Annotated in this window: 43 protein-coding genes (1 of these 43 cut by a window edge); 26 read left to right on the forward strand and 17 right to left on the reverse strand. The window is 32.5% G+C overall.

What is annotated here, in order from left to right; all coding sequences use genetic code 11:
• Together A4F88_RS14160 and A4F88_RS14165 are read left to right on the forward strand one after the other, a co-directional pair.
• Positions 1-201, forward strand: partial view of a glutamine synthetase beta-grasp domain-containing protein gene (locus A4F88_RS14160; protein ID WP_068843313.1) — the 3' portion only. 816 nt of this gene lie to the left of the window's left edge; only the last 201 of its 1,017 coding nucleotides appear in the window; its start codon lies off the left edge, out of view; its stop codon occupies positions 199-201.
• 389 nt (positions 202-590) lie between these two features.
• Positions 591-1,559, forward strand: a complete 969-nt coding sequence (locus tag A4F88_RS14165) for a TerC family protein (RefSeq protein WP_068843259.1) — start codon at positions 591-593, stop codon at positions 1,557-1,559.
• A 67-nt stretch (positions 1,560-1,626) separates the two neighbouring features.
• Here the strand turns inward: A4F88_RS14165 and A4F88_RS14170 are convergent, their stop codons facing one another.
• From A4F88_RS14170 to A4F88_RS14185, 4 genes are all read right to left on the reverse strand, one after another.
• Entirely contained in the window at positions 1,627-2,145 is a 519-nt protein-coding gene (locus tag A4F88_RS14170; RefSeq protein ID WP_068843260.1) for a hypothetical protein, read from the reverse strand.
• A gap of 83 nt (positions 2,146-2,228) precedes the next feature.
• A complete protein-coding gene (locus A4F88_RS14175) occupies positions 2,229-3,101 on the reverse strand; it encodes an alpha/beta hydrolase (protein ID WP_068843314.1) in 873 nt (290 codons plus the stop codon).
• Between the two features lie 236 nt (positions 3,102-3,337).
• Positions 3,338-5,374, reverse strand: a complete 2,037-nt coding sequence (locus A4F88_RS14180) for a M13 family metallopeptidase (protein WP_068843261.1) — start codon at positions 5,372-5,374, stop codon at positions 3,338-3,340.
• 353 nt (positions 5,375-5,727) lie between these two features.
• On the reverse strand, positions 5,728-6,600 hold the full coding sequence (locus A4F88_RS14185; protein ID WP_068843262.1) for an AraC family transcriptional regulator: 873 nt from the start codon (positions 6,598-6,600) through the stop codon (positions 5,728-5,730).
• Between the two features lie 449 nt (positions 6,601-7,049).
• Here A4F88_RS14185 and A4F88_RS14190 point away from each other — a divergent pair, with 449 nt between their 5' ends.
• The 3 genes from A4F88_RS14190 to A4F88_RS14200 all read left to right on the forward strand — a co-directional run bounded on the left by A4F88_RS14190 (position 7,050) and on the right by A4F88_RS14200 (position 9,218).
• Entirely contained in the window at positions 7,050-7,469 is a 420-nt protein-coding gene (locus A4F88_RS14190; RefSeq protein ID WP_068843263.1) for a T9SS type A sorting domain-containing protein, read from the forward strand.
• Positions 7,470-8,059: 590 nt separating this feature from the next.
• The gene (locus A4F88_RS14195) at positions 8,060-8,467 is read left to right on the forward strand and encodes a secretion protein (protein ID WP_068843264.1); all 408 of its coding nucleotides are present in this window, start codon (positions 8,060-8,062) and stop codon (positions 8,465-8,467) included.
• 364 nt (positions 8,468-8,831) lie between these two features.
• The gene (locus tag A4F88_RS14200; RefSeq protein ID WP_068843265.1) at positions 8,832-9,218 is read left to right on the forward strand and encodes a secretion protein; all 387 of its coding nucleotides are present in this window, start codon (positions 8,832-8,834) and stop codon (positions 9,216-9,218) included.
• Positions 9,219-9,273: 55 nt separating this feature from the next.
• Here the strand turns inward: A4F88_RS14200 and A4F88_RS14205 are convergent, their stop codons facing one another.
• Entirely contained in the window at positions 9,274-9,882 is a 609-nt protein-coding gene (locus A4F88_RS14205; RefSeq protein WP_068843266.1) for a hypothetical protein, read from the reverse strand.
• Positions 9,883-9,971: 89 nt separating this feature from the next.
• The gene (locus tag A4F88_RS14210; protein WP_068843267.1) at positions 9,972-10,379 is read right to left on the reverse strand and encodes a helix-turn-helix domain-containing protein; all 408 of its coding nucleotides are present in this window, start codon (positions 10,377-10,379) and stop codon (positions 9,972-9,974) included.
• Positions 10,380-10,576: 197 nt separating this feature from the next.
• Between A4F88_RS14210 and A4F88_RS14215 the strand changes: the two genes are divergently transcribed.
• Positions 10,577-10,900 (forward strand): hypothetical protein, encoded by a 324-nt coding sequence (locus A4F88_RS14215; protein ID WP_068843268.1) that lies wholly within the window; start codon positions 10,577-10,579, stop codon positions 10,898-10,900.
• A gap of 157 nt (positions 10,901-11,057) precedes the next feature.
• Here A4F88_RS14215 and A4F88_RS14220 read toward each other — a convergent pair whose 3' ends face one another.
• From A4F88_RS14220 to A4F88_RS14240, 5 genes are all read right to left on the reverse strand, one after another.
• On the reverse strand, positions 11,058-11,843 hold the full coding sequence (locus tag A4F88_RS14220; protein ID WP_068843269.1) for a hypothetical protein: 786 nt from the start codon (positions 11,841-11,843) through the stop codon (positions 11,058-11,060).
• Positions 11,844-11,984: 141 nt separating this feature from the next.
• A complete protein-coding gene (locus A4F88_RS14225) occupies positions 11,985-12,581 on the reverse strand; it encodes a hypothetical protein (RefSeq protein WP_143154970.1) in 597 nt (198 codons plus the stop codon).
• Positions 12,582-12,616: 35 nt separating this feature from the next.
• Complete coding sequence (locus tag A4F88_RS14230; protein WP_068843271.1) at positions 12,617-13,249, reverse strand: hypothetical protein; 633 nt, start codon at positions 13,247-13,249, stop codon at positions 12,617-12,619.
• Positions 13,250-13,253: 4 nt separating this feature from the next.
• The gene (gene tssD, locus A4F88_RS14235) at positions 13,254-14,438 is read right to left on the reverse strand and encodes a type VI secretion system tube protein TssD (protein ID WP_068843272.1); all 1,185 of its coding nucleotides are present in this window, start codon (positions 14,436-14,438) and stop codon (positions 13,254-13,256) included.
• Between the two features lie 238 nt (positions 14,439-14,676).
• Positions 14,677-18,117 (reverse strand): methylmalonyl-CoA mutase family protein, encoded by a 3,441-nt coding sequence (locus A4F88_RS14240; RefSeq protein WP_068843273.1) that lies wholly within the window; start codon positions 18,115-18,117, stop codon positions 14,677-14,679.
• 304 nt (positions 18,118-18,421) lie between these two features.
• Here A4F88_RS14240 and A4F88_RS14245 point away from each other — a divergent pair, with 304 nt between their 5' ends.
• From A4F88_RS14245 to purU, 5 genes are all read left to right on the forward strand, one after another.
• Positions 18,422-19,996, forward strand: coding sequence for a L,D-transpeptidase family protein (locus A4F88_RS14245; RefSeq protein ID WP_068843274.1), 1,575 nt, complete (start codon positions 18,422-18,424; stop codon positions 19,994-19,996).
• Positions 19,997-20,173: 177 nt separating this feature from the next.
• Positions 20,174-20,593: a cytochrome c oxidase assembly factor Coa1 family protein gene (locus A4F88_RS14250; RefSeq protein ID WP_068843275.1), complete on the forward strand. Its 420-nt coding sequence runs from the start codon at positions 20,174-20,176 to the stop codon at positions 20,591-20,593.
• A 24-nt stretch (positions 20,594-20,617) separates the two neighbouring features.
• A complete protein-coding gene (locus A4F88_RS14255; protein WP_068843276.1) occupies positions 20,618-21,181 on the forward strand; it encodes a hypothetical protein in 564 nt (187 codons plus the stop codon).
• A gap of 143 nt (positions 21,182-21,324) precedes the next feature.
• Positions 21,325-22,047, forward strand: a complete 723-nt coding sequence (locus tag A4F88_RS14260) for a DUF4197 domain-containing protein (protein ID WP_068843277.1) — start codon at positions 21,325-21,327, stop codon at positions 22,045-22,047.
• 105 nt (positions 22,048-22,152) lie between these two features.
• Positions 22,153-23,007: a formyltetrahydrofolate deformylase gene (gene purU, locus A4F88_RS14265; RefSeq protein ID WP_068843278.1), complete on the forward strand. Its 855-nt coding sequence runs from the start codon at positions 22,153-22,155 to the stop codon at positions 23,005-23,007.
• Between the two features lie 152 nt (positions 23,008-23,159).
• Here purU and A4F88_RS14270 read toward each other — a convergent pair whose 3' ends face one another.
• The 4 genes from A4F88_RS14270 to A4F88_RS14285 form a co-directional block, all read right to left on the reverse strand.
• Positions 23,160-24,653 (reverse strand): catalase, encoded by a 1,494-nt coding sequence (locus tag A4F88_RS14270; protein WP_068843279.1) that lies wholly within the window; start codon positions 24,651-24,653, stop codon positions 23,160-23,162.
• Positions 24,654-25,550: 897 nt separating this feature from the next.
• Complete coding sequence (locus A4F88_RS14275; protein WP_068843280.1) at positions 25,551-26,351, reverse strand: ABC transporter substrate-binding protein; 801 nt, start codon at positions 26,349-26,351, stop codon at positions 25,551-25,553.
• 118 nt (positions 26,352-26,469) lie between these two features.
• Entirely contained in the window at positions 26,470-27,297 is an 828-nt protein-coding gene (pyrF, locus tag A4F88_RS14280) for an orotidine-5'-phosphate decarboxylase (protein WP_068843281.1), read from the reverse strand.
• Between the two features lie 115 nt (positions 27,298-27,412).
• Positions 27,413-29,596 carry a DUF5723 family protein gene (locus A4F88_RS14285; RefSeq protein WP_068843282.1) on the reverse strand — a complete coding sequence of 728 codons (2,184 nt, stop codon included), beginning with the start codon at positions 29,594-29,596 and terminating at the stop codon, positions 27,413-27,415.
• Positions 29,597-29,760: 164 nt separating this feature from the next.
• Between A4F88_RS14285 and A4F88_RS14290 the strand changes: the two genes are divergently transcribed.
• The 11 genes from A4F88_RS14290 (at position 29,761) to A4F88_RS14335 (ending at position 36,320) form a co-directional block, all read left to right on the forward strand.
• Positions 29,761-30,234: a Dps family protein gene (locus tag A4F88_RS14290; RefSeq protein WP_178368473.1), complete on the forward strand. Its 474-nt coding sequence runs from the start codon at positions 29,761-29,763 to the stop codon at positions 30,232-30,234.
• A gap of 107 nt (positions 30,235-30,341) precedes the next feature.
• On the forward strand, positions 30,342-30,527 hold the full coding sequence (locus A4F88_RS14295; protein ID WP_068843283.1) for a CsbD family protein: 186 nt from the start codon (positions 30,342-30,344) through the stop codon (positions 30,525-30,527).
• A 157-nt stretch (positions 30,528-30,684) separates the two neighbouring features.
• A complete protein-coding gene (locus A4F88_RS14300) occupies positions 30,685-31,236 on the forward strand; it encodes a helix-turn-helix domain-containing protein (RefSeq protein WP_068843284.1) in 552 nt (183 codons plus the stop codon).
• 20 nt (positions 31,237-31,256) lie between these two features.
• Positions 31,257-31,706, forward strand: a complete 450-nt coding sequence (locus A4F88_RS14305; protein WP_068843285.1) for a response regulator — start codon at positions 31,257-31,259, stop codon at positions 31,704-31,706.
• 10 nt (positions 31,707-31,716) lie between these two features.
• Positions 31,717-33,501, forward strand: coding sequence for a sensor histidine kinase (locus A4F88_RS14310; protein WP_068843286.1), 1,785 nt, complete (start codon positions 31,717-31,719; stop codon positions 33,499-33,501).
• A 242-nt stretch (positions 33,502-33,743) separates the two neighbouring features.
• Positions 33,744-34,313, forward strand: a complete 570-nt coding sequence (locus A4F88_RS14315; protein WP_068843287.1) for a DUF4142 domain-containing protein — start codon at positions 33,744-33,746, stop codon at positions 34,311-34,313.
• 37 nt (positions 34,314-34,350) lie between these two features.
• Positions 34,351-34,992 (forward strand): porin family protein, encoded by a 642-nt coding sequence (locus A4F88_RS14320; protein ID WP_068843288.1) that lies wholly within the window; start codon positions 34,351-34,353, stop codon positions 34,990-34,992.
• A gap of 34 nt (positions 34,993-35,026) precedes the next feature.
• Positions 35,027-35,179 (forward strand): lmo0937 family membrane protein, encoded by a 153-nt coding sequence (locus A4F88_RS25460; RefSeq protein WP_109746162.1) that lies wholly within the window; start codon positions 35,027-35,029, stop codon positions 35,177-35,179.
• Positions 35,180-35,226: 47 nt separating this feature from the next.
• Positions 35,227-35,511, forward strand: a complete 285-nt coding sequence (locus tag A4F88_RS14325; RefSeq protein WP_068843289.1) for a YtxH domain-containing protein — start codon at positions 35,227-35,229, stop codon at positions 35,509-35,511.
• Positions 35,512-35,546: 35 nt separating this feature from the next.
• The gene (locus tag A4F88_RS14330; RefSeq protein WP_068843290.1) at positions 35,547-35,927 is read left to right on the forward strand and encodes a phage holin family protein; all 381 of its coding nucleotides are present in this window, start codon (positions 35,547-35,549) and stop codon (positions 35,925-35,927) included.
• A gap of 21 nt (positions 35,928-35,948) precedes the next feature.
• Entirely contained in the window at positions 35,949-36,320 is a 372-nt protein-coding gene (locus A4F88_RS14335; RefSeq protein ID WP_068843291.1) for a hypothetical protein, read from the forward strand.
• A gap of 559 nt (positions 36,321-36,879) precedes the next feature.
• On the opposite strand, the gene prfA is transcribed toward A4F88_RS14335, so the two are convergent.
• Entirely contained in the window at positions 36,880-37,956 is a 1,077-nt protein-coding gene (gene prfA / locus A4F88_RS14340; RefSeq protein WP_068843292.1) for a peptide chain release factor 1, read from the reverse strand.
• Positions 37,957-38,578: 622 nt separating this feature from the next.
• Here prfA and A4F88_RS14345 point away from each other — a divergent pair.
• The gene (locus A4F88_RS14345) at positions 38,579-40,357 is read left to right on the forward strand and encodes an NACHT domain-containing protein (RefSeq protein WP_068843293.1); all 1,779 of its coding nucleotides are present in this window, start codon (positions 38,579-38,581) and stop codon (positions 40,355-40,357) included.
• A gap of 277 nt (positions 40,358-40,634) precedes the next feature.
• On the opposite strand, the gene A4F88_RS14350 is transcribed toward A4F88_RS14345, so the two are convergent.
• Positions 40,635-40,964, reverse strand: a complete 330-nt coding sequence (locus tag A4F88_RS14350; protein WP_068843294.1) for a hypothetical protein — start codon at positions 40,962-40,964, stop codon at positions 40,635-40,637.
• A 111-nt stretch (positions 40,965-41,075) separates the two neighbouring features.
• On the opposite strand from A4F88_RS14350, the gene A4F88_RS14355 reads away from it, so the two are divergent.
• From A4F88_RS14355 to A4F88_RS25465, 3 genes are all read left to right on the forward strand, one after another.
• Positions 41,076-41,312, forward strand: a complete 237-nt coding sequence (locus tag A4F88_RS14355; protein WP_068843295.1) for a helix-turn-helix domain-containing protein — start codon at positions 41,076-41,078, stop codon at positions 41,310-41,312.
• A 138-nt stretch (positions 41,313-41,450) separates the two neighbouring features.
• Positions 41,451-42,041 carry a hypothetical protein gene (locus A4F88_RS14360; RefSeq protein WP_068843296.1) on the forward strand — a complete coding sequence of 197 codons (591 nt, stop codon included), beginning with the start codon at positions 41,451-41,453 and terminating at the stop codon, positions 42,039-42,041.
• A gap of 151 nt (positions 42,042-42,192) precedes the next feature.
• Positions 42,193-42,363, forward strand: a complete 171-nt coding sequence (locus A4F88_RS25465) for a hypothetical protein (protein ID WP_156062665.1) — start codon at positions 42,193-42,195, stop codon at positions 42,361-42,363.
• Positions 42,364-42,375: the final 12 nt, after the last annotated feature.

Here is a 42,375-nt window from a genome sequence, read left to right on the forward strand (position 1 = left end):
CGTTTAACTGGTAAACATGAAACTGCTTCTATTCACGATTTCTCTTATGGAGTTTCAGACAGAGGATGTTCTATCAGAATTCCTTTGATGACAGTTCAAAAAGGATGGAAAGGTTGGTTAGAAGACAGAAGACCAGCTTCAAACGGAGATCCATACAAAATTGCTGCAAGAATTATCAAAACTGTTAAATCAGCATTATAATTCAAAGCTTAGATTATATACCAGAAGTGCCATCGTAATTGTTGGCACTTTTTTTATTTATCAGTGTTGAACATTTCCATTTTCTAAATATAAAATGCACTCTAAATTCAAAAGGAACCGAGAACCAATAACTGCATTTCGGCTTCGCTCAATGTGACAATTTTTTTTTGTATTTCTAATGTGCTAAATAGGACAAACGCGATGTCAGTTCGAGCGGAGTCGAGAACCATTTGCTGCATTTCGACTTCACTCAATGTGACAGATCTATTATCATACAGAGTTAGCAAACCACTTATACACCTAAAATCTAAAGTTAACTTTAAACAATTTCCTTTTTAAGTTAAATATCATAAGCTATCTTTGTAGTAACCACTAAAAAATAACGAATTATGATAGTCTGGATTTTATTTTTATTAGCCGTAGTTCTTATTCTTGCGTTAGACCTGGGTGTTTTTAATAAAAACCCTCATATTATAAGTACTAAAGAAGCCAGCAAATGGACTCTTATCTGGGTTACTTTATCTTTTCTTTTTTCAGGAGTTATTTACTGGCTTTACACCACAGATTTTATTGCAAATCCGGATAAGCTGAAACCAGCTGTCGCCTCAATGAAGTTTATTACGGGTTATTTAATCGAACTGTCTTTAAGTGTCGATAATATTTTTGTGATTGCGATTATTTTTGCCTCATTCAAAATTCCGCAAAAATACCAGCATCGTGTTTTATTCTGGGGAATCCTGGGCGCGGTTATTTTCCGCGGACTCATGATTTTCTTTGGCGTTATGTTAATCAATAAATTTGCCTGGACTACTTACGTCTTTGGTGTCTTTTTACTTTTTACTGCTATAAAAATGCTTTTTTCAGGAAAAGAAGAAGATTTTCATCCCAAAGATTCCTTTATCTATAAGTTTTTAGGAAAAGTGATTCCGATAACTTCTCAAATGGAACACGAGAAATTTTTCATTCTCACAGAGAAAGGAAAAAAAGCAGCAACTCCGCTGTTTGTTGCCCTTATTGTAATTGAATTTATGGATGTTCTTTTTGCTGTTGACAGTGTTCCTGCAATTCTTGCGATTACAAAAGATCCTTTTTTAGTATTTAGTTCTAATATTTTTGCCATTCTCGGACTACGTTCGATGTATTTTTTCCTTGCTAATATGCTGGCAAAATTCAGTTATCTGGAATATAGTTTAATCGCGATTTTAAGTTTCGTAGGATTAAAAATGCTATTACACGAATGGTTTCCTGTACCGGAATGGGCTTCGTTAGGATTTATAGCGGTTTCATTATTAGTGGGGATTCTGGTTTCTTTAAAATTTGGAGAAGAAAAAGAACTTAGTGATGCTGATCAGGAATAATATTTTCAATATATATTCATAAAAAAAGGAAATCTTACGATTTCCTTTTTTTATTTTATTTCAGCAATTAGTTTAATTTCTTAACATTACTATCATCAATATTATATTTCTTGATAACTGCATTGTAATCTGAAAATTCAGATTTATTAGCTGATTTACCAGTTGTAGAGAAACCTCCAGGAACAATTACAATTCTAAAAGTTTGTTTATTAAGAAACTCTGGAGTTAAGGATAAATCATAATTTCCACCTGCATAAATTGTAAAATCTTGCTTACTAAAGTCAAAATCATAATCAAGTTCTCCTTTTGAAGTGTATAAAGTTCGTGGAATTTGTTGCCAAACTGGTGTATTAGAATCAATAGTACCCGCTAATCTATAAATCAAGATAACATCAGAAGGAAAAATTGTAGGGTTTAACTTTTGATAAATATTATATCCATCATTTGCATTATAGGCAAAATTCACATTTTGAAGCTCAAAAACTTCAGCAATCAATCCATCTTGTCCAGGAGGCCCTTCTGGTCCTTCACAACTAGAAAACACGATTAATCCAACAACTGCGAAAAGGGTAAGTATCTTTTTCATAATATTTAATTTTTAAGATTTATAAAAGGTATTCCAAAAACCAAACCAAAAAAAAAATTTTGGTTAATTCAGTATTAAAAATTTTAAGATTTCTTTACAACTTGCTGATTTTTAAGCAAAATTTTGTTAAAGAATAATACATGGTAAGGTAGTGAATTTTCCCAATATTCCCAAGTATGTGCTCCGGGACGTTCTGTATAATCGTGATCTACTTTATTGTAAACCAATCTTCTGTGTAATTCTCTGTTGGGTTCTATCAAAAAATCGTCTACTCCGCAATCAATAATCAAAGCCAGTTTGTTTGCTTTTAGCTTATCTAACATTCCCATTACAGCATATTGTGCATACATTTCTGAGTTGTCGCTTTTATCTCCAAACACAGGCTGCATTAATTTAACTACCTGTGCAGAAGACTCCCGATTAAGCATCGTGCTCATATCTACGGCTCCGCTCATACTGCCAGCGGCACAAAATAAATCGGGATGTTTGGCAGACAAATACAAAGCGCCATGTCCTCCCATAGAAAGCCCCGTAATAACGCGTCCGGTTCTGTTGCTTATCGTTCTATAGGTTTTATCTACTTTTTGAATGACTTCCTGCGTAATAAAAGTTTCAAACTGACTGCCTTTGTTTACCGGACTGTCCAGATAAAAACTAAACGTTTCGCCTTCTGGCATTACAATAATTATATTGTACTGATCAGCTAAGCTTTGTACTAACTTTTTATTTGGCGTATTTTTTAACCAGTCACTAAAATGTCCATAAGCGCCATGTAACAAATACATAACCGGAAATGCCGATTTGCTTTTTGCATACGAATTTGGTAAAACAACCGCAGCTTTATAAGTTTTGCTCATGGCGGTACTTGCAACTTGTAAAGTATCTACTTTGGCAGCATAACTCATTGACGTTACGCATAAAAGGAAAGCAAATACCAAAAATCTAAAGTTTCTCATATTTATTTTTTTCTGATTAGGGATTGTAAATATACTTTTTTCTAAATAAATCATATGAAAAATCTGATTGGTTTTTCTGTAATTATGTTATGATTTTGCAGATGATTAGAAAAAGGTTTGTCTCAAATTTGCACGAATGAATGGTTAAAAAACCCATTTAATCTGCGGCAAAAATTCTGTAAATAAAAAAACCATTCGCCGCAACGAATGGTTTTAATTAAACTTGAATTTATTTTTTACCAGATTACTACTCGTAAACTATCCGGTTGGTACATTTTATCTCCTTGTTTAACATTGAATGCTTTATGAAACTCCGGGATATTACTCAAAGGTCCGTTAACCCTGAATTGTTCCGGTGCATGTACATCAGTCATAATTTGATTGATTTTCGATTCGTCTCTACGGTTAATCATCCAGGAATATCCATACGCCAGAAAATAACGCTGATCCGGTGTTAATCCGTTTATTTTTTCTTTGTTTTTAAACTGAGCTGTTTTTTGAAATGCCTCATATCCCATAATTACACCACCTAAATCGGCAATATTTTCACCCTGAGTTGCAGAACCATTTATATGTTTGCCTAAAACCTCAAATTTATTGTATTGATCTACAATCAGTTTTGTTTTGGCCTTGAATTTTTTCAAATCTTCCGGTGTCCACCAGTTGTTTAGATTTCCTTTTTCATCATACTGACTTCCCTGATCATCAAAACCATGTGTAATCTCGTGTCCAAAGAAAGAACCTCCAATTATTCCGTACAATATTGCATCGTCCGGCATACGTCCTTCGTAACCCGGAACAATAATATTACAAGCCGGAATTACAATTTCATTATTACTTGGGTTATAATACGCATTATAGGTTTGTGGCTGCATTACCCATTCGTTTCTGTCAACCGGTTTTCCGTATTTGTTGATCATGTATTTATAATCCCAGATATTGGCATTCATCACATTACCACAATACGATTTTCTGTCTATCGAAAGCTGGCTCATATCTTTCCATTTATCCGGATAGCCTAATTTCATTACCATTTTACTCAGCTTGTATAATGCTTTTTGCTTGGTAGCTTCGCTCATCCAGTCCAGTTTTTTAATATGCGAAGCAAATACATCACGAATATTATTTCCTATTTCCAGCAATTTCTCTTTTACTCCTTTTGGCATATAATCAGCAACATAAACCTGACCAATTAATTCTCCCAGAGATTCATCTGTTTGTCCTACTACTCTTTTCCAACGTGGTTTTTGAGTCGAAACACCATTTAATGTAGTGTAATAGAATTTGAAATTTTGCTTTTCAATATCTTTCGTTAAATAAGGCGCATAAATATTTACCAGATTCCATTTCAGGTATGTTTTCCATTCTTCAATCGTGTACTTTTTAATGGTTGTATTTAATGTTTTGAAGAATTCCGGCTGACCTACAATTACAGAATCGGCTTTTGTAATACCTAAAATTGGCAATACTTTTTTCCAGTCGATATTTGGGGTCATGGCATTAAACTGATCTACAGACAATTTATTGTAGTTTTCTAAAGGATCACGAAGATCTTCTAGCTTTCTGGAAGATTTTGCCAGTTCGGTTTCGAGTTTCATTACCGTTGCAGCATTTTTTGCAGCAACAGCATCTGCTTCTCCTGTAAATTGCATCATCGTTTTAAGATGCGACAGATAAGCTGCACGAATTTCGACATTACGTTTATCCGAGTCCAGATAATAATCTCTTTGTTTCATTCCTAAACCACCCTGAGAAAAAAACAAAGCATATTTTGTGCTTATTTTATCATCTTGCGCAACATAAAATGTAAATCCGGGATCTGCTCCTACTGTTTGCAAATGTGCAATAGTATTAACCAGTCCATCGACATCTTTGATTTCACTGATTTTTTTGATTTCGTTGTTCAATGGAGACAAACCGGCTTTTTCGATGGCAATAGTATCCATTCCGGAAGCATAAAAATCACCTATTTTTTGCTTATTACTTCCTTTAGCGGCTGATGCGTCTTTGGCCGAATTTTCGCAAATACTTTTAATTTGTGCATTAATAGTATCCATCACGGTTCTCATGATTCCGTTATTGCTGTCAGCAGGCGAAATTGGATTTTTTTTGAACCATCCGTTATTGGCATAATTAAAAAAGTCTTCGGCAGGATTTACCGTTGTATCACGGTTGGTAATTAATGGATCTGAAAATGCTGTGTCTTTTTTATTACAGCTCAGAAATGTCATTCCAATAACTAGAAAGGCGATTGGTTTTCTAAATAAATTCATTTGGTTATAAAATTTGGTGATGTATTAAATCTCTATTCACATACTTGTTATATTTTAATTACAACAAGTATGTAAATATAATTTTTATAACAATAGATTAAAAATCAAATGCCAAATTTTAAAGATCCAAATTTCAAAAGAACCAGAGCCCGGATTTCGATCAGTCTGAAGAATCGATATAATTAATAATTCTTATACCGTAAAGCAAAAAAGGCTGCCACGAATTGCACTAATTCTTCTCAACAAAATAAAAATATTAATTGCTGAGAATTTGTGATCTGAGCGATAGCAAATTAGCGGAACAGATTTGAATATCTAAAATTTCTAAACCTCTGCTCTACCAGACCAATATTTTAGCTAATAATAATTTTATGTTCGTGACGGTATTGCGAAGCGCTTTTTCCGGTGTATTGCTTGAAAGATTTGCTAAAGTGACTAAAATTATTGAATCCGCTTTCGTAACATACTTCGTTGATACTAATTGGTTTTTCGGCCAAAAGTTTTGATGCGTGAACCAAACGATATTCGTTTACAAACTCTGTAAAGGTTTTATTGGAGATCTTTTTAAAATAACGACAAAAAGATGGTGTTGTCATACTTACCAGACTCGAAACCTCATCGATAGCAATCGATTCCTGAAAATGATCTTTTACGTAATTAAAAATCACATTCATACGGTCGTTGTCTTGTGTTTGCAATTCTAATGAAAACCCATCAGCGTTAAGTAAAGTATATTCCTGAGATGAATCGAGTTCGTCTAAAATTGCGAGAAGTGTGAGCAAACGCTGAAACGGAGACTGATTTTCCATCATCTCGATTTTCTGTCCGATTTCTTTTTTGGTTTCTCCGCCAAAAGCGATTCCGCCTTTAGCCTGACTAAAAAGATTTTGAACCTTTTTCATTTCGGGCGCAACAAAAAAGTCATTCCCCAAAAATTCAGGTTTAATATGAATAACCGTTTCGTTTATGTTTCCTGTTTGTTCGTTTGTAAAACCACAATGTGGCAAATTAGCACCTATCAGAATCAAACTCCCATTGGTATAATAAGAAACATGGCTTCCTATTTGTCTTTTTCCTGCACCGCCATTTATATAAACCAATTCAATTTCAGGATGATAGTGCCATACATGAGCTTTACTATTGGTCTTTTCGGGATGTTTTGTATAGGTAAAAGAACTTCCGTATGAGTTAGTTATCACTTCAAGAGCTGGGGCAATTGTCTTCATGATAAATCCTTTAAAAAATAATAGCAAATTTAACAAAAATACCTAATATAATTTAAAAATTAACCTATAACGGTTTCGCAAATGAGAATTTTTCATCAAAATCAACAAAAGTTACATTATACTATTTTACCTTTTGAGCCATTTTTTAAATGACCGATATTTTTTTCGATGATTTTTTTAATATATCGTATTAATTCTACCATTTTTATAGACATATATCATTTCTGTAAGAATATTAGACGTCACCAAAAAATATTAACATTTAAAAATGTTTGAAAAATAATAGCTGAATTAACTAAAACACCTAAAATAATTCAAATTTTAACCTATAACGGTTTCGTAAATGAGAATATAGCACATAAATTGGAAAATACAGTTGTGCAAAAAAAGCCATTGCCAGAGTAATTTAGCATCAGAAAATTAGAACAAATAATTTAAAACTAAGAGCTATGAAAAACATTTTAAAATTAAGTTTAGTTTGTGCAGTACTATTAACTGGAATAAGCACTTATGCAATTGATGGAAATGGGAATGGAAACGCAGATTTTAATCTTCATGTATTAAAAGCTAATGGAAAGCTAATTACGTTTGCTCTAAACCAGGTTCAAAAAGCAAGCTTAAGTATATATGACAAAAACGGAAACTTAATCTATACTGAGAATGCTTCCGGAAAAGAAGGTATTTTAAGAACTTTTAGCTTAGAAGAATTTCCTGCAGGAACTTATTTCTTAGAAGTTGAAGACAATGTGAAAAAAGTAAGACATGAAATCCAAATTACTGATGATGCTTCTGTATTATCATCAAAAGCGGTTTCATCAGCATATAAAGCAGGTTTCTCTGCTCAAAATACAGACGTAGCAATACGCTAAAAAGTTTATACTTCTCATAAAAGTATAAAAATGAGGTTAGATAGTTAGTAAAGTTAAAAACTTGATTGTTTTAAAACAGCTCTTTGTGGTTATTGGGCTGTTTTTTTTATGCCTTATTTTAGCATTAACCACAAAGACACAAAGGTTTTCGCAAAGTTCGCAAAGTTTAATACTATTAGCTTTGCGAACTTTTTGTTTGTATAAAACTTTACCTGCTTTGCGGTTAAACAATCTGTTTTTGTTGAATGAGATTTAACTGCAAAGTGGGCTAAGGATTTTATCTTATAATATGTTCAGAAACACAAAACCATGTATTAAAAAAACTTTGTGTGCCTTGTAGTAAGTCTTTTAATCAGGATCTTTTTTGTAAGAAATACAGACAATTCAATATTATCTTATTTCAAACAAAACATTAAAAAATAATAACCGAATTAACACAAACGATGAAAATAATTCAAATTTTAACCTATAACGGTTTCGTAAATGAGAATATAGCATCGAAATAAGAAAATAGAGTTGTGAAAAAACAGGCATTTTGGAAGTAATTTAGCATCAGAGAATTACAGATTATTAATCTAAAAACAAATGTCATGAAAAAGATTTTAAAATTAAGTTTAGTATGTGCAGTGCTTTTTTCAGGATTAAGCACTTATGCAATTGACGGGAATGAAGATTTTAATCTTCATGTATTAAAAGCTAATGGAAAGCTTATTACGTTTGCTCTTAACAAGGTACACAAAGCTAACCTGGCGATATACGATAAAGACGATAATTTAATTTATTCTGAAAGTGCTTCAGGTAAAGACGGAATTTTGAGAACTTTTAGCTTAGAGGAGTTTCCGGAAGGAACTTACTTTTTAGAAGTTGAAGATAATGTAAAAAAAGTGAGACATGAAATTACCATTACTGATGATGCTACTTTATTATCAAGAAAAGCAATTTCATCAGTTTACAAAGCAGGGTTTTCTGCAAAAAATACAAGCGTAGCAGTACGCTAAAAAAGTTATACTGCATACAGTATAAAAGTGAGGTTAGATAGTTAGTAAAAACTTACGTTTTAAAACAGCTCTTTGTGGTTATTGAGCTGTTTTTTTTATGTCTTTTTTTTAATGAGATCATTTTGAAGTTCATTTTTACAAAATAATTCTTAATAAATATAAACAACTGGTTTTTAAATCATTAAAAAAATCAAATTAAAAACATCCGTAAACCCAGTAATTACGTACATTGTTCAAACAAAAGACACAATGATCTTTAATTCAGCAATTTAAACATTAAAAAAAGTATTTTTTTTGCATAAAATTAAATTTCTATTTGTAGTTTTGGGCGTTCCAAAAATAGTAATTAACAATTAAAAAAAGCATGACAAATTTTACGAGAATGGGCTTAGTTGTTGCCGTATTTTTAACAACAATCTTTACGTATGCAATTGATGGAAAAGGTGATTATATTTTGAATATAAAAACCGGAAACGGAAAAGTAGTTAGTTTTAACTTCAACACCGTTGAAAAATCAATTTTTACTATCTACGATGAAAATAATAATTTAGTGTACACTGGCGAATCTGCTACTAACAAATTAGAAATTTCAAAAACAATAAGTTTAGAAGATTTTCCAGCAGGAACTTATGTTTTAGAGGTAAAAGAAAATGGTAAAGTTGCGAAACACCAAATTGCGGTTTCAGCGAAGAAAACAAAAACTGTTAAGTTAGACGAGTCTGTAAACGAAAGTCCTTCGTTTCGTCGTTAATTGTTTTTTACATTACAATTAAAAAGCATCGGTTGCGGCTGATGCTTTTTTTATGTTAAAATTTAAAATGAAATTCATTTTCTGGTGGCGGATTACCATTATTCCATTCTAAAGTTATGAATTTAGAGGTGTGTTCCCTCATATCATCATACCCATCAAGCAAAATTGCTGAACCCCCATCTTTAACCGCATCCTTTACCATTTTAAAGGCAAGCTCAGTTCCTTGCGAATCCAATGCTGGCAGGTCAAATATTATATCTTTTGTTTTTGAAAGAGCCGCATACAAAGTTAAAAGCTTTCGTACAGTTCCTGGCAACCTTTCTATTTTAGTTTCTTTTTTAATCCATTCATCTTCAAATATTTTATTAGAAAAATGACTTCTGGGATTTGCATTTTTCCTAAGGTATATTCCAACTGTTAAAGGAAAAAAAGTATCTCTAAAATATGATCTTCTAAAATACTCAACAAATCTCATCTTTCGATAAAGGATCACATTTTCATGTTTAATTTTACCGCAAAAAATATCCCTGAGCAATATCTCGGTATCATATAAATGTTTTCCGTTGTATAAGTACAAAACAACAACTTCGCCTTCATACAAAACAAAAGGCGGTATATAAAAAGTATCTGTTTTAATTCCTTTATTTTCTAGTACAATTTTCATTATCGCGCTAAGATTTGTTTTTTGCCTTAAAATTGAAAAGCACCAACCGTGGCTGATGCTTTTTTATAAATAAATCTGTCTCGAAAATATTATTTCCCTTGAAGTAATTTTTCCAGATATTCGATTTTATCTTGTTCCGCTTTAAGCAAACGCTCGTAAAGCTTTTTATTTTCGTCTACAGTTTCCATTAATTTATCTAATGGATTGAATGTACAATTAGTAAGTCCGAAATAATTGTTAGGACTTTCATTAAAAGTATTAAAATAGTTTATCACACCTTCTTCTGAAAAATTTTTAATTGCTTCAACGGTTACACCAAGTGCTTTTGCGACTTCAATAAGTCTTTCTTCTTCTATAGTTTCGCTGTTTTCGATAGCAGATATTGTTTGCTGACTTATTCCCAAAGCCTGTGCCAAAGCTTCCTGTTTCATATCACGAAGTTCACGAATACGGCTGATCTTGCGCCCTATATGATTTGGTTTTGTTAATGTGCTCATAATTCAAAGATAATAATTAAGTGTGAAAAACCTCAACTGGTAAAAAACTTATTTCGTCTGTTCAGATACCAACCAAAACGGTTTGGTACGATACAATCTATTTCTTCCTTCGCTGAATCAAACAAAAGTACACTTTTTCTTATAATAAAATAATAAAAGTCTAACTGTAAAACGATAAATAACTAAAAATATACGCCATGGAAACCAATGAAACCAAAAAGCTGAATTATCTTAAAGAATTAGCCTCCAGATATTGCAATACTTTAACTACGTCTAAGGACAAAACCGAAACTTATACCGCTCAAATTAAAGTAGCAAATTATTTTGAGTTAGGCTGCATGATTACCGAAACACTAAAATTATGCATTGCAGCATTAGAACAAGATGCACATCAGGTTTCGAGTACAATTAAATATTCGCCTATTAATGTGGCTCTTATTTTAGAAATGGTGTTAGCAATGTTTCCTTTGGATGAATTTGAGTTGATAACAGAAATTAATGAGGCGTTGGTTGGGGAATAATGTTTTTCTAAAGAATATGTGTTTAAAATTTAATCGCAATATTGTCATTTCGACAAAGGAGAAATCTTCGCAAGTAACTCTACATTCACTATTAGTAGTATAGAAAACTTTATTATCTATTTTATTTATTAGATTGATAACATCAGTTCTGAAATCATCAAAAACTGTAAAACCATTTTGAGTTTTTCTTGTCAATTAAACTATAATTAAACAAATCATCATAATGACGCTCATAATTTTGTTCGTTTTTTGTTGGTCTAACCTTAATATATTGCTTTTCTTTGACAAACTTATTACCTCGCAAGCTATACAAATTAATTTTTGTTTCTTTTTTCCTCCAATCTATAAAATCTAAATTACCATCAAAATTAAAATCACCAAAACAGTTTAGGGTAATTTCCGGACAATCAATAAAAGCAAAACTTTTCGCCACTTTATCGTTTTTAATCTCAAGTAAAATCAAATGATAATACAAAACATTATTAAAAAAGCGACGTTCAGTAACGCGAAAAACAGCAAATTCTCTATTATTAAATGTAAACGTATAATAATCTTCAAATTTTACATAGGTTTGATATTTTACTGAACTGTTGATTGCATTAATGAATAAAGAATCTAAATTTATTTTATTATTTATATACAATAAGTATTCGGTCTGGTTATTGACCTGATTCTCTTGTATCGAATCATTACATACATGAAAAATAGGTGGACTTTCATTAATTTTAATATCAATTAAATTTGATTTGTGAACTGTCTTTGCCATTCCAAAAGCGGGAAGTATATCATATGCATTTTTAGCCTTCATAAGACTCAACTCATGATTCATAAATTTTATAGGATGACTTTTAAGTTTGCTATAATCAAATTTTTGAGCATATCCATAATTCGATAAGAGTAAAAATAAAATTATACTATTTAATATTTTTTGCTTCTTTTTCATAATCTTCAATCGTTCTTAAAAGATCTACTCCTGTTTTTTCAAGAGATTTACCCTCTTTTATCCTGAAAAAAATACACTTTGCCTTTATAATTAGAATTAAACATTGTACAATATGAACAATCTTCTAAGTGCTTTTTTAGATCAATTTAAAGATTCACCTGAACAAGTTTTATCTTTCAGACTTTTTATTTTATACTTCTTGAATTTTAAGATTTCATTTACCTGGTAATCTTCAAAATAATCTATATTTTTTTTTACGATGGGTACAGGCTTAATTTCTATTAAAAGTCCCAATTCATACCATATATAAGGACCATTGTATCCATCATAATGTGGATAGATGTATAAATATTCTTTATTATTAAGAGTAAAAAATAATAATGATTCATAATATAGAATGTTCTTAAAACAGTGAAGTAATTGTTTTCCCATAAATACCTTATCATCTATAAAATATAATCTCAATTTTAATTTGTTTTTAAAAAAGAGAGTGTCAAACGGATAATAATCTACCATTGTTATACCATCCACGACTTTTCTTTTATTTACTAAAGATTTATTAAAAGTCGAAGAGTATTTAATTATTTCATTTTTCTTTTGTGAGAATGAATTAAAATGCATTAACATTAAAAAGATTAAAAAATAACTACTTTTTTTCAAACCAAATTTTAATAAATTAATGTCTTCTATATTTTGAACCAACTGTTTCCCAATAGTGATCTTTCTGACTACATACATAACCATATACAGTTTAATCTTCTCTAAATTTTTAATTAAAATTTATAGCTATTAGGAACACATATCCTTCTGGTTGAATCAATTCTACATTTTATAGAATTTTTCGAATCATAAACAAATTTTTTATTTTTGAACTCAAAGTATTGTATTGAATCTATGTCATTACTTAATATAAATAATTTTCCTTTATTTATACCAAGACTTGTAGCAACACCAGAATCCCATCCTGTAAAAGGGATATATAGTTTGTTTTTAGAAAATAATATAATCAAATTAAAGGTTTTAGAATTTAAGTTAAGCCCATTTGATGTGTATAATTTTAATAAATAAAAAGTTCCTTCTTTGTTCTTAAACGACTCCATATTCAGTAAATCATAGTTATAGTTTATATTATTTCTTATGCCTACTTTGTCATTGATTAGATATTTCGTTTTTTCAAATAATATATAATTACCATTTTTAATATCCTTTTTCGTTAATACTAATGTTGCTTTGCTATTAATTTTTATCTTAACGTTGTCTTTAGTATCTATTTCAACGTATTTACAAATTTTGGTATAAATTGGTATTGAAATCAAGTCATTGAGTCCCTCGTCAAGGCATCTCCAATCCTCTTGAAAATTAAATGGAAAAATAAATAGTAGAGTTGTAAATAAGTATTTAATCATGATTTCAGGATTTTTTTCTATTTAGTCTGTCAATATCTGCTTGTAGACGTGTGTCAAGAAAAAGGTGACTATATTTAGATGTTCCATCTTTTCTTAACACCTTATCCTTGCCAAGTTTTTTGACCTGTCTTTCGTATGATTCATCAGCTGGGGTAAGTTTTTCCCCTTTTACGATTTCATTTTTATAAAGATAGTTACGATACCCTAACCATTGTGTTGCATTTGGAGTTGGGTCTGTAGTGATTCCTCTTTGTTGATCCATAACAGCCTTAATGACAGTATCTGCATTTTTTAGCTCATTAAGGTCATTTAAATCAATTCGGGCTTTAGCAAAATCATCATAATTTTCATAACCAGTTTTACCTGAAAAAAATACACTTTTTCCTTTATATTTGTTATCAGACATTGTACAATACGTGCCTTCCTCTGAAAATCCTTTCCCATGATATCCCCATTTCTTCATATTTTCAATTGTATGTGCATACTCAGTTGCAAATTCTCCCCTTCCTTCTCCAAATATCCAATGCGCTCTGTCTAACATTTGCGTATTATTCAATCCATATTTTTCAGTAAAGTTAATAATCTTATCATCTGAAACTTTTTTCCCTTTTTCTATCTCTGAAAAAGAAGCCTGATCAGTGATGTAAACCTTGTCATCTGTTCCTATTTTTCCAAGATATTTACCTTCTTTTGTGTAAAAATAGCCACTTATATAATTATTAGGATCTTCTTTCTCTTCTTTTGGTGCATAATAAACCGGTTCTTCTGGTGGTAACCATGACACTTGCCAATGTTTTACCAGATCTTTATCGCTTCCGTAATTTTGAATAGCAGGCGAAATGGTTAAAACAGTTTGCATGTTTTCTGTTCCATCTGCATAAAAAATCTCCGAAAATTCGACTAAGTAAGCATCTCTAAATTTATATTTTCTTATTGGGTTATCTTCATCACCTTTGCTATAAAAGTGAATTTCCCCTTTTTCCATTCTATCTGTTTCTTTCTCAATATTTTTAGTCATATTATGCAAGAAAAGATCATCGCTTTCTTGTGTTACAAAACACAAGGTAAGAAGCCCTCCTTCGATATCACTTGACGGAGAATTATCAGACAGCGTATATCTGTAATAATTTGTATGTACCCATAGTAGCTCCCGTTCTTCTCCTAAAATAAATAATTTAGCTGATGTCATGTTTTTACAGTATCGAATCCAAATAAAAATAAATAAAAACTTACACTACAAGAGGATCTATACGGTAATAAAACACCAAAATAAGACAAAAGAACGAAGGCTAAATTATATCATATTCTTGTGCGAAAACTAATTTGGTTAACTACAAATTGTAAACAACTAATGGTTTTCTCCAAATAATTCCACAAAAAAACCTCTCATTGCTGAGAGGTTTTTCTATTATTAGAATCTAAAAAAATTACATATTTCTTCTATATTGCCCACCCACTTCAAACAACGCCGAAGTAATCTGACCTAAAGAACAAACCTTTGTGGCTTCCATTAAATGATCGAATAAGTTTTCATTTTTAATCGCTGCATCCTGTAGTTTACTTAAATGCTCATTTACTTGCGCTTCGTGAAACTGATGTAAGTTATCCAGCATCGTGATTTGGTATTGTTTTTCTTCTTCGGTGGCGCGAATTACTTCTGCCGGAATTACCGTTGGAGAACCTTTTGAGCTCAGGAACGTATTTACACCCACAATTGGGAAATCTCCGTTGTGTTTTAAAGTTTCGTAATACAAACTTTCTTCCTGAATTTTAGAACGTTGGTACATGGTTTCCATTGCACCAAGAACTCCGCCACGTTCTGTGATTCGGTCGAATTCCTGTAAAACTGCAGCTTCTACCAAATCTGTTAATTCTTCGATAATGAATGAACCTTGTATTGGGTTTTCGTTTTTCGCTAAACCTAATTCTTTATTGATAATCAACTGAATTGCCATTGCTCTACGTACAGATTCTTCGGTTGGCGTTGTAATCGCTTCGTCGTAGGCATTGGTGTGTAATGAATTACAGTTGTCGTAAATCGCATATAAGGCCTGTAAAGTGGTTCTGATATCGTTAAAGTCAATTTCCTGCGCGTGTAATGAACGTCCGGAAGTTTGAATATGATATTTCAGCATTTGTGCTCTTTCGTTTGCTCCGTATTTGTTTTTCATGGCTTTTGCCCAGATTTTACGAGCTACACGACCAATTACAGAATATTCCGGATCTACTCCGTTCGAGAAGAAAAACGATAAGTTTGGTCCAAAATCGTTGATGTTCATGCCACGGCTCAAATAATATTCCACGTAAGTGAAACCATTCGAAAGCGTAAACGCCAACTGCGTAATTGGGTTTGCTCCTGCCTCGGCAATGTGATATCCTGAAATCGAAACCGAATAGAAATTACGAACGTTTTTAGTAATAAAATATTCCTGAACGTCTCCCATTAATCGCAAAGCAAATTCGGTAGAGAAAATACAGGTATTTTGTGCCTGATCTTCTTTCAGGATATCAGCCTGAACCGTCCCACGAACCTGCGATAATGTTTTGGCTTTAATATCGTTATAAACCTCCAGAGGTAAAACCTGATCTCCGGTAACCCCTAAAAGCATTAATCCCAGACCGTTGTTTCCTTCTGGTAAATCGCCCTGGTATTTTGGGCGCTCAAGACCTTTGTCTTTGTATATTTTGTTGATCTTAGCTTCAACTTCTTTTTCGAGTTCGTTTGCTTTGATGTAATATTCGCATTGCTGATCGATCGCTGCATTCATAAAAAAGCCTAACAACATTGGTGCTGGCCCGTTTATCGTCATACTTACCGATGTTAAAGCGTGTACCAGGTCGAAACCTGAATACAGTTTTTTAGCATCATCCAGACAGCAGATTGAAACTCCCGCATTTCCAATTTTTCCGTAAATATCAGGACGAATATCCGGATCGTTTCCGTACAATGTCACACTGTCAAAAGCAGTCGAAAGTCGTTTTGCCGGCAATCCTGCACTTACATAATGAAAACGTTTGTTGGTTCTTTCCGGTCCGCCTTCTCCGGCAAACATTCTTGACGGATCTTCACCTTCCCGTTTAAAAGGATATAATCCTGAAGCAAACGGAAATTCTCCCGGAATATTTTCCTGAAGATTCCAACGCAGGATATCGCCCCAGCCTTCGTACTTAGGTAAAGCTATTTTTGGAATTTGTAAATGCGATAAACTTTCAGAATGTGTCGCAATTTTAATTTCTTTATCACGAACCTTAAAGCTGTAAACCGGATTTTTGTATTTGGCAACTTTTTCATCCCAATTCAGGATAATTTCCCAATTGTACGGATCTAAGTCCATTTTTACTTTATCAAACTGATTGAGTAAAAGATTCAAAAAGATTCTGTTTTCGTCCAGTCCTTCGACTCCGCTCAGGATGACACTATTGTCATCAATTCCCGCTTTATTAATTTGAGGAACTTTACCTGAAACTGATTCTATGGTTTTAAAGATTCCGTATAGTTTCTGTGCTACTTTTTGTTGTAAAGCAGCGATTTCATCATAAGATCTGTTATTCTCTGCAATTTCAGATAAATAACGGGTTCTGTGAGGCGGAATCACGAAGATTTTCTCGCTCATTTCCTTAGTAATCTGGAAAGTCGATTTTAATTCGGATGCTGTTTTCTCTACAATTTTATCCATAATCGCTTTATAAAGCGTGTTCATTCCGGGATCGTTAAACTGAGAAGCTATGGTTCCAAAAACGGGCATTTCGTCCGGATTTTTATCCCATAAATTATGATTGCGCTGATATTGTTTTTTAACGTCACGAATGGCGTCAAGAGCACCTCTTTTATCAAATTTGTTCAACGCTACCAAATCAGCAAAATCAAGCATGTCGATTTTTTCTAATTGTGTTGCTGCTCCAAATTCCGGAGTCATTACATATAAGGATACATCTGAGTGGTCCATAATCTCGGTATCAGATTGTCCGATTCCCGAAGTTTCCAGAATAATCAGATCGTATTTTGCTGCTTTTAAAACCTGAATAGCTTCGGCAACATATTTAGACAATGCCAAATTCGACTGACGGGTAGCCAGCGAACGCATATACACACGAGGATTGTTAATGGCATTCATACGGATTCTGTCTCCTAACAATGCTCCTCCTGTTTTTCTCTTTGAAGGATCGACAGAAATTAATCCGATTGTTTTTTCTGGAAAATCGATTAAAAAACGACGAACCAGTTCATCTACCAAAGATGATTTTCCGGCTCCTCCTGTTCCAGTAATTCCAAGAACCGGAATTATAGAATTGGTATTGTTTTCGTGAATTTTATCAAAAACCGGTTTTGCAATTTCAGGGAAATTCTCTGCCGCCGAAATTAATCTTGCAATTGCGGTTGGCGTTTTATTTTCGATATGATCTATTTCACCATTTAGCTGGTCTCCAATCGGGTAATCAGAACGTTCTACCAAATCGTTGATCATTCCTTGTAAACCCAAAGAACGTCCGTCATCCGGAGAATAAATTCTGGTAATACCATATTCATGTAATTCTGAAATTTCGCTTGGCAGAATTACTCCGCCTCCGCCTCCAAAAATTCTGATATGCCCTGCTCCTTTTTCATGAAGCAAGTCATACATATATTTAAAGTATTCATTGTGCCCACCCTGATACGAAGTCATGGCAATCGCATTTGCATCTTCCTGAATGGCGGTATTTACCACTTCTTCAACACTGCGGTCATGTCCTAAATGAATCACTTCGACTCCTGTAGACTGAATAATACGGCGCATAATATTAATTGCGGCATCATGTCCGTCAAAAAGAGATGCAGCTGTTACAATTCTTACTTTATTTTTAGGAATATATGGTTTTTGTTGTTCCATTTTATGAATATGATAATTTTAAGGGAGCAATTTACAAAATATTAAAATATTTGTTTACCCTAATATCTTTTTGTTAACAAAAAAAAGAATCTTTTTTAATCTACAGGGGTAACATTTTGAATAACTGGCGTATTTATCTTATATAAGTCTTATAGAAATGTTAACAACATGGCAATCTTGAAAAATTTAAATTAAATACAACAACTTGTTACACAGCATCATGAAGTAATTTAGCATGGTAGAAAAGCCCCAAATTTTTACCCAAAACTTTTACAATTAAGTAATAACGTAAAAATTTAAAAAAATGAAAACATTATATCCATTCACCATAATTTTAAGCTTGAGTTTTTTTGTATCTTCTTTCAACAGAGCAGAAAACGACATTGTTTCCTATAAAAAAACTTCAACTATTGCCCCCGTTTACAACAATTCAGGTTCTGATAATGTAGACGAAATTTCAAATGACTTCTTTAAAAGATATTCGGATTTGAAAAAATATAAATCTGATGTGATGTCATTATACAAAAACAGAACACTGGGAACTATTTGGTTTGATGAAGATGCAATCAACGAGTTTGGTACTGCATTATATGAAAAAGCTAAAAAAACAAATGATCTGATTATTCCTTATCAAAAAGAAATCGATGAACTTTTTTCTTCTTCAGAAACAAAGCTGTCTAAAACAGATGCTGATATGCTTTTGAGTTCTTTATATATTGCTTACGCTAAAAAAAGCAATTCAGATGCTAAGAAAAAAATATCTTATGACGCTATGCTGAAAGATTTTCTAAACTATAGTACAATCGAAGAAGTTACTGCTTCGACCACTGAAAATGTTAAAGTAGAATATGATCAGTATTACAAATTACAAGACGTTCTAAAAAAATATAAAAAATTAGATCGTTCTAATAAATGGAAACCAATTGTTCCGGAAGAAACTCCTTATAAAGATTTACGCCCGGATGCTGTTTCAAGTACTATTGCACAGGTTAGAACCCGATTATATTTATTGGGAGATTTAAAAAATGACTCTAAAAGTAACGTTTACGACCGTGAACTGATGGATGCTGTAATGAAATATAAAGTTCGTAATGGTTTTAAACCTAACTATATATTATCAGAAGATCATATCAAAGAAATGAATGTACCACTTTCTGATAAAATGGAGACATTAAAACTTAACATGGAAAGATGTCGTGCAATTTCGGCTCAGATTGCCAGCAGCGATGAGTATGTTTTAGTAAACGTTCCTTCGTATGAATTAATTTATGTTAAAAACGGAAAGGTACAATTGACTTCTAGTGTGTTTGTTGGAGCTCCTTTAACCAAAACAACCATTTTTAACGGTGAAATTGACAGAATCGTTTTTAGTCCTTACTGGACCGTTCCGCAAAGTATTGTAAACAATGAACTAAAAGGTAAAATCGCTGCAGATAAAAATTATCTTGCCGAAAAAAACATGGAGATTGTAAATGGTCAGGTACGACAAAAACCAGGACCAGACAACTCTTTAGGATTGGTAAAATTTATGTTTCCAAATCCGGATGATATTTATTTACACGATACTCCGTCTAAAACTTTATTCGATTTTGAAAAAAGAACTTTCAGCCATGGTTGTATCAACGTAAAAATGGCAAAAGAATTAGCTGTTGCCATGCTTAAAGATTATCCTGAATGGACTCCCGATAAAATTGATAAAGCAATGGCGGGTAAAACAGAAAACAGTTTTAAACTGACCAAAAAAGTACCTATTTATATTACTTATTTTACTTCGTTGGTAAATGAAAATGGAGAAATTGGTTTCTTTCAGGATGTTTATGACCGAGACAGCGAATTAAATAAAACAGTTGCTCCTCAGGCTGGAGTGGCAACAAACTAATCGCCTTAAATTAAAATATTTCTATGGCTTGCTTCAATTGAGGCAAGCCATTTTTTTGTCTATTTTATTTCGCCGATTATTAAAATAATATCCAACTAAAAATTCATTTGTATTTCGATTCTAATTAATAGTATCTTTCTAACTTTAAACTCAATTTTAAACTAACTTTTTTAATTTATGGAAGAAGACTATTATCAACCTAAAAGAAGCTGGTGGGACAGAAACTGGAAATGGTTTGTGCCAACAGGCTGCCTAAGTATTTTAGTCATTTTTGGTTTATTTATAGCGAGCCTTTTTTTCGGAATTACCTCAATGATGAAAAGTTCTGATGCTTATAAAGAATCTATGGTTATAGTACAGCACAATAAAACAGTAATCGAAAAATTGGGGGAACCAATTGAAAATGACGGAATGGTTTCAGGAAGTATTAGCACCGGCAATGACACCGGACATTGCGATTTACAAATTCCGATAAAAGGTTCTAAAGGAAAAGCAACTTTATTTGTGACTGGCGAAAAAAGAGGAAAATGGAAATACAAACAAATGTCGGTTTATATTAAGAAAACTGATGAAGAAATAGATTTACTTCAAAAATAATAATCTATCCAACACTAATTTTAGATGAGATCTATTTTCTTTTTATTCGCAGGATTTTTTCTGTGTTTTTCTTCATTCGCGCAAACTGACGCAAATTACCAAACGTATGCAAATAGAATTAAACAATTCTCAAAGCCTGCCAGAATTTTGTATCGTAATGTTGATGCACAGGGAAATGGCTATATTGAATTTACAAATCCTAAGAACGAGATACTTCGTTTTCGCTTAAATCATAACAAACCTCAACCTGGATCTTGCAGAATTGTTTTTGAAATCTATTATTATGAAAATAATTATTTAAGAAAAATTGAATCGCTTGACAGTACTGGAAATTTAATTGGATGTAATTTAAAACTAAATGGAGAGGCTGTCACAGAATTTACTATTGAAAAGCCTGATTTGTACCTGAAAAAGAAGAAATTAATCGACGATGCCGAAGGAAATATTAATATGAAGGATGACTCCGAAGAAAAAATCATTCGTATTAGATACTTTGATACCAATAAGAAACCAATACTGCAGCTACAGCCCACTTATATTTCAAGCAAAACCTATTGGGATTATACTATTCGAATGGCTTGGCCTTAATTTAAAAGTACTTAGCAACTAAGTTTTTAAATGTTAATTTTTCTTGTGTTAAGTTTACAACAAAATGTTTCTGCTCCTAAAAGAAAATTGTGGCTTTATTTTTGGATAAGTAGTATTTTTGAAACTTATATAAAACCCAACTAATGAAAAAGATTTTAATTCTGTCTCTTGTATTATCTTTAAGTTCTTATGCTCAGGTAAAAGAAACTTTAGCTCAAAAATTATCCAAATTATCTACCCAAATTTCAGGAGTTGGCGGCGTTGACATCGCATCAGGACTAAAAGAAGCTTTAAACAAAGGAATTACGCAACAGGTGAGTAAATTAACCGCTGTTGATGGTTTTTATAAAAACGAAGCCGTAAAAATTTTAATGCCCGAAGAATTACAAAAAGTAGACGCTACTTTACGCAAAATCGGACTTTCATCTCTTGCAGATGATGGTATCAAAGTACTGAACCGCGCTGCCGAAGATGCCGTAAAAGAAGCCACCCCAATATTTGTTTCGGCGGTAAAAAATATGTCGTTTACAGATGCTAAAAATATTCTGCTGGGCAATGAAAGTGCAGCAACGACTTATTTACAAGGCAATACGACTACAGCTTTGTACGCAAAATTTAATCCGGTGATTAAAAATTCGTTCGAAAAAGTAGGTGCCGATGTGATTTGGAAAAACATCATTAACAAATACAACGCAATTCCATTAGTTCGAAAAGTAAATCCTGATTTGACTGATTATACAACAAATAAGGCTTTGGCAGGGGTTTTTAAAATGATTGCTGTCGAAGAAAAAGATATTCGTACCAATATTAATGCAAGAACAACGCCTTTGTTGCAAAAAGTTTTTGCAATGCAGGACAAAAAATAATTTTTCTACTAAGGTTCAAAGGCTCAGAGTAACAAAGGCACAAAGCAACCTTTGCAACTTTGAACCTTTATGCCTTTGTAACTAACCCAAAAACTAACCCTTGAAATGCAAAAAATTACCATCCTGATTCACTGTAAAGACCAAAAAGGAATTATAGCAGCAGTGACTACTTTTATTGCAAAAGTAGAAGGAAATATTACCTACATCGACCAGCATGTTGATGTAGAGCAAAATGTGTTTTTTATGCGATTAGAATGCGAATTTATCAACCATACTATTAGCATTGATTCTATAAAAGAAGACTTTACACAAACCATCGCGACTGATTTTAATATGTCCTGGGATTTATACAATCAGGAGCAGAAACCTAAAATGGCATTGTTTGTATCCAAATACGATCATTGCTTGTTTGATATTTTAGGCCGTTACAGTGCCGGAGAATTAAATGTAGAAATTCCGGTTATTATAAGCAATCATAATGATTTAAGAGCGATTGCAGAGCGATTTGATATTCCGTTTCATTGTGTGCCTTTTACAAAAGACAATAAAGAAGAAGGTGAAGCCAAACAAATTGAGTTGCTAAAAAGATACCAAATCAATTTTATTGTTCTGGCGCGCTATATGCAAATCATTACACCAAATTTAATCCAGCTTTACGAGAATAGAATCATTAATATCCACCATTCGTTTTTACCTGCTTTTCCGGGTGCTAAACCGTATCATTCGGCTTTTAAACGTGGTGTGAAAATTATTGGTGCAACAAGTCATTATGTAACCGAAGAATTAGACGAAGGACCAATCATTGAGCAGGATATTGCACGTGTTTCGCACATACATTCGGTGGAAGATTTTATTATGAAAGGCCGTGATTTAGAGCGTATTGTTTTGGCTCGGGCCATAAAATTACATGCTGAACGTAAGACTATGGTGTATAGTAATAAGACAGTTGTATTTTCTTAGTTTTTAAGGCACAAAGAGGCAAAGGCTCATAGGTTTTCCCTTTTTAAATAAACAAACCCGACAAATTTTAAAAATCTGTCGGGTTTACTTTTTAATTCAATATCTAAACTCAGAACCTTTGAACCTTTGTTACTCTGAGCCTTAAAAACTTTTTAACGAACCACAATTGACAATCTTGGATCATCAAAAGTATTTACTTCGTTCATGGTTAAGCCCAAAGCATTGGCTACACCTTCTCCATAAGCAGGATCTGCTTTATAGCAATTTCTAATGTGACGAATCTGAATAAACTTTTGTGCTCCTCCTACCTGTGCAGCAGTATTTTTGAATAATAGTTGTTTTTTCTCATCAGTTAGTAAACGGAAAAGCAAACCTGGCTGTGTGAAATAGTCATTATCATCTTCTCTGAAATTATGAGCATAAGCATCGCCATGAAGTGCCAATGGCGGCTCTTTGAATTCTGGTTGCTCCTCCCATTCGCCAAAACTATTGGGTTCATAATGTTTACGACTGCCGTAATTTCCGTCAACACGCATTGCTCCGTCTCTGTGGAAACTGTTATACGGACATCTTGATGAGTTTACCGGAATTTGATAATTGTTTACTCCTAAACGATAACGGTGTGCATCTCCATAAGAAAACAAACGTGCCTGCAACATTTTATCCGGTGAGAAACTAATTCCCGGTGGTACGTGTGCCGGATTAAAAGCAGCCTGTTCTACTTCGGCAAAATAGTTTTCAGGATTTTTATTTAATTCGAATTCTCCAACCGGAATTAGTGGAAAATCACCTTTTAACCAAACTTTGGTCAAATCAAAAGGATGGAAACGATAATTAGCTGCCTGCTCCTCTGTCATGACTTGTATAAACATTTTCCATTTTGGAAAATTACCTTCTTCAATAGCATCATATAAATCTCTTTGATGGCTTTCGCGATCGCCACCAACTAATTTTGCTGCTTCTTCGTCAGAAAGATTATCGATTCCTTGTTGTGTTACAAAGTGAAACTTAACGTAATGTCTTTCATTTTGTGCATTTATAAAGCTAAATGTATGGCTTCCAAATCCGTGCATTTGTCGGTATGATCTTGGTATTCCGCGATCACTCATTACGATGGTAACCTGATGTAAGGCTTCGGGTAATAAAGTCCAAAAATCCCAATTGTTATCAGCACTTCTCAAATTGGTTCTTGGATCACGTTTTACTGCATGGTTTAAGTCCGGAAATTTCATTGGATCACGAAAAAAGAAAACCGGAGTATTATTTCCTACCAAATCCCAGTTTCCTTCGTTTGTATAAAATTTCAACGCGAAGCCACGAATATCTCTTTCAGCGTCTGCAGCACCTCTTTCTCCGGCAACAGTTGAAAAACGAGCAAACATCTCTGTTTTTTTTCCAATTTCCGAAAACAAATCGGCTCTTGTATATTTTGTAATATCATGTGTTACCGTAAAAGTTCCGTAAGCTCCTGAACCTTTTGCATGCATTCTTCGTTCCGGAATTACCTCACGATCAAAATGTGCCATTTTTTCCAGAAACCAAAAATCCTGCAATAAAACGGGACCACGTGGACCAGCTGTTTGAATATTTTGATTGTCCGGAACGGGAGTTCCTGTTGCAGTTGTTAATTTTTTCTTTGAATCCATAATGCTGATATTTAATGTTTTATCAAATATACGAAGATATACTTACGATATTCATAAGCAAAATTGATTGTTATTATATTTTAATAATCAAAAATTATTTAACGCTACAGAAAGCTCAGAAACCGTTCTTACAGAATCTTAACTTATGTCCAACAAAGTAATAACAAAACCTTAACAGCAAAACATTCATATATGTTGGATCTTTGTAGTGTAATAAACTGGTTATTTATTATTTTGGTTTTGGTTAGTTAAATGATGCCGGCGTCTTCGAGATGCCGGCATTCTTTTTTATATCTGTTTTGTTTCAGGTTTCAAGTTTCATTTGTTTCAGGTTACCTAACTTTGAACATAATTTAACCGCAAAGCGCGCAAAGTTTTTTTATTTGTAAGTGCTTATACAAACGTAAAGTCCGCAAAGTTTTGAGATAAAATTTTGCGAACTTTGCGTGAAATCTTAGCACTCTTTGCGGTTAACCGTGCGTTCCAACAACCTGAAACCTGAAACTTGAAACAAAAAATAAGACATTAACTTATATTCAACAAAGTAATAACAAGACCTTAACACCATAAGATTGCTATATTTCGGATCTTTGTAATGTAATAAACTGGTTATTTATTATTTTGGTTTTGGTTAGTTAAATAGTGCCGGCGTCTTCGAGATGCCGGCATTTTTTTTTGTACTATTTTGTTTCAGGTTTCAGGTTTTCTTTGTTTAAGGTTGCTCTACTTTGAGTATAATTTTATCGCAAAGAGCGCTAAGAATTTTATTCATAAGACTTTATATAAAGCGCAAAGTTCGCAAAGCTTTCTGTAAAAAACTTTGCGAACTTTGCGTAAACCTTTGTGCTCTTTGTGGTTAAATATAAGTTCCAACAACTTTAAACCTGAAACAAAAAATTAATTCTTCAATCTTTCATGGAGTAGTTTGAAATAAGTAAAAGCTTTTAATAAGCGGCTTCCATGCCAGGAGAACATTTCGCCGTCGACAAAAATGGTTTTGGCGTGATGTGTAAATCTTCCAATCTCAAAAGCATCTTCTTCCTTAAAAGGATAAGGTTCTGATGAAAGGAAAACAATATCAGGATCACCTTCCAGACGCATTTTTTTAAGTTCGACTTCAGGATAACGTCCTTTGTCTGCATATATATTCTGAAAATGATTCAGCTTTAATAATTCATTGATATAAGTATCATTTCCGGCAACCATATAAGGATTTTTCCAGATAAAATAGGCTGCTTTTTTTATCGAAATATCGGCGACATATTTTTTAAAATCGCTTAAAGCGAAAGTTAGTTTGTCACTCCACTTTTGAGCTTCGGTCCTGCAATTAAAAAGTTGTCCGAAATCAGAAATCATCTGAAAATTATCTTCCACCGTAATAATATTCGTTACCCAAACCGGACAAATAGTACTTAATTGGGCTACAATTTCGGGCGTATTTTCTTCTTTATTACAAATGATAATATCTGGCTGAAGCAATTTTATCTTTTCAAAATGAATTTTCTTGGTTCCTCCAACTATTTTCTTCGTCGCTTTTAAGTGATACGGATGAACACAAAACTTCGTAATTCCGATGATTTTATCTTCTAAACCCAAATCATATAATAATTCTGTTTGAGAAGGTACCAGTGAAATAATCCGTTTGGGAGTTGTCTCAAATTTATGCAGAGTACCGAGCTGGTCGATTATTTGTTTCATGTTTCAAGCTCTTATAGTTTGAAGTGGTTAAATTGTGTGGCTTTATCACAAAGATTCACAAAGCATTAAACTAAAAGTTTTGCGAATCTTTGTGCAAAAACTCTGTGGCAAAATCATTTTAAACCTGAAACTTTAAACTAATAATACTTTCCATTTCCTGTTGTACTTTCAAAGCTTCTTCTCTTGCTTTTTCTGCAAAGTCCGTTCCTTTTGAGGCGTATATAATCGCTCTGGCTGAGTTTACTAATAAACCTATTTTGTCATTCATTCCGTATTTGCAAACTTCAGACAAACTTCCGCCCTGAGCGCCAATTCCGGGAACTAGCAGAAAACTGTCCGGAACAATTTTTCTGATATCGGCAAAGTATTCTGCTTTTGTCGCACCCACCACATACATTAAGTTGTGGCTGTTTTTCCAGCTTTTAGATGTTTCTAAAACCTGTTTGTATAATTCTGTTCCATTTGTATTTAAGGTCTGAAAATCGAAAGCGCCTTCGTTAGAAGTCAGTGCTAACATAATGGTATGCTTGTTTTCGAAAGCCAGAAATGGCTCAACAGAATCTTTTCCCATATAAGGAGCAACCGTTACACTGTCAAAATTCAGATCTTCAAAAAAAGCTTTGGCATACATACTTGAAGTATTGCCAATATCACCACGTTTAGCATCTGCAATCGTGAATATTTCAGGAAAATTTTCGTTGATGTAATTAATTGTTTTTTGCAAAGACATCCATCCTTTTATACCATAAGCTTCAAAAAAAGCGGTGTTGGGTTTATATCCTACTGCCAGATCGTGCGTGGCATCAATAATCGCTTTATTAAATTCGAAAATAGGATCTTCGGTTTCTAATAAATGAGGTGGAATTTTGGTTAAATCCGGATCCAGCCCAACGCATAAAAATGATTTTTTAAGAAGAATTTGTTCGTGTAGTTGTTGTGTTGTCATTCTTGATTTTTTAGTTCTCTAATACATCAGAAATAGTTCTGTTTTTAGAAGTACGCAAAAATAAAAAAAGCCATTCAATTACGAATGGCTTTTTGTTTTTATATTCGGTTTAGGCTTATAAATTACCTAAATACACAATTTCTGTTCTTCTGTTCTCTGCTCTTCCGGCAGCAGTTTTATTAGATTTTACGGGTTTTGTAGCTCCATAACCTTTAGAAGTTAAATTTGCCGGATTTACTCCTTTTTCAATTAAAAGATCCATAATAACTTTAGCTCTGGCTTCAGATAATTTTTGGTTTGCTTTTGCATTTCCAACGTTATCTGTGTGTCCGTTAATCGCAAATTTAGCATTTGGATAGTTTTTTAAAATCTCTTTTATAGCGTCTAATCTTCCTGATGTTTCTCCTTTTCTGGCATCGTTTAAAGTAGCTTTACCTGTTGTAAAAAAGATTGATTTTGCCTCCATTTTCAATTGTTCCAATGTTGCTTTTGAAACTTTAGGACAACCTTTATTATCTGCAGGACCATAAATTAACGGGCAATCATCTATATTATCCGGAACTCCGTCTTTATCAGCGTCTAAAACCGGACAACCTTTATTTTCTGCTAAACCGGCAACTGTTGGACAGGTATCATCTTTATCCAAAATTCCGTCTCCGTCTGTATCTGGCCAGGGACAACCTTTGTTTTCTACCGGACCGGCAATTGCAGGACAAGCATCTACATTATCCAACAAGGTATCTCCATCAGAATCTTTCCATGGACAACCTTTATTTTCTACAGGACCAGCAACATTTGGACAGGCATCATCTTTATCAAAAACTTTATCTCCATCTGTATCCGGCCAAGGGCAACCTTTATTTTCTGCCGGACCAGCTACTTTTCTGCAAGCATCTTCTTTGTCGATAATTCCGTCTTCGTCTGTATCTTTAAATTTCTTTTCGTAAACCGGAATTTTTATCCCAAGATGAAAATCAGCAGCTTTTGATTCTTTCGAAACTAAATTTGTCAGGACAGAACCGGAACCAATAAAGAAAGCTCCCACTCGTAATCCTGAACCAACCTGCATTTTACTGTATTCCATATACGTTACAGGTACATAAAAACTAAACCATCTGCTTTCGTAACGAGGCGTTAAAGTTATACGATCTGCAATTCCGTAACCATTTAACTTATTAGCCGAAACCATATTGATATCGCCGTTAAGGTTCAGATAGAATTTTCTGTACATATTCCAGTCAACATCAGCGTGAAGTGCTGTAGGCAAATTGGTTTTCATTCCTTTAGTCGAAGATGTTTTGGTATAATGCTCGTTAAGGAAATCGTAGAAATTATCAGCATCATTAATCATTTCCTGTGTAATAACACCATTTACGTTATACGTATCCTGTCTTGCATTTTTGTAATTGATTGATCCTATATCAGTAACAGACAATCCAAAACGTACTTTATATTTATTTAAATCGCGAAAGTTATTATCCGCTTTTTTCGCTTTGCTTAAATCATATTTTTCATAATCAGGTCTCCATTCGTAAACAAGTCCCAGATCAAAACCAAACCCTCTTGCGCCTGAGTCAAATTCATAATCTTTCTTTGTCTCAAAATCCTGGCTGGTTCCAACCATAATTTGTCCGTTTGAAACAAGCGTTCCTTTATCCGGATTTACAGTATTTTCATTGTATTTAACATTTACATCATTTGCTTTAATGTATCCGTTTACACCACCCTGAAGGTATTTTGCAGTTAAACCTCCTTTAAGAAAATGCTGGTTTTGCTGGTACAAAACTGCGGCGTATGAAAGTCCAAGTTCAGCCCAGGTATTCGAAGCACCATTAGCATTTCCGGCATTAAAATTAAAATCGCTTGCTTTATCCAGTCCTTCTTTAACCTGATCTACAAGACTTCCGTTGATGTTTTTAAGGTTCGTAACAGATCTTGCTCTTGTAAACACCGCAATAGTATGTTTAGGGGCAATATTGAACATAAAAGACGGTCCCATGATATCAAAATTAACAATACCATTATTGTTATTTTTTGGCGTCATTACAGACTGACTGTCAAAATCATATCCTTTTTTATATGTATCGAACAAGTTCACGCCGTACAAATCATTCCCTGCTGTACCGCTAACAGAGAATAAATTAATATCGGTTTTAAAACGGGAATCAGCAATCGAAGCCGGGTTAAAAAGCACACTTTGAACTCCTGCATAATTATCATGAGTATATCCCAGATACGATTGGGCTCTGACTGAAAATGTAATAGCAATAAGTAGTAAACTGAGTAAAGTTTTTTTCATTTAAAATTTGGTTTTATTAGGTAAATTCGGCGGCAAAACTACACTTTTAGATTCATTTCTATGTTACGAAAACATTGAATTCATATAACATCTCAAACAAATTATGTAAGAAAAAGAGAGTGCTTATTTTTTATTTTTGATAAACAACGTTAAATCAAATCATTATGAGTCTGCATATAGGTATTACACCACAAAACTTAAAAAAAAGCGCTACGATATTAGCTACCATTTTATCCAACGAAATGACACTTTATGTAAAAACCAGAAAATTTCACTGGAATATTTCAGGAAACAGCTTTATGGAATTGCATAAATTATTTGAAGATCAGTATCGCATTTTAGAGGCGAATATTGATGAAGTTGCAGAACGCATTAGTCAGCTTGGCGAAAAAACAATTGGAACAATGAAGGAGTTTATCGAAAATTCAACACTTAAAGAATCTCCAAAAGAATATGCTTCGCAAAAACACATGCTCGAAGAACTTTTAGACAACCACGAACAAATGGCTACAGAATTGAGAGGATTTATTCCGGCTTTTGAAAATGAAAACCATGATATTGGTTCTGCAGATTTTGTAACGGGTTTGCTTCAGGAACACGAAAAAATGGCCTGGGTTTTAAGACGCTATCAGGTATAAAAAATAAAAAATGTGAATTATGAAACGCTTTACAAAATTCATATAACAAAGAACCTGCAAAGAATTTGCAATTTTACAATACTATTAATACATAAAAAATTACGATCATGAATACTACAGAAATAAAAGGAAACTGGAATGAATTGAAAGGGAAATTGAAACAGAAATATGCAACCCTGACAGATGATGATTTGATGTTTGCTGAAGGAAAAGAAGACGAAATGTACGGAAGACTTCAGCAAAAACTAGGAAAAACAAAAGAAGAATTTCATCAAATCCTATCAGATTTGTAAAACACTCTGGTTCAATCAGAAATACCGTCTAGTACCACTTATTAGACGGTATTTTTTTGAGAATTTTATTTAAATAAATTAATGATCTGTATCGCTTAAGAGCATTAAACTCTATAACCAAAAATAAATTAATTATCTTTAACCAAATTTCTATAAAATGAAACTATTTATAAAGTTCGACATAAACACCATTTGCTCGCTTTTTTTAAAACATAACCTGGATCAGCATAATGTAAATTTTACGACTCTGGGGTTTGGCGAGATTGAGATTGATGACAATCTCGATGCTGAGGCACTCGAATCTTTAAAAAATAAACTGAGCCCGTGTGGTTTTGAAGTTGTTGAAAATCAGAAAAGTGTTTTAGTACAAAAAATAAAAGACGCTATTATTGAACTTGTTTTTATGGAAGACAGCAATAATTACAAAAGTTCTGTGTTTTTAGCCGAGAAACTAAACCATAGTTATGGTTATTTATCTAATGTTTTCTCAGAAGTAACTTATTCTTCTATAGAAAATTTTATCATTTTACAGAAAATTGAAAGAGCCAAACAATTAATTATTATTAATGAAATGAGCCTGACCGAAATTGCCTTTTTACTAAACTATTCGAGTGTTGCGCATTTGAGTACACAGTTTAAAAATACAACGGGAATTACGCCATCGGCATTTCAGAGAATAATTAAGAAACGTAGAGAGAATTTAAAATAAAACCCAAATACCACACTAAAATGCAAAAAAACGCATTATATATTTTACTGGCAGATGATGATGAAGATGATCGCCTTTTTTTTAAGGATGCTTTTGAAGAAATAAAAATTCAGACTAAAGTAGATTTTGTGCATGACGGAATGCAATTAATGGATCATTTGATGAATCCGGACAATAAATTGCCGGATATTTTGTTCCTGGATTTAAATATGCCTAAAAAAACAGGTAAGGAATGTTTAATCGAGATTAAAAAAACAGAGCATTTAAAGAATATTATTATTGCCATATATTCTACTTCATCTTCTGAAGAAGATATCGAAGATACCTTTATTCAGGGAGCGAATATTTATATTAAAAAGCCAAGCGATTTTAATACGCTTAAAAAAATAATAAATGAAGTTGTGACTGTAAACTGGCACTATCATACTTCGGGGTTAAATCGTGATAATTTCTTACTGCGACTAAAATAAGAGAATACCAATGAAATGGATACCAAATTTTAATTCTTCAAACTCTTTGAGAGTTATTTTTGTGATCGCAGTTTTCATTCTGTTATTTCTTTCCTCGATTTCATACAAACACAATCAGGAGCTCAACGAATCGAGTAAACTGGTCATGCACACGTACGAAATCAATATACAGTTAGAAAGATTAATGTCAGCGATTAAAGATGCCGAAACAGGGCAACGCGGTTATATTATAACCCGAAATGCCCGTTTTTTAACGCCCTATATTTACTCTCGCGATAAAGTAAATACGTCATTAATAACTTTAAAAAAACTAACTGCTGATAACCCAAAACAGCAGCAAAACCTTCAAAAGTTATTCAAGCTCATTATTCAGCGTTTTGTTTCTTTTGAAAATTGCTTAAAATACAGCGATCCCAAAACATATGATAAACGAAAACTCGACAATCATATGTTTGGCGGTCGAATTTTGATGGAAAACATTCGGTTTCAAGTAGATGAAATGAATGACATCGAGAAAAATTATCTCGCCAAAAGACTAAAAATTTATGCTGCAGAGATTTCTTTGAGTCCGCTGTTTTCTATTTCCTTATTTCTGGTTGCTTTATGTTTCATTTTATTGGCTTACAGACAAATAAGCCGCGATTTTGAGCGTCTAAAAATTTACAATAAAAAACTGCTTATTTCCAGCGGATTAATGGCAGAATCTGAAAGTATCGGGAAATTTAGTACCTGGCAATGGGATCTTGATTCGAACAAAATAGACTACTCAGACAATCAATATCGTTTATTGGGTTTTGAACCTAATGCCTTTGTTCCCGAAAAAGAAACTTTTCTGGAATTCGTTCATCCTGATGACAGACCAACTGTTGCCAAATCGATGGAAGGAATTGTAGAGAAAAAACAATTGCCATTTGTATACTACAAGATTACGCGTCCGGATTATGAAATCAGGTATTTTAAATCTACCGGAAAACTGTTAACAGATCAACAGGGAAGCAAAATATTACTCGGAATTAATTTTGATATTACTGATGAGCATCTGTTAAACATAGAACTTCAGGAACGTAACAGGGAACTTGAAAAAAGCAATAAAGAACTGGCTTCGTTTAACCATGTTGCAAGTCACGATTTACAGGAACCATTAAGAAAAATTCAGACTTTTATTTCAAGAGTTTCCGAGGCTGATAAAGCCGTAATGTCTCAAAGTGCCAGAGATTATCTTTCTAAAATTGAAATCTCAGCGAAAAGAATGCGTGTTTTAATTGATGATTTACTTTTATTTTCGAGAACAAACACGACCAAAAAGGAATTCATCAAATTAAGCTTAAACGATTTGCTTGAAAATGCAGAATCTGAACTGGCTGAAGTAATCGAAGAAAAGAAAGCAATGATCACGGTTTCAAAATTGCCAAAACTAGCCGTGATTCCGTATCAGATCGAACAGCTTTTTATTAACCTGATTGGAAATTCTTTAAAATACAGTCGAGAAGATGTTGCCCCTGAAATTAAGATCGAAAGCGAAAAAGTAAACTCAGGCGATTATCCTGATTTACTGGAATTGAACATCAAGAAATTCCATAAAATTACGTTTACGGATAACGGAATGGGATTTGATCCTCAGTTTAAGGAAACCATATTTGTTTTATTTCAGCGTTTGCATTCTAAAACAGATTATCCGGGAACTGGAATTGGACTCGCCATTTGCAAAAAAATTGTCGAAAACCATAAAGGTCATATTATTGCCGACAGTACTCCGGGCAAAGGATCTGTTTTTACTGTTTTTCTTCCGGATTAACAATTTTCAGCTGACGTTTTCAAATAAACAAAATACGAACACTCACTCAAAAAGAAACTATAGTCTTACTATAGTTTCTTTTTTTTTTGCAGCAAACTGAACTCAACAAACACCTGAAAACTAAAGGATAAGACCCTGAAATAAATCGATTATGGGAATTATATAAAGTTTCGTTTTTATGCTGTAAAGCAAAATGTTTGTTTCGTTAGCATCTTTGTAATGTAATACTTTATGAAGTAATAATGAAAGCAGCGCCCCTTATAAAAGCGACCATTTTTAGAACGATTTTTTTATTGATAATTATATTTTGTTTTTCATCATGCAAGAAAAGCAATCCGATAGAAAGCTCTTTAAAAAGTGAAACTTTTAGCAAAACAGAAAAAGAAGAAATAGAAGCCTTTTTTTTTATTGCCATGGCAAATGCGACCAAAACAATTATTTCGAAAAGTCAAATTGCACAACAAAAAAGTTCAGATTTTACGATACAGGAGTTGAGTAAAAAAATAGAAACTGATCAGAATCAATTGTTGCAGGATGTATCAAAAATGGCCAACAAAAAGCTCATTATTATTACAGAAATAAACGCAACTCACAAAAGAGATTTATACGATCTGATTGATGCCGGTAGTATCGACTTTAATAAAACGTATCTGGATTCGATGATCGCATCCTTAAAAGAACAAATAGGACTGTTTGAATCGATTTCTAAAGAAACAAATGACCAGACGATATTAAAGTTAGTATTAGAATATTTACCTGAACAATATCAGGTCTTGCGCGAAATGCAAAAGATCAAAAACGAAGTAAATTAAATGCCTATATATCTATTATTAACTAAATTATTTAACTATGAAAATGCAATCAAATTTTTTATGCGCCTTAACACTTTTTCTAACAGCTTCTTTTGGAATGCTACACGCTCAGGACAATAATGTAAATACCGAGTTTGGTGTAAAAGGAGGATTCAATATGTCAAATTTATATTCTGGCGATGCTGATGACAAAAATATATTATACGGATTTAATGCCGGTGTTTATGCCACATTACCTGTTTCAGATTTTATCGCCATTCAGCCGGAGATTTTGTTTACTACAAAAGGTTCAAAATTAGAATATGACAACGCTTTTGCCAGCGGAAATGCAAAATTTAAATTAAACTATATCGAAGTACCTTTATTAGTAAGAGTAAACGTTACCAAAAACTTTAACATTCATGCCGGTGGTTACGCATCGTATCTGGTAAGCTCTAAAGTTACAGGCGAAGGAGACGTTACTTTTGAACAGGAAATCGACAGAGACGATTTAAATAAGTTTGATGCCGGTATCGCAGCAGGTATTGGAGTCGATTTTAGCCCAATCAGTATTGGATTACGTTACAACTACGGATTAACTACTATTGGAAAAGAAAGAACAATTGCCGGAACCACTTATACATTTCCGGACTCAAAAAACAGCAATCTGACTTTATACCTTTCGTATAAGTTAAATTAAAAAACGAATTTATTAACCCCTTAATATAAAAACCATGTCTAATCTATTATATACCATCGCAGTAATTCTGGTGATTCTTTGGGCCCTTGGGTTCTTTGTTTACAGCTTAGGAAGCATCATTCACATACTACTGGTTATTGCTATAATCGCAATACTATTCAGACTTATTAAAGGTCGCGAAGTTTAAAAATCAAACATTATTAAATAATTATATTAATCACTAAATCAAATATTATGAAAACGAGTAACACCATTTTAGGAATTGTTGGAGCTGCAGCTGCAGGAGCATTATTAGGAGTTTTATTTGCACCGGATAAAGGATCAAATACAAGAAAAAAAATCAAAGATAAATCGAAAGATTACGGAGATAATATCAAAACAAAATTTGACGGTATTGTAAGCACAATCAGCTCAAACGGTAAAGAGATTCTTGAAGAAGGAAAAGCAAAATTCAATCAGGCAAAAGAAGACTTCAATACTCTTAAAGATGAAGCAAAAACTGTAAAATCGAACTACTAAAAAGTGAAATTTTTAAACCATAAATACCCTATATCATGGAATCAAATGCAACAACAAACGAGAACCTGAATCTTTATGAAAAAGCTGAGAATTATACTAAAACAAGTTTAGAATTACTTAAACTTAAAACAGTATCATCAGTAGCTGATGTTCTGTCAACGCTAACATCGAGAATAGCGGTTGGAGCTGTTGTTGCATTTTTTACCCTGTTCCTGAATATAGGGATTAGTTTATGGCTGGGAAAATTACTTGGAGAGTATTATTACGGTTTCTTTATCGTAGCCTTATTTTATCTTATTGTGGCAATTGTCATGCACACAATGCAGCATAAGATTATTAAAACACCTATTGGAAACATGATTATTTCCAGTATTCTAAAAGAAACTAAAAAAGATACTAACCCTGATTTAAATTAATCAATACTAAAAAAGACTGTTATGGAAACTATTTACACTTTTGATTCATTAGATCAGAAAATTAGGGAATTAGAAATTCGACAGGAGACAGAATGGTGCTCTATTAAAGACGAAATCGATGAAATCAAGGAGAATTTAAAACCCCTGAACCTCATCAAAAATACAGTCGAAGAAATCAATGAGACTGTAGGCTTTAAAAGCAACATGGCGCAATCTGCCATAAGTATCGGAATTGGCTATCTCGCAAAACGATTTGTAGTAGGCAAAAGTACTTCGATGTTCAAAGGCATTTTAGGATCTGTATTACAGCTTGCTGTCACGAATTTAGTTTCAAAAAAATCACATGAATCCTCGCATGAGGAATCGTATCAAAGAGAACCATCAAGAGAGTAATTGTCTAACTTAATTTAATATATTATGGAAAAGTTAAGCGAAATAGTATTAAAGAATGGAGTGTACATGTACTCAAATCTATATAAATGTTTTGAATTTACAAGAGTATTTCTAGGTATCTAACCCGCTTTATACGTTTTATAAACAAACGGTTAAACGGTTAATATCCTTCACTATATTTAAGGTTCAAAGGCGCTAAGTTACAAAGTGGCAAAGGTTTCTTTGCATGACTTAAACAAAGCATAGTCTGAACCAAAAAAAGAGACTGTTTCATATATGAGGCAGTCTCTTTTTCTATTAAAGGTGTAAAGCTACTAAGTTGTAAAAAAACAAAGGTTCTTTTATAAGCTTAGCATAAGGTTTAATTTGTTTTTCTCCAGGCTGTTGGTCGAATAAGTATAAGTATCTAAGTTAAAAAGACAATATAATAAACGAAAACAGCCTGTTTCACATAAGTGAAACAGGCTGTTTTTATAATTTGAGACCTCAAAAGATAAATTTTCTTTAAACATCCATAGAAACCTTTGTTCCTTAGAACCTCTGCCCCTTTGAACCTTTTTTAGAAAACTTCCGAAGCTTCTTTTAATTTCTCCATATTGTTTACCAATTGTAACTCGGCAACAATTTTCTGAATGTCACCATTCATGATATTTCCTAAATCGTAAAGCGTTAAACCAACACGGTGATCGGTTACACGACCCTGAGCATAGTTGTACGTACGAATTTTAGCCGAACGGTCACCAGAACTTACCTGCGATGTACGTTTTGTAGCATCTTCGGCCTCTTTCTTAGCCAATTCCTGTTCGTATAAACGAGAACGTAAAACGTTCAGTGCTTTATCTTTATTTTTATGCTGCGATTTCTGATCCTGACATTGCGCCACCAATCCCGTAGGAATGTGCGTTAAACGTACTGCAGATTTCGTTGTATTTACAGATTGTCCTCCAGGTCCAGATGAACAGAAGAAATCCACACGAACATCGTTCATATCAATTTGTACATCAAACTCTTCTGCTTCCGGTAAAACCATTACCGTTGCTGCCGATGTATGCACACGACCTTGCGTTTCTGTTTGCGGAACACGTTGTACACGGTGAACTCCGGCTTCAAACTTCAAAGTTCCGTAAACATCCTCTCCCGAAACCTCAAAAATAACCTCTTTAAATCCTCCCGATGTTCCTTCGTTCATATCTACAACAGATGTTCTCCAACCTTGCGATTCGCAGTATTTAGTGTACATTCTGAATAAATCTCCCGCAAAAATACTAGCTTCATCCCCACCCGTTCCGGCACGAATCTCCACCATTACATTTTTAGCATCTTCAGGATCTTTAGGAATCAACATAAATTTGATTTCCTCCTCCAGTCGCGGCAAGCGTTCTTTTGCTTCGTCTAGCTGCATCTTGGCCATTTCAACCATATCTGCATCGCTTCCGTCAGCAATAATTTCGTTTGCTTCGTCAATATTTGCTAAAACAAGAATGTATTCTTCTCTTTTTTCAACCAAAGCTTTTATGCTTTTATATTCCTGGTTGAGTTGCACATAACGTTTTTGATCAGCAATAACATCCGGCTGAATAATCAAATCCGAAATCTCATCAAAACGCTGCTTTACATATTGAAGTCTATCTAACATTTTCTAATTCCTTTTATTGGACTGCAAAATTACAAAAATTTTGTGGAAAATTCTATCATTAACTTTTTGAGTTTTTTAATGGTGAAATTTAGCATAATCAAGATGGTTTTTAGGAGCTGTTTCCTGCTATCCGCTATATCTTTTTAGGCAGTTCTTTTTCGTTTGAACTAGACATTTTCGTTTGCCTAAAAAGGATGTCGCTTCTATCATGGCTAGGGCTTTTGGCTTTCATAATTGTGTTTACGGTTTTCTGTATTGTATTTGAATACACAGCAATAACTTTAGGAAAACAAAAAATCAGGTATTTTTACTTAGTTGCATATTTATAATTTATGCGATGTTTGAATTATCAAATTAATTCAAATACAAATTAGACCAAACAAATCAGATTTCTAATAAACTATTTACGGTTTTCCGTAAGGAATGTATGTTTGGAAACTATAGTTTTGACAAAAAATAATTTATCTTTTTTAAGCTAGGTGTTTTCGTTTGTCTATTTATTAAAATTAAAAATTAGATTCTTTCATACAATTTAAAGAATTCGTACTAATGAAAAATAGCTACTATTATAGCATTATACTGAATAAATTATAAATAAAAAATAATATCAAAAAATAAAAAAATGTCTATCGCAACAATAATTGGAACTTTTGTCGGAGAAAAACTTAAACCTCTATTTGAAAATTTAGTAAATGAATTTGGAGACGAAATAAAACATATTATTAACAACAATATTTTAGAATATCAAATTGAAGAATATAGTAGAAACTTTAGTACAAAAACTTTACTTCATAGAGTTGAACCCAAAAAACTAACAGATTTTTATCAACCTCTATTTATTATATCTTGTGACAAAGCACATAAATTTACTCAAAAGCAAAATAACGAAAACAGAATCCCCACAGATTCTATAGAGAATCTATTTTTAAAAAAACAGTGTATAACTCTCATTGGAAATGCTGGTAGCGGAAAAAGTACAATAATTAAATATCTCTTTTTAAATTCGATCAGCACAAATTTCAAAATACCTATTAAAGTCGAATTAAGATACTTAAATGATTACAATGGTAATATCATTGAATTTATAAAAGAAAAAATATTTAAACTAAATGGATTAGCTACAAATGATCGCATAATTGAAAGAATGATGCACTCAGGTGATTTTGTCTTTTTTTTAGATGGCTACGATGAAATTTCGTCATCAAAAAAAGAAAAAATAACAAAAGATATTGATGATCTAGTCAAATTATATAATAAAAATAATTATCTTTTAACTTCAAGGCCATATACAGAAATTGAGTTACTCCCTCTTTTTCATAACTTTCAAGTTTGTGAACTATCCGATGAAGACATAAATCAATTCATAAAAAAACAAATCCCTTCTTCTGAAGAAGAATTATGTAAAAAAATAATTGAAGCAGTAAATAGTCAAGATAACTTATCCTATAAAAGTTTTTTAAGCAATCCTTTATTATTGTCAATGTTTATATTAACATTTCAATCTTATTCTAGCATACCACAAAAAAGAAGTGAATTTTACAGTCAAGTTTTTGATGCTTTATTTTCTGTACATGATAGTATGTCAAAACTTGCTTTTGTAAGAGAAAAACAAAGTGGTTTATCAAAAGAGCAGATAATTGAAGTATTAAAACTGTTTTCTTTTATCTCTTATTTCGATGAAAAATTTATTTTCAGTGGCCTATATTTAAATGAAAAATTTGATTTCATTAAGGAAAAGAAAAAAAAATTAGTTTTTGAAAATACAAAACTTATAAATGATTTACAGATCGCTATCAACATTTTAAATAAAGAAGGAACAGATTATACTTTTCCTCATCGATCACTTCAAGAATATTTTACTGCAATCTATATTTTTTCATTAAATGAAGAAAATAAAAAAACGGTTTATAGTAAAATAATAAATTCTTTAACAGCAAAAAATAGATTTTTACATTCTTCTAAAGATAATTTTTATTTACTGTTATCTGAACTTGACCCAATAAATGTAATAAAATATGCTTTAATCCCATATTTTGAAAATTTCATTAAAACAAAAAACATTAATAAATTTAAACACAAAACTATTGTTGACACATTTTTAACTCTCAATCAAGTATTTAATTCATTCGAATATATTTTAAAATGCGAAGATTTTAAAAATGCGAATGATATTTTTAATGAAAGGTTCGAATTTTATGGAAAAGAGATTAAAGATTCTCATTTAAAAGATGAACTACAACGTGAGAAAAAATTTGAAGAAAGATTAGAAAAGCTAGCCTACAATGATATAAAACCTTTCCTATTACAATATAAACCCAAACTCAAAATAATAAAAAATAGACTTGAAGAGTATTTGGTTAATGAAAATAATAGTGATAATGATATTGTTTCAGTAATATAAAAATATACTTTTCATACCCGCTCCACGAAGTCTTCAACTGAAACGCTACGCAAATGTCTCTGACTTTGCGTTTTTTTTGTTTCTTATAAATCGAAAAACTACTCAAAAGTCTCCCGACTTTTTACGAATTACTCTAAAAATAATTGATGCAAGATATTTAATTTAAAGTCAGAGACTTTGATACGTTTCTATTTTCAAAATTAACGATAGTAAAAAATGGCGCAAAGTCAGTTCCGAAAGCTTTCGGGATTGCGTAGCACCGAAAAAACAAATCAAATTAGTGTTCTAGGGAAACCTTACACAAATCATCCAACAACTCCATTTCATCTTCTGGCAATAACTGCAAGGCAATTTCTAGCAAAGTCATAACATTGACATTATTGTCTTTTGTAAAACTAGATAAACCGTTTGCATCAGGATTAAGCAAAATAATACTTGCTTTAAGCAAATCTGCAACCATGAGATTTAATTCATTATAGCCCGATACTTTCAAACTCACACTAAACGCATTATCAATACTATTCTCTGGCTTTAGTTTTTTGAATTTATTGATTCGATTCATTGATTCTAAAAATTCTGTGACTTGTTTTTTATGTTGTACTTCCATTTTACATAAGATTTAATTTACAATTCAAAACAAATATACAAAATATCAGTTGTAAACAATCGATTTTCAACAATCCTACTAAAACAATCTATTACTTGTAATTTCATTTCTATGAAAAGAGAAAGAAAAAGTGAAATTCCTGAGATTGTAAAAGAACTGGGAATGAAGATAAAAGATGTGATTAATAACAATGAGTTAAAACCAAGAGAGGTTGCTCATGATGCTGAAATGGATGTAGAAAATTTAAGAAAATATATTAAAGGTTCTCAGGAAATGAAAATAGGGACTTTATTTAAAATTGCACAAGCTTTAAAAATTCATCCAAGCGAATTAATTAAGGATTTGTAATTTAAGCTTTTACTACGCCCAAAAAATGAACCTCAAAATTGCATTTTAACCTGTACGAAGCTATTTGCGAAGATTTTTCACATACTGGCGTGAACGTTAGTATTAACACAAATAGACAATTCTATAAATAAAAACAATATGGAATTTAACACCGATATACTAAAAGTTGTATTTACTTCACTATTTACATTATTAGCAGTTATTATTGGAGGTATACTCTCTTATCACAATTCCTTTAAACTTTTTAAAAATCAAAAAAAATATGATAATAGGCGAATTTCGTATTCGCGTTTGCTAGCTTACAAATATATTTGGGCTCAATCAATAATTTTTCATCTAGGAACAAGATTCTCAGCAGAGTATTTCTATGCAAAATTTAATTTACTTTCCGACGAAAAAGATTTAGAGCAATCTAATAAAGAATTTGATAAAGCGGCTAACTTGATGAGAGATACTTCTATTTATCAAAAAGACATATTTGAAACAATTGGCTTAATTCAAACTTGCTACATAATTGATATCGAACTAGAGTTAGCTATAAATGAATTATTTGGAGCCGGAACAATTCAAATTCAACCATTTCCTAAAACACTTAAAAACCTTACTGAATTAAATCAATATCATGATGAAAACAGCCTAAAAATTCCAATGATGGCTGAAACCAATTATGTAGCTAAAATCGATAAGCTATTGATACTTTTAAAAGCGCAATTGGATTCTGAAAAGTAGTCTGCTTTACGACAATGAATTTAAATTATGCCGTGATGCATGGTTTGAAGGAAAAGAAGTTGTTGAAAAAGAATTAAGAAGAAGAAATATTAAAGATTTTGTTTGGCTAAACAAAATTGAAACGTTTGAGCAATATCGTTATTTACTTGAAATGTATCGTATAATAACAGGAGAATATGAATCAAATCCTTTGGCTATTTTACATCATCGAAGAAGTCAATTTGGAAAAGATTATCCAAATTGTAAAAAACCTTTTAGAACTCCCAGAGCAATTTACTGTGCAGGTTGTGGATATGGCTCAGAAAATTTGACTAAAATTTAAACTCATAATTAT

It is taken from the genome of Flavobacterium chilense, assembly GCF_001602525.1.
Taxonomy (GTDB): domain Bacteria; phylum Bacteroidota; class Bacteroidia; order Flavobacteriales; family Flavobacteriaceae; genus Flavobacterium; species Flavobacterium chilense.

What these genes read in the sequence shown, in the direction of transcription:
- A4F88_RS14240 (WP_068843273.1), bottom strand. Translation starts at nt 18,117, where the DNA reads ATGGAACAACAAAAACCATATATTCCTAAAAATAAAGTAAGAATTGTA.
- tssD (WP_068843272.1), bottom strand. Translation starts at nt 14,438, where the DNA reads ATGACATCAGCTAAATTATTTATTTTAGGAGAAGAACGGGAGCTACTA.
- A4F88_RS14355 (WP_068843295.1), top strand. Translation starts at nt 41,076, where the DNA reads ATGAAAAGAGAAAGAAAAAGTGAAATTCCTGAGATTGTAAAAGAACTG.
- A4F88_RS14190 (WP_068843263.1), top strand. Translation starts at nt 7,050, where the DNA reads ATGAAAAACATTTTAAAATTAAGTTTAGTTTGTGCAGTACTATTAACT.
- A4F88_RS14170 (WP_068843260.1), bottom strand. Translation starts at nt 2,145, where the DNA reads ATGAAAAAGATACTTACCCTTTTCGCAGTTGTTGGATTAATCGTGTTT.
- A4F88_RS14175 (WP_068843314.1), bottom strand. Translation starts at nt 3,101, where the DNA reads ATGAGAAACTTTAGATTTTTGGTATTTGCTTTCCTTTTATGCGTAACG.
- A4F88_RS14165 (WP_068843259.1), top strand. Translation starts at nt 591, where the DNA reads ATGATAGTCTGGATTTTATTTTTATTAGCCGTAGTTCTTATTCTTGCG.
- A4F88_RS14330 (WP_068843290.1), top strand. Translation starts at nt 35,547, where the DNA reads ATGGAATCAAATGCAACAACAAACGAGAACCTGAATCTTTATGAAAAA.
- A4F88_RS14210 (WP_068843267.1), bottom strand. Translation starts at nt 10,379, where the DNA reads ATGAGCACATTAACAAAACCAAATCATATAGGGCGCAAGATCAGCCGT.
- A4F88_RS14290 (WP_178368473.1), top strand. Translation starts at nt 29,761, where the DNA reads ATGAGTCTGCATATAGGTATTACACCACAAAACTTAAAAAAAAGCGCT.
- A4F88_RS14315 (WP_068843287.1), top strand. Translation starts at nt 33,744, where the DNA reads ATGAAAGCAGCGCCCCTTATAAAAGCGACCATTTTTAGAACGATTTTT.
- A4F88_RS14185 (WP_068843262.1), bottom strand. Translation starts at nt 6,600, where the DNA reads ATGAAGACAATTGCCCCAGCTCTTGAAGTGATAACTAACTCATACGGA.
- A4F88_RS14300 (WP_068843284.1), top strand. Translation starts at nt 30,685, where the DNA reads ATGAAACTATTTATAAAGTTCGACATAAACACCATTTGCTCGCTTTTT.
- A4F88_RS25465 (WP_156062665.1), top strand. Translation starts at nt 42,193, where the DNA reads ATGTATCGTATAATAACAGGAGAATATGAATCAAATCCTTTGGCTATT.
- A4F88_RS14335 (WP_068843291.1), top strand. Translation starts at nt 35,949, where the DNA reads ATGGAAACTATTTACACTTTTGATTCATTAGATCAGAAAATTAGGGAA.
- A4F88_RS14260 (WP_068843277.1), top strand. Translation starts at nt 21,325, where the DNA reads ATGAAAAAGATTTTAATTCTGTCTCTTGTATTATCTTTAAGTTCTTAT.
- A4F88_RS14295 (WP_068843283.1), top strand. Translation starts at nt 30,342, where the DNA reads ATGAATACTACAGAAATAAAAGGAAACTGGAATGAATTGAAAGGGAAA.
- A4F88_RS14250 (WP_068843275.1), top strand. Translation starts at nt 20,174, where the DNA reads ATGGAAGAAGACTATTATCAACCTAAAAGAAGCTGGTGGGACAGAAAC.
- pyrF (WP_068843281.1), bottom strand. Translation starts at nt 27,297, where the DNA reads ATGACAACACAACAACTACACGAACAAATTCTTCTTAAAAAATCATTT.
- A4F88_RS14195 (WP_068843264.1), top strand. Translation starts at nt 8,060, where the DNA reads ATGAAAAAGATTTTAAAATTAAGTTTAGTATGTGCAGTGCTTTTTTCA.
- A4F88_RS14310 (WP_068843286.1), top strand. Translation starts at nt 31,717, where the DNA reads ATGAAATGGATACCAAATTTTAATTCTTCAAACTCTTTGAGAGTTATT.
- purU (WP_068843278.1), top strand. Translation starts at nt 22,153, where the DNA reads ATGCAAAAAATTACCATCCTGATTCACTGTAAAGACCAAAAAGGAATT.
- A4F88_RS14200 (WP_068843265.1), top strand. Translation starts at nt 8,832, where the DNA reads ATGACAAATTTTACGAGAATGGGCTTAGTTGTTGCCGTATTTTTAACA.
- A4F88_RS14285 (WP_068843282.1), bottom strand. Translation starts at nt 29,596, where the DNA reads ATGAAAAAAACTTTACTCAGTTTACTACTTATTGCTATTACATTTTCA.
- A4F88_RS14225 (WP_143154970.1), bottom strand. Translation starts at nt 12,581, where the DNA reads ATGTATGTAGTCAGAAAGATCACTATTGGGAAACAGTTGGTTCAAAAT.
- A4F88_RS14345 (WP_068843293.1), top strand. Translation starts at nt 38,579, where the DNA reads ATGTCTATCGCAACAATAATTGGAACTTTTGTCGGAGAAAAACTTAAA.
- A4F88_RS14245 (WP_068843274.1), top strand. Translation starts at nt 18,422, where the DNA reads ATGAAAACATTATATCCATTCACCATAATTTTAAGCTTGAGTTTTTTT.
- A4F88_RS14220 (WP_068843269.1), bottom strand. Translation starts at nt 11,843, where the DNA reads ATGAAAAAGAAGCAAAAAATATTAAATAGTATAATTTTATTTTTACTC.
- A4F88_RS14275 (WP_068843280.1), bottom strand. Translation starts at nt 26,351, where the DNA reads ATGAAACAAATAATCGACCAGCTCGGTACTCTGCATAAATTTGAGACA.
- A4F88_RS14205 (WP_068843266.1), bottom strand. Translation starts at nt 9,882, where the DNA reads ATGAAAATTGTACTAGAAAATAAAGGAATTAAAACAGATACTTTTTAT.
- A4F88_RS14350 (WP_068843294.1), bottom strand. Translation starts at nt 40,964, where the DNA reads ATGGAAGTACAACATAAAAAACAAGTCACAGAATTTTTAGAATCAATG.
- A4F88_RS14320 (WP_068843288.1), top strand. Translation starts at nt 34,351, where the DNA reads ATGAAAATGCAATCAAATTTTTTATGCGCCTTAACACTTTTTCTAACA.
- A4F88_RS14360 (WP_068843296.1), top strand. Translation starts at nt 41,451, where the DNA reads ATGGAATTTAACACCGATATACTAAAAGTTGTATTTACTTCACTATTT.
- A4F88_RS14305 (WP_068843285.1), top strand. Translation starts at nt 31,257, where the DNA reads ATGCAAAAAAACGCATTATATATTTTACTGGCAGATGATGATGAAGAT.
- A4F88_RS14230 (WP_068843271.1), bottom strand. Translation starts at nt 13,249, where the DNA reads ATGATTAAATACTTATTTACAACTCTACTATTTATTTTTCCATTTAAT.
- A4F88_RS14215 (WP_068843268.1), top strand. Translation starts at nt 10,577, where the DNA reads ATGGAAACCAATGAAACCAAAAAGCTGAATTATCTTAAAGAATTAGCC.
- A4F88_RS14270 (WP_068843279.1), bottom strand. Translation starts at nt 24,653, where the DNA reads ATGGATTCAAAGAAAAAATTAACAACTGCAACAGGAACTCCCGTTCCG.
- A4F88_RS14180 (WP_068843261.1), bottom strand. Translation starts at nt 5,374, where the DNA reads ATGAATTTATTTAGAAAACCAATCGCCTTTCTAGTTATTGGAATGACA.
- A4F88_RS25460 (WP_109746162.1), top strand. Translation starts at nt 35,027, where the DNA reads ATGTCTAATCTATTATATACCATCGCAGTAATTCTGGTGATTCTTTGG.
- A4F88_RS14325 (WP_068843289.1), top strand. Translation starts at nt 35,227, where the DNA reads ATGAAAACGAGTAACACCATTTTAGGAATTGTTGGAGCTGCAGCTGCA.
- A4F88_RS14255 (WP_068843276.1), top strand. Translation starts at nt 20,618, where the DNA reads ATGAGATCTATTTTCTTTTTATTCGCAGGATTTTTTCTGTGTTTTTCT.
- prfA (WP_068843292.1), bottom strand. Translation starts at nt 37,956, where the DNA reads ATGTTAGATAGACTTCAATATGTAAAGCAGCGTTTTGATGAGATTTCG.